Here is a 53,480-nt window from a genome sequence, read left to right on the forward strand (position 1 = left end):
GTCGCAGAGGTTGGGGGCGAGGTAGGGTCAGCGGCCGCTGTGGCCGGGCGGCTCAGCGCGCTTCAGGGTGCCATGCGGCGCGCTTGCGCGAACACATCTTCGGCGGTGAAGGTCTCCACCTAGCCACGCTCATACGCGGCCACGCGATGCTCGACCTCCTTCTCCCAGGCGGCCTCTACACCGGCAATCGGTGGCTCGTGCAGGGATTCGAGGAGACGCTCCACCAGGCGCGAACGCTCCTCGGCGGGCAGGCTCTTGGCTTGGTCTGCAAGTTCGGCAACGAGATCGGCCATCACGATCCTCCATCTGAATGCAGATCGTACTTGTCTGCGCACCGACGCCGCAAAACCACTGCAGGTCTCATGCTGCCGCTTGATGCCCCGTGCCTTCGCACGGTGCCAGTCACCGCCGCGGATCCGGCTGGGCCGGTCCGCCAGCGGTTGCCCCCTTGAGGGGGCGCGCGCAGCGCGTAGGGGGTGGGCTCACTTGGCCCCACCAATCATCGAACTGATCTGATGCGCCGCTGCCAGCAGCTTGGGCAGGAAGCGCTCCAGCATCACCACCGGCGGTGTGCGGTGCTGCTGACCGCTCACGTTGATGGCGGCCACCACGTCGCCGTTGCGGTCGCGGATGGGGGCGGCCAGTGAGACCAGGCCTTCTTCGAGTTCTTCGGCCACCAGGGCCCAGCCTTGCACACGCACTTGGTGGATGAGGGCGCGCAGGCGGGTGGGGTCGGTTTCGGTCTTGGGAGTGCGTGGCACCAGGTCGCTGGCGGCCAGTCGGGCGTCGAGCTGCTCGTCGGGCAAGCCGGCCAACAGCACGCGGCCCATCGAGGTGCAGTAGGCCGGCAGGCGGCTGCCCACGCCCAGGTTGATGGCCATGATCTTGTGCGTGGGCACGCGCAGCACATAGACGATGTCGGTGGCGTCCAGCACCGCGGCCGAGCACGATTCCTTGATGTCGGCCACCAGGTCTTCCATCACCGGCTCGGCCAGGTTCCACAGCGGCAGCGAGCTCAGGTAGGCAAAGCCCAGGTCGAGGATCTTGGGCGTGAGGCGGAACAGTCGCCCTTGCGCCTCCACATAGCCCAGGTGCTGCAGCGTCAGCAGGATGCGCCGCGCTCCGGCCCGGGTCAGGCCGGCCCGCTCGGCCACTTCGGAGATGGTCTGGGCCGGGGCCTCGCCGCTGAAGGTGCGTACCACCGCCAGGCCGCGGGCGAAAGATTGCACATAGCTGTCGCCGGGTTCGATGCGGGCCGGGGCGGCCGAGCTTGAGTTCGGGTTCATCGTGGAGTACAGTGAGTGTTCACAAAAAGAACTGTTGTTCGATAGTAGAACAATCAGGAGTTTTGTCAATCATCTGTTCGATAGGCGATTCATGATCAACAAGATCTGTGCCTCGATCGAGGCCGCCCTGGCCGACGTGCGTGACGGCTCGACCGTGATGATCGGTGGTTTTGGCACCGCCGGCATCCCCGACCACCTGATCGAGGGTCTCATCGCCCAGGGCGCCCGAGATCTGACCGTGGTCAACAACAATGCGGGCAACGGTGACACCGGACTGGCCGCCTTGCTGAAGACTGGGCGGGTGAGGAAGATCATCTGCTCCTTTCCGCGCCAGGTGGATTCCCACGTGTTCGATGGTCTGTACCGCAGCGGCCGGATCGAGCTCGAACTCGTGCCGCAGGGCAACCTGGCCGAGCGCATCCGTGCGGCCGGGGCGGGCATCGGCGCCTTCTTCACGCCCACCGGCTACGGCACCGAGCTGGCCCGGGGCAAGGAAACCCGCGAGATCGACGGCCGACACTATGTGCTGGAGTATCCCATTCACGCCGACCTGGCCCTGATCAAAGCCGAGCGGGCCGACCGCTGGGGCAATCTCGTCTACCGCAAGACGGCGCGCAACTTCGGTCCCATCATGGCCATGGCCGCCAAATGCACGGTGGTGGAAGTGCCCGAGATCGTCGAACTCGGCGTGCTCGACCCGGAGGCCGTCGTGACTCCGGGCATCTTCGTGCACCGCGTGGTGCAAGTGGAACGCAAAGCCACCCGGGCGGGCGGCTTCAAGAAGGAGGCCGCATGATGAAACGGTGGACCCGTGATGAGATGGCTCGGCGCGTGGCGGCCGACATTCCCGACGGTGCGTACGTCAACCTCGGCATCGGCTTGCCCACGTTGGTGGCCAACCACATCCCGCCCGATCGCGAGGTGGTGCTGCACAGCGAAAACGGCGTGCTCGGCATGGGCCCGGCCCCGGCTGCGGGCGAGGAGGACTATGACCTCATCAACGCAGGCAAGCAGCCCGTGACGCTGCGGCCTGGCGGCTGCTATTTCCACCATGCCGACAGCTTCGGCATGATGCGCGGCGGCCATCTCGACGTGTGCGTGCTGGGCGCTTTCCAGGTGGCCGCCAACGGCGATCTGGCCAACTGGCACACCGGCGCGCCCGATGCGATTCCCGCCGTGGGCGGTGCGATGGACCTGGCCATCGGGGCGAAGAAGACCTACGTGATGATGGAGCACCTCACCAAGAGCGGCGAAAGCAAGTTGGTGCCGCGGTGCACTTACCCTCTGACCGGCGTGGCCTGCGTGAGCCGGGTCTACACCGACCTGGCCGTCATCGACCTCACCCCCGATGGCGCCCGGGTGATTGACAGGGTCGAAGGGCTGAGCTTTGATGAACTCCAGACGCTCACGGCCATCCCGCTGCTGCGCGCGTGATCGACCCCCTCATCGAACGAGAAAGACCTTTTTCCATGACGCAAGCCTTCATCTGCGACGCGATCCGCACCCCCTTCGGCCGCTACGGCGGCTCGCTGTCGTCCGTGCGCACTGACGACCTGGCCGCCGTGCCCCTCAAGGCCCTGATGGCGCGCAATCCCCGGGTCGATTGGGCGGCCGTGACCGACGTGATTCTCGGCTGCGCCAACCAGGCCGGCGAGGACAACCGCAACGTCGCGCGCATGGCCGCGCTGCTGGCCGGCTTGCCGCTGGACGTGCCGGGTGCCACGATCAACCGCCTGTGCGGTTCGGGCCTGGATGCCGTGGGCACGGCCGCCCGGGCCATCCGTGCAGGTGAGGCCGGTCTGATGATCGCTGGCGGGGTCGAGAGCATGAGCCGCGCGCCCTTCGTGATGCCCAAGGCCGAGAGCGCGTTCTCGCGTAACAACGCGGTCTATGACACCACCATCGGTTGGCGTTTCATCAACCCGCTGATGAAGGCGCAGTATGGCGTCGATTCCATGCCCGAGACGGCCGAGAACGTGGCCACCGATTGGAAGATCAGCCGCGAAGACCAGGACAAGATGGCCCTGGCCTCGCAACTCAAGGCGGTGGCGGCGCAGAAGGCCGGCTACTTCGAGGCCGAGATCACGCCGGTGACCATTCCTCAGAAGAAGGGCGATCCCCTCGTCGTGAACCGCGACGAGCACCCGCGCGAGACCTCGCTGGAAGCGCTGGCGAAACTCAAGGGCGTGGTGCGCCCGGACGGCACCGTCACGGCGGGCAATGCCTCGGGCGTGAACGATGGGGCGTGCGCGCTGTTGCTGGCCGATGAAGCCAGTGCAGCCAAGTACGGCCTGACGCCGAAGGCCCGTGTGGTGGGCATGGCCACCGCCGGCGTGCCGCCGCGCGTGATGGGCATTGGCCCTGCGCCGGCCACGCGCAAGGTGCTGGCGCTCACCGGCCTGTCGCTCGAGCAGATGGACGTCATCGAGCTCAACGAGGCCTTTGCGGCCCAGGGCTTGGCGGTGCTGCGCGACCTCGGGCTGAAGGACGACGATCCGCGCGTGAATCCCAACGGCGGGGCGATCGCGCTGGGCCATCCGCTGGGTGCTTCGGGCGCCCGCTTGGCCACCACCGCGGTGAACCAGCTCGTCAAGACCCGGGGCCGCTACGCACTGTGCACGATGTGCATCGGGGTGGGGCAGGGGATCGCCGTCATCCTGGAGCGCGTCTGATCATCCCTGCGCGGCGCTGAACTCTGCGAGTTCCTCGGCGTACTCGTAGAGTGCGCCCAGGATGTCCTGGCCCCGCAGGTCATCGTCGGCCAGCGATGCGCCCAGCGCGTCGATGCGCTCGAAGTACTGCGCCAGGGTGGGCAGCCCGTGGGCGCCTTCGTGCAGGCGCGCATGGCAGTGCTCGCGCCAGCGGGCCTGTTCGGAGGCGCTCAGCGTGTGCGGGAAGTTGCGGGCGCGGTAGCGGAAGACGAGTTCGTCCAGGCGCTCGTCGTCGAAGCTCGGCACACGCTCGGCCAGCTCTTCGGGCTTGGCGGCGCGCACACGCTGCAGGCGGCGGCGGTCCTCGTTGCCGACGAAGCCGCCATAGAGATCCTCGTCCACATCCACTGGCCCCGGTGCTTCGGGCCGTGCGAACACCTCGGGCCACAGGCCGGCGAGTTTGGCGCCGTCGCGCGCCACGGTCTGGGCGTGGCGCAGGGCCTGGTCGATGTCGAGTTGCCAGCGTTCGATCACCGCCGGCGTGAGGGCCTTGAGGTTGCCGATCACGATGGGTGAACGGTTGAGGTGGATGGTCTTGATCGGCAGACGGCTGACACCCTCGGGCAGGTCTTCGCGTCGGGTGTACAGGCGCTCGCGCACCTGCGCGCTGCTCAGCTCGAACAGCTCGGCGGGGTCGTGGGCGAGATCCCAGACGATGATCTCGTTCTTGTGCAGGGGGTGCGGGGCGAGCGGCCAGACGATGGCCAGGCCGCCGCGTTCCACGCCGTACATGCCCGACAGATGCACGAAGGGCCGGCCCACGCCCATCTCGGCCAGCACGGCGTCCTTCTTGCGTAGCTTCAGGCAGAAGTCCCACAGACGCGGCTGACGGGAGCGGATCAGCCGGGCCAGTGCGATGGTGGCGCGCACGTCGGACAGCGCGTCGTGGGCGGATTCGTGCGCCAGCCCATTGGCGGCGGTCAGATGTTCGAGCTTGAAGCTGGGCCGGCCGTCCTCGTGCGTGGGCCATTCGATGCCTTCCGGGCGCAGCGCCCAGGTGGCGCGCACGACGTCGAGCAGATCCCAGCGGCCGCAGTCGTTCTGCCATTCGCGGGCGTAGGGGTCGATGAGGTTGCGCCAGAAAAGGAAGCGGGTGACCTCGTCGTCGAAGCGCAGGGTGTTGTAGCCCAAGCCCACGGTGCCGGGGCGGGCGAGTTCGGCTTCCACGGCGGCTGCAAACGCGTGCTCGGGCACGCCGTGTTCGCGGCAGTGCTGGGGCAGGATGCCGGTGAGCAGGCAGGACTCGGGGTCTGGCAGGTAGTCCGGCGTGGGTTGGCAGTACAGCATCACCGGCGCTCCCACTTCGTTCAGCTCGGCATCGGTGCGGATGCCGGCGAACTGGGCGGGCCGGTCTCGGCGGGGCACGCGGCCGAAGGTCTCGTAGTCGTGCCAGAAGAACGATAGATCACTCATGACCGCGACCATACCCGATCGGCCGGGCCGGCCCGCGGATCAGAGGGAGCTCAGGAACTCGCGCAGCGCCCGCTCAAAGGCCTCGGGCTCCTCGATCACGCTGATGTGCGAGGCGTTGTCCAGCACCACGAGCTGGGCACCGGGGCGCGAGTGCACGATGGCCTCCGACATCGCCACCGGGGCACCCTGGTCGCGCCGGCCTGCGATCACCAGCACCGGGCAGGCGATGGTGGGCAGGGCGTCGCGCCAGTCCACCTTTGCCACGGCGTGGCAGCAGGCCACGTAGCCCTGCGGGTCCGTGCGCAGCAGGGTGGCGCGTGCAGCGGCTTCCACCTCGGGGTGGGCGGCCCGGAAGTCGTCGTGGAAGTAGCGGCCCATCACGCCGTCGGCGATCGCAGCCAGGCCCTGTGACTCGACCGCGGCGATGCGCTGGGCCCACAGGGCCTGGGCGGCTTCGGGGTACCACGAGGTGGAGTTGGCAATCACCAGGGCCCGCACCAGGTCGGGGTGGCGCGCGGCCAGGCCCTGGCCCACCATGCCGCCCATGGACAGGCCGACCCATACCACCGGTCCGCGGCCCCATTCGCGCACGACACGCGCCCCATCGGCCACCAGATCGTCCATCGAGTACGGCCCCGGTGGCGAGGCCGACTGGCCGTGGCCGCGGTGATCGTAGCGCAGCACTTCACAGCCCTGCTCGGCCAGCGAGCGCGCCAGTGCGTCCCACAGGTGCACGTCCATGCCCAGCGCGTGGCTGAGCACGACGGGCGTGCCGCGCCCCTGTCGCAGCACGTGCAGCTCCGGGGTGCTGAAGGTGCGGTGGACGCTCACGCGGTGCTCGGGCGTGAGCGGCTGTGCCGGCAGGGCCACGCCCATCTGCCGCAGGACATCGAGGGCCAGCTTGAACGCGGTGTTGGCGGCCGGCACACCGCAGTAGATGGCCGACTGCAGCAAGGTTTCCTTGATCTCGTCCAGCGCCACCCCGCCGGCCACGGCCGCGCGCAGGTGCAACTCGTACTCTTCCCAGCGGCCCTGGGCGATGGTCATGCCCAGCACCAGCAGGCGGCGGGTGCGGTGGTCCAGGCCGGGGCGGCCCCAGATGTCGTGCCAGGCGTAGCGCGTGATCAGCGACTGGAAGTCGGCATTGAAGGCATTGGCCTGGGCCAGCGAGCGATCGACCCAGGCATCGCCTAGCACGGCGCGGCGGTTGCGCAGGCCCTGGTCGAAGGCGTCGATGTGATCGGGGCAGGGGGGCGTGTTCATCTCGGGTCGGGCCTCAATAGGGAAGGGGGGCGGACTGCAGCTGCCGGGCCTGGGCCTCGAGGGTCTCGAGCTGTTCCAGCGCAATGCGAGCGGCCGGCTCGGCGGCCTGATCGACGTCGAAGAGCGGGGCGAGGCGGTCGTGCAGACCGCTCAAGGCGGCGTCGCGGGTGATGGCCTCCAGCGTGACCTCACGCAGGTGGCGCCCAGAGGCCAGGGCCTGGTGCGTGAGGCTTTCCATCAGGGCATGCGCGCCCGCCTTGCCCATGGCCCCAGCCAGCAGCATCGACACCGCCTCGGCGCTGACGAGGCCTTGCAGCGCCTCGATGTTCGCGCGCATGCGCTTGTCGTCCACCTCCAGTCCTTCGGCGGCCTCGGCCAGGGCTTGCACGGCGCCGTGGGTGCTGATGAACAGACCCGCCCACTCGGCCAGCTCGGCCTGCCAGTTGCCCAGTCCGCGCTCGTGCTCTTGCACCATGCTGGCCAGCAGGGCGGCCACACGCTGCGGCGCGCGCGTGGCCGCCGCCAGGGCCACCATGGCCGAGACCGGGTTGCGCTTGTGGGGCATCGCTGAAGAGCCGCCACGCCCGCGGCCCGAGGGTTCGGCCAGCTCGGCGATTTCGCCCTGCGCCATGAGCGAGAGGTCGCGCGCGATCTTGCCCAGGCTGCCGCACAGCACGCCGAGTTCCGTGCCCAGCGCGACCCATTCGTCGCGCTGGGTGTGCCACGCCAGCGCAGACCAAGACAGCCCGAGCGATTGCGCCATGCGCCGGGCCACGGCGGGGCCCTGGGGCCCCATGGCCGACAGCGTGCCCACGGCCCCGCCGAGCTGCAGCCGCAGGCAGCGCGCCGCCGTCTCGCGCAGTCGCTGCTGGGCGCGCAGCAGCGGAGCCACCCAGCCCAACAGCTTGTAGCCCAGGGTCACCACCTGGGCAGGCTGCATCAGCGTGCGTGCCAGCACCGGGCTGCGCGCGTGCGCGCGGGCCAGACCCAGCAAGGCGTTCACCAGGCGCGTGAGGTCGCGGTCGATCGTGCCCAACGCCCGTCGGGTCACCAGCACCATGCCGGTGTCGATCACGTCCTGGCTGGTGCTGCCCCAGTGCACATAGCCGGCAGCCGGCTTGTCGAACAGGGCCACCGTCTCGGTGAGCTTCTTGACCAGCGGGATGGCCAGGCTGCCGCTGCGGCGGCTGTCGGCGATGAGGCCGGGCAGGTCGTACAGGTCGGCCTTGCACACGCTGGCGATGGCCTGGGCGCAGGCCGTGGGCATCAGGCCTTCCTCGGCCTGCGCGCGCGCCAGCGCGGCCTCGAAGTCCATCATGGCTTGGATCACCGAAGACTCGCCGAAGAGGTCGAGCATCTCGGGGGTGGACAGGAAGCCTTCGAAGATGAATGCGGACATGACGGTGACGGTGGCGCTGAGCCCGCAGGCATCGCGCCACGACGACAGGGCTTTTGAAATTTTCAATCAGGGCGATAAACGCACTGATGGTTGTTGGCCGAACAACGCCAGTCAATCTAGGCTATATTGCCGCGCAGAACAAGCCTTCCGTGCCGATGGATGCGGTGATCGGTCCTTCTGTGCGCGAAGCGCGCGATGCAGCAGTAGAAAGGGGCAACGATGTCGCTCACCGTCATGTCCGGGCCTGAGTTTCAAGTGCAAAAGCGCGATTTCATCGCGGGGCTGGAGAAGGGGCTGGCGGTGATCGAAGCCTTCGACCAGGACCAGTCGCGTCTGTCGATGACCGAGGTGGCCCAGCGCACCGGGCTGACACGCGCGGCCGCACGGCGCTACCTGCTCACGCTGACGCACCTGGGCTATGTGGCCTACGACGGGCGCATGTTCTCGATCACCCCCAAGGTGCTGCGCCTGGGCCAGTCCTACATCCACTCGGCCCGTCTGCCACGCATCGTGCACCCGCAGTTGCACAAGCTGGCGCACGCGCTGCAAGAGGCTTCCTCGGCCGGGGTGCTCGACCGCAACGACGTCATCTGCATCGCCGCGACCACCGCCGGCCGCGTGGTCTCGGCCACGCTGCAGCCGGGCACGCGCGTGCCGGCCTACTGCACGGCCAACGGCCGCGTGCTGCTGGCGGCGCTGCCGCAGGAGAAGGTCGACGCCTGGCTCGACGAGCAGCGGCTCGAGCCGCTCACGCCGCACACCATCACACACAAGGACCGGTTGCGCATCGAGATCGCGCGGGCCCGCGCCCAGGGCTATGCCGCGGTCGATCAGGAGCTGGAGCTGGGCCTGCGCACGCTGTCGGTGCCGCTGAGGAACCTGCGTGGCGACGCGGTGGCGGCGCTCAATGTCAGCGTGCACGCCGCGCGCATGTCGATGAGCGAGTTGCACGATCGCTGCCTGCCGGCTTTGCTGCAGGTGCAGGCCCAGGTGCGCAACCTGCTCTGAGGCCGGCGCACGCAGCACTGGGCGGGCCAGTGAGCGGGCCTGGGCCACCCGGGGCTCAGTGCTGCAGGATCTTCGAGAGAAACTCTCGAGCCCGCGGCGTGCGGCGCTCGGGCTGGCCGAAAAAGTCGTCCTTGGCGCAGTCCTCCAGGATGCGGCCCTGATCCATGAAGATCACGCGGTGGCTGACCTTGCGCGCAAAGCCCATCTCGTGCGTGACGCACATCATGGTCATGCCTTCTTGGGCGAGCTGCACCATCACGTCGAGCACCTCGCCCACCATCTCGGGGTCGAGTGCCGAGGTGGGCTCGTCGAAGAGCATCACGATCGGGTCCATGCTCAGTGCGCGGGCGATCGCCACACGCTGCTGCTGGCCGCCCGAGAGCTGGCCGGGGAACTTGTCCTTGTGCGCCATCAGGCCCACGCGGTCGAGCATCTTCAAGCCGCGATCGCGGGCTTCGTCTTTGCTGCGGCCGAGCACCTTGACCTGGGCGAGCGTCAGATTCTCCGTCACCGACAGGTGCGGGAAGAGCTCGAAATGCTGAAACACCATGCCCACGCGCGAGCGCAGCCTGGGCAGGTTGGTCTTGGGGTCGTTCACCGAGACCCCGTCGACCAGGATCTCGCCGTGCTGGAAGGGTTCGAGCCCATTGACCGTCTTGATCAGGGTGGACTTGCCCGAGCCCGAGGGGCCGCAGACCACGACCACCTCGCCCTTGTTGACGCTGGTGCTGCAGTCCGAGAGGACCTGGAAGGGGCCATACCACTTGCTGACGTGGCGGATCTCGATCATGGCCGGCATGGGCGTGCTCTGGTGTGCAGTTCCGGTGGGGAGAAGGATCCGATTGTCGCCGATCGGCGGGGCCGGGCGGGCTTCAGCCCGCGGAGCGGCCCGGAGGCTGCTGCAGGTAGGCGCGCAGCAGCAACTCGCGCAAGCCGGGTTCGGGGTGCAGCGTGGCGCCTTGAGGGTCGAGCCGCACCAGGCGCCACTGGCCCGAGGGGCGACGCGGGTCCAGCAGCAGGGGCTGGCCACCCAGGGTGCCGATTTGCCACCAGTCGAGCACCTCGTCCAGGCGGGCGTCGCAGCGGCCGTCGGTGCCTGGCGGGCAGGGCATCGGCAGCGTTTGCGACTGTCCTGGTCGCAAAGACGCCAGCTGTGCCCCAAGCTGCTGGGCCAGCCGTGGGCGCGCCTGCCGCAGCGTCTGGACCTCGCCAATCGGCCAGATCTCCAGCGATGCCGCGATGCGCAGACCATCGCGGCTGCGGTAGAACATCACGGCCTCTTCGGGCAGCACATCGCCGGTGCGACGGGCCAGCGAGGCCAGCGCCAGCTCCGAGGCGCCGGGCGCTGGCGTCGGGTCGGCCTGGCCGAGCGCCTGCGCGAGTTCGGCCACGCTCCAGTGGCGGGCCGACGCGCCCAGACGGTCCGCCGCAGCCGATGCGCGTTCTTGTTCGCTCATGAAGGCTTGACGACCGACGGCAAGCAGCTGCGGGGCGAGCACCACCGGCAAGGCCAGCACGGCCAGGTAGAGCGCACCGGCGCCGAGGGCGCCGAGGCCCCTGAGCGGCCGGTCGCGCAGGTGCGTGATCAGCTCATCGACCATGCCCATGCGCTGTCTGAGCGAGGCCCGTGCGGGCAGCACGCGCTCCAGCGCCTGGAAAGCCAGCCGCGCCAGGGCGCGGGCGTCGGCCGGCTTGTGCTTGCGCGCGGCCGTGGCGTAAAGCCGCTCGAACCGCATTTGGCGCCACAGTGCACGCCAGGTCAGGGCCCGCAGCACCAGCAGCACCAGGGCGATCTCCAGACCGAAGTACCCCCATAGCGCCAGCAGGCCCGCCACGGCGACCCCTTCGAGCGCCACACGCACCACCACCTGGCGTGCCGGCACCAGGGCTTCGAGAACCTGGCCGCCATCCAGGGGCTGGAAGGGCAGCAGGTTGAAGGCATTGACCAGCAGCAGGATCCAGCCCAGCAGCACGACCTCGGGCACTGCCGGCTGCCACCCCAGCAGCGCCGCGCCCAGCAGCAGGCCGGGCACCGGGCCGGCCAGGCTCACGAGGATGCGGTGCGTGGCGTTGGGCTTGCTATCCCCACCAAAGGTCACGCCGCCGATCAGCGGAAGCATCAGCATCTGCACGCGGCGGTAGCCCAGCGCACGCATCGCGAGATAGTGCCCCGCCTCGTGCAGCGCGATCACGACCAGCAACAGGCCCGCAAAGCGCCAGTCCAGCAGCAGGCCGCTGAGCGCGAGCAAGACGACGGCACTGAGCCCATACAAGGTCCACTGCACCACCGGGGGCGGGCTGTGCTTGGGCCGGGCGTGCGTGGCCACGAAGAGCATCAGGCTGCGTTCGAGCGGGGCCGAAGTCTTCAGGGCTGGAGACGGCGGGGGCACCTGCTTCAGCGTGTGCACCAGGCGCTTGAGCTGCTGCGCCAGGAAGCGCCCCAGAGCCGGCAGCTTGCGCGGGACAATGCGCAGGCTTTCGCCCTCGGGTTCGCACCAGCCGGCTTGCACCAGGGCCTGCAGACTGCGTTCTTCGTAGGCTCCGAGCCGCGCTTCGATGTCCTCGGGCTCGCCCCAGGGCCGGAAGTCCTGCAGGCCTTCGGCTCGCATGGCGTCGAGCTGGGCTTCGTACTGGTCCTTCACCGAGGTGAAGCTGTCGCCGCCGCTGCGCAGCACCTGGGGGTCGGGCGGGAAGATGTTCATCGGCACGTTCTGCGTGGCCACCATCGGCCCGTCCTTCAGTTCGGCCAGCAGGGTCAGCACCGGCACGTTGGGCAGCTCGGGCAGGCCGGGGCCGGCCAGTTGGGCGACGAGGGGAAAGTGGAAGTGCCGGAACACCCGCACCGGCTGCCAGGGGCTGAGGTCGCGGGGTTCGGCCACGGCCTCGGCCGCGTGCGAGAAGCGAAAGCCCAGCTCGGCCAGTTGCGCCTCGATGGGGCCGAACAGATCCTCCACGGCCGCCTGCAGCCGCGGCGGGGCCGGCCGGCGCATCAACCGCCTGGGCAGCCTCAGCGAGGCCAGCGCCCGCATCCGGGCCGCCACCGGCGCCAGCAGCCAGATCAGCGCAACGGCGATGGCCAACACTGCCCAACCCATGCAAGAAGCTCCTCGGTGTGGTCTGTTCCGCGTCCGATCGTCGCGGATTCAGGCCGGATGCGCCAGCCGCAAATACTCCCACAAAGCCTGGGCGGCCGGCCGCACGTGCTTGGCGACTTCGGGGCGCTCGCGGTAGATCCGCACGTCCATGGTCACTTCGTAGGGCGTCGGGTCGGCCGCGGCGCTCACCAATCGCCGGCTGCGCGTCTCCTTGCGCACCGAGCTGCCCGGCAGGAAGGCCAGGCCATGGCCTTCGAGGGCCATGGCTTTCAGGCCCTCGGCCATGTCGGTCTCGTAGATCGTCTCCAGGTGCAGCGGCACCGGCGAGCGCTGCTTGATCGACTCGACCAGCCGGCCCAGGTAAGCGCCGGCGGCATAGCTCAGCAGGGGCACGGGTCGCTGTGGCGTGCCCTGCGTGATCTGGAACAGCGGCTGGCCGTCCGGCCCGGCCTTGGCATAGGGCGCCAGCGTCTCCACCCCCAGGGTCAGCATCTCGTAACGGTCGGGGTTGATCTGCAGCGGCTGCGAGGCATGGTGGTAGGCGATCAGCAGGTCACAGCTGCCTTCGGTCAGGCGCATCACCGCATCGTGCACATTGAGTGCGATCAGCCGGCTCTTCACCGGCGCGAAGCGCTCGCGCAGGTTGGTGATCCAATGCGGGAAGAAGGTGAAGGCCAGGGTGTGGGGCACGGCGAACTCGATCAGGTCCTGACCGGTGGCGCGGTGCGCGCGCATCAGGTTGCGCGTGGCCTGCAGCGTGCCAAGGATCTCCAGGGCCTGGGCCAGGAAGGTCTCGCCGGCCGGGGTGAGTCGCGTGGGGTAGGACGAGCGGTCGACCAGGTCGATGCCGATCCAGGCTTCCAGCGCCTGGATGCGGCGCGAGAAGGCCGGCTGCGTCACGTGCCGCAACTGCGCCGAGCGCGAGAAACTGCGCGTCTCGGCCAGGCTCACGAAGTCTTCAAGCCATTTGGTTTCCACGGCGGCAGTGTAGCCAGGGGCCCATCAGAGGTCGGTCCTCAGCTTCCAGATCTCCGGGAAGAGCACCACATCGAGCATCTTGCGCAGATACCCCACGCCCGAGGTGCCGCCGGTGCCTCGCTTGAAGCCGATCACACGCTCCACCGTGGTCACGTGGCGGAAGCGCCACAGGCGGAAGGCGTCCTCCAGATCGGTGAGTTCCTCGCCAAGCTGGTAGAGATCCCAGTGCTGCCCGGGCTGGCGATAGACCTGCAGCCAGGCCTGCTCGACCTCGGGACTTTCCACGTAAGGCTGGGTCCAGTCGCGTTCGACGTGGCTGGCCGGCACCGGCAGTCCGCGTCGCGCGAGCAGGCGCAGCGATTCGTCGTACAGCGAGGGCGCACGCCAGGCTGCCTCCACCTCGCCCAGGCGGCGCGGGTTGTGCGCGTGCGGCTTGAGCATCGCTGCATTCTTGTTGCCCAGTGCGAACTCGATGCAGCGGTACTGCCAGCTCTGAAATCCGCTGGAGTTCGACAGATACGGCCGAATGGCCGAGTACTCCGGCGGCGTCATCGTCGCCAGCACGTCCCAGGCATGCACGAGCTGCTCCATGATGCGGCTCACGCGCGTGAGCATCTTGAAGGCCGCGGGCAGCTCGTCGCGGGCGATGCAGGCGATGGCTGCATGCAGCTCGTGCAGCATCAACTTCATCCACAGCTCGCTGGTCTGATGCTGCACGATGAACAGCATCTCGTTGTGGTCCGGCGAAAGCGGGTGCTGCGCGCTCAGGATCTCGTCCAGGTGCAGGTAGTCGCCATAGCTCATGTCCTTGGAGAAGTCGAGCCGGGCGCCTTCTTCGCGCACGATGTCTTCGGGTCGCTGCGTCATGGGTCGTCCTCAGGTCACCGCGGCACGCTGGTGGAAGCGTGCTTCGCGCCACAGGCCGCTGTCCATCACCTGCACGAGTTGCTCTACCGCATCCCACACATCCACAAAGCGCGTATAAAGCGGCGTGAAGCCAAAGCGCAGGATGTCGGGCATGCGCTCGTCGCCGGCGCGGAAGTCGCCCACCACCTGTCTGGAGATCAAGGCCTGCACGATGGCGTAGGCGCCCTCGGCGCGGGTCAGGCAGACCTGGCTGCCGCGCAGCCGCGGCTCGCGCGGCGACACCACGGCCAGACCATGGCCAGCGCAGCGGGCTTCGACGAGTTCGGCAAAGAGCGTGGTCAGTGCGATCGACTTCTCCCGCAGCGCGGCCATCCCGCCCAGCGGCTCGGCCGCCAGCACCGTGTCCACGCCGCACTCCAGCGCGCTCATCGCGATCACCGCCGGCGTGCCGCACAGGTAGCGCGAGATGCCGGGGGCGGGTTCATAGCCAGGCGAGAACCGAAAGGGCGCGGCGTGCCCCATCCAGCCGGCCAGGGGCTGCCAGAAGCGCTCGGCATGGCGCGGATGCACCCACACGAAGGCCGGCGCTCCGGGGCCGCCGTTGAGGTACTTGTAGCCGCAGCCCACCGCGAAGTCGGCGTCGGCCCCGCGCAGGTCCACCGGCACGGCGCCGGCCGAATGGGCCAGATCCCACACCACCAGGGCGCCAGCCGCGTGTGCGGCGCGGGTCACCGCCGCCATGTCGTGCATGCGCCCGGTGCGGTAGTTCACATGCGTGAGCATCAGCACGGCCACCTCGTCGGTGAGCGCGGTCTGCAACTCGTCGGCCTCGACGAGCTGGAGCGTCCAGCCCAGCTCGCGCGCCAGGCTTTCGGCGATGTAGAGGTCGGTCGGGAAGTTGCTGCGCTCCGAGACGATCACGCGCCGCGCGGGCTGGTCCTGGCGGGCGATGTGGCTCGCGGCCATCAGCACCTTGTAGAGATTCACCGAGGTCGAGTCGGCCGCCACCACCTCGCCGGCGAGCGCGCCGATCAGCCGCGCGATCTTGTCGCCCACGCGCCGGGGCAGGTCGATCCAGCCGGCGGTGTTCCAGCTGCGGATCAGGTCGCGACCCCATTCCTCGCGCACCACCTGCTGCACGCGACCGGGCGTGGCGCGCGGCAGAACGCCCAGCGAGTTGCCATCGAGGTAGATCAGGCCTTCGGGGATCTCGAACAGCTCGCGCAGGGGGGCGAGCCGGTCGTCGGCGTCGAGCGCCAGGCAGTCTTGTCGTGTGGTCATGGTCGAGGCTCCTTCAGGGCAGCTCGCGCAGCACGGCGCGCACCGGGCTGGCATCGGCCTCCATCAATTTCAGGGGCAGGGCGATCAGCTCGTAGTCGCCCTCGGGCACCTCGTCGAGCACGAGGTTTTCCAGCACGCGCAGGTCGCGCCGCAGCAGCACCTGGTGGGCGTCCAGGGTCTTGCTGGACGCCGGGTCCACCGAGGCCGTGTCGATGCCCACGAGCTTCACGCCGAGATCGGCCAGCCACTCCAGCGTCTCGGGCGCAAAGGCGCTGAAGTCGTCGACCCAGCGGTCCACCACGGCCCGCGCGCAGGTGCGCACCAGCACCCGCGGTGGCAGGTCCGTCTGCGCATGGGCCAGGTGCTCGGGCCGCACCAGCGCGCCCGCACCGAGGGCGTGGATCACCCGGCACGGGCCCAGGTAGGGAGCGAGGTCCACGGCCCCGATGGCCGGCGCGCCGTTGGCGTAGTGCAGCGGCGCATCCGCGTGTGCACCGGCGTGCGGCGAAGTGGTGATCCGGCTCACGTTCACCGGGCAGCCGGGTGCGATCGTCGCCTCCCAGGCCTGGGAGTAGGGCGTGTCGCCCGGAAAGACCGGGCTGCGCGCATGCAGGGGCGGGGAGATGTCCCACAGACGCTTCATGGGCGGCTCGTCGTCGAAGAAGGCGGAATTTCAGCACCGCCATTCGGGGCGTGGTGTCGGTTATTTCCAACGCTTCGGACAATTCTCTACCCGGCCGCTCCCGATCAGGCGCCCAGCGGTGCCAGCCCATGCCGCACACGGGCCCGCGTGCAGGCCTCGTCCGGCAGGCCCAACGGGGCCAGGGCGCCGAACTCGCGACAGGGCGAGGGCCGCCACTCGTAGATGCCGCAATGCGCCTTCACCCCCACCTGGCCCACCAGCGCGGCGCAGCGGGGGCGGGCATGGTCGGTGCCGCGCATGCGGCAGGTGGTGTCGGTCACGTCCACCGTGAGCCCCGTGGGCACATGGCCCCCGGCCTCGTCGAGCTCATCGCGGGCGAAATCGACGCGAAAGCTCGCGCAGCAGGCGCCGCAGCGGGTGCAGGGGTTGTCTGGAAGGAGGGTCACACCCGGATTGTCGCGCCCGTTGTAGTCTGGCGCCATGGCCTATCGTGTGCTCGCCGACCTGCTGGTGCTGTTGCACCTGGGCTTCGTCGTATTCGTCGTAGCCGGGGGCTTCCTGGTCTGGCGCTGGCCGCGGGTGGCCTGGGCGCACCTGCCCGCGGTGGCTTGGGGGGTGTGGATCGAGTGGAGCGCGGGCATTTGCCCGCTCACCCCACTGGAAAACCGCCTGCGTGCGGCCGGCGGCGAGGCGGGCTACGACACGTCCTTCGTCGAGCACTACGTGATGCCGCTGCTCTACCCGGTGGGGCTCACCCCGGCGGTCCAGGCCTGGCTGGGGGCCGGGGTGATTGCCGTGAACCTGCTGGCCTACGGCGTGTGGCTGTGGCGATGGCGCCTCAGCCGATCCGCCCAAGCAGAAGGTACTCCATGAGCACCTTCTGCACATGCATGCGGTTCTCGGCCTCGTCCCACACCACGGATTGCGGGCCGTCGATGACGTCGGCGGTTACTTCCTCGCCGCGGTGGGCCGGCAGGCAGTGCATGAACAGCGCGTCGGGCTTGGCCACGGCCATCATGTCGGAGTCCACGCACCAGTCGGCAAAGGCTTTGCGGCGCTGCTCGTTCTCGGCCTCGAAGCCCATGCTGGTCCAAACGTCGGTGGTCACCAAGTCGGCACCACGGCAGGCATCCATCGGGTCCTTGAAGGTCTTGTAGCAGCCCGGGTCGCGGATGCCGGCCAGGGCGGGATCCACCTCGTAGCCGGAAGGCGTGCTCACGTGGACCGTGAAGCCCAGGATCTCGGCCGCCTGCAACCAGGTGTTGGCCATGTTGTTGCCGTCTCCCACCCAGGCCACCACCTTGCCGGCGATCGAGCCGCGGTGCTCGATGTAGGTGAAGATGTCGGCCAGGATCTGACAGGGATGGAACTCGTTGGTCAAGCCGTTGATGACCGGCACGCGCGAGTGCGCCGCGAAGGCTTCGAGCTTGGCCTGCTCGTAGGTGCGGATCATCACCAGGTCGACCATGCGGCTGATCACGCGGGCGCTGTCTTCAATCGGTTCAGCGCGGCCGAGTTGGCTGTCGCCGGTGGTCAGGTGCACTACCGAGCCGCCCATCTGGTACATGCCGGCCTCGAAGCTCACACGCGTGCGCGTGCTGGCCTTCTCGAAGATCATCGCCAGCGTGCGGTCCACCAGCGGCTGGTATTTCTCGTAGTTCTTGAAGCGTTTCTTGATCAGCGCGGCGCGCTCGAAGAGATAGGCGTATTCCTCGGCGCGGAAGTCCTTGAACTGCAAGTAGTGCTTCATCAGCGAGTCTCCCGGTTTCATCGCTGGCCTCACGAGGCGGGGGTGGCCAGGAAGGTCTTCACCAGCGGCACGAGTTTGGCCACGATCTCGTCGGCTTCGGCTTCGGTGAGAATGAGCGGGGGAACGATGCGGATCACCTTGTCGGCCGTCACGCTCATCAGCAGGCCCGCTTCCATCGCCTGGGCGAGCAAGGCGCCGCAGGGGCGGTCGAGCTCGATGCCCAGCATCAGGCCCTGCCCGCGGATCTCGACGACCCCGGGCAGGCTGCCCAGCTCGCGCGTGAGGCCGGCCTTGAGCGCCGCCCCCACACGTGCGGCGTTCTCCAGCAGTCCCTCTTCTTCCATGATGCGCAGCGTCTCGACACCGGCACGCATGGCCAGCGGGTTGCCACCGAAGGTGGTGCCGTGGTTGCCCGGCTGCAGCACGTTCGCCGCCTTTGGGCCGGCCACCACCGCGCCGATGGGCACGCCCGAGCCCAAGCCCTTGGCCAGGGGCATCACATCGGGCACGATCCCGGCCCACTGATGGGCGAACCATTTGCCGGTGCGGCCGATGCCGCACTGCACCTCGTCGATCATCAGCAGCCAGCCCCGCTCGTCGCACACGCGGCGGATCTGTCGCAGATATTCGGCGCGCGCCGGGTTGACGCCACCTTCGCCCTGGATGGTCTCCAGAAACACCGCCACCACGTTGGGGCGGCTCTTTGCCACGTCCTCGAGGGCGGCCACGTCATTGAGCGGGATGCGCACGAAGCCCGGCACCAGCGGGCCGAAGCCGGCCTGCACCTTGGGGTTGCCGGTGGCCGACAGCGTGGCGATCGAGCGGCCGTGGAAGGCCTTTTCGTAGACCACGATCTCGGGCAGTTCGATCCCCTTGTCGTGCCCGAACTTGCGCGCGATCTTGATCGCAGCCTCGTTGGCCTCGAGCCCCGAGTTGCAGAAGAAGACGTTGGTCATGCCCGACAGCGCCACCAGCCGGGCCGCAAGCTGCTCCTGCAGCGGCACTTGGTAGTAATTCGAGCAATGGATCAGCTTGGCGATCTGGTCCTGCAGAGCCGGCACGAGCTTGGGGTGGGCGTGCCCCAGGGTGTTGACCGCGATGCCGCCCAGGGCGTCGAGATACTCGCGCCCCTCGGTGTCCCAGACCCGGCAGCCTCGTCCATGCGACAACGCGATCGGCAGTCGGCCGTAGGTGTTCATCACATGAGGCATCGACGAGTTCGGGGTCTGGGGGGCGTTCATGGCATCTTCCGCAAAAGAAAATCGCGGCGGCAGGCCCTGCATTGGCAGGGCCCCCAACCGCGTCGGCGCTTCATTCTAGGGCAGGCGAAGCCGAGGTGGGATGAAAGCCGTGCGACAGCTTGGGCGCGCCATCATCGGCGAACCGGGCGCCGATGCACCGACAGGAAAGGAATCCGACTGAAACCCTGATGGGTCTTATATAAGATATCATTCCTAAGACCTGTCGCTGCAGGAACCCCGCCTACACTTGGCAGCGCGGCCGCCACAAGCGGCGCATCGAGAGTCTGTACCGCATGACCAGCCCCAAACCCCGCGAGATCTTCATTCAGGGGATCACCCGCGACGGCCGCACCTTCCGTCCCAGCGACTGGGCCGAACGCCTGGCCGGCGTGATGTCGTGTTTCCGTCCGGGCGGCGGGCAGCCGGGCCGCTCGGGGCCTTTGGGCTACTCCCCTTATTGCGTGCCCACCGTGGTGGGGGGGGTCAAATGCGTGGTGGTCAACGAGGCCATCCGGCAGATCGAGCCGATGGCCTGGGACTTCGTGATGAACTTTGCCCGCGACAACGACTTGCAGATGGTCGAGGCCTGTCTGATTCCGGACCCTCCCGCCCCCAGCCGCGATTGACGCGCCCATGAAAAAGGGCTCGCATTGCGCGAGCCCCTGCAGTCTCAACCCGGCAGGCGCTTCAGGCGGCCAGGGCCTTGATCGATGCCGACAGACGGCTCTTGTGACGAGCCGCCTTGTTCTTGTGGAAGATGCCCTTGTCGGCGATGGAGTCGATCACCTTCTGGGCGTGTTGGAACAGCTCGGCAGCGCGGGCCTTGTCGCCGGCCGCCACGGCCTTTTGCACGTTCTTGATGGCCGTGCGGAACTTGGAGCGCAGCGCAGTGTTCGCGGCGTTGAGCTTGACGTCCTGGCGGGCGCGCTTGCGGCCCGACGCGATGCGGACGGTCTTCTTGGCTTTGGACGAAGTGGCCATGGACGGATGGATTCGATTCGGGTTGAGCGAAACTCGAAGTATAGCATGGGCCGGTCGCCCCGCCCAGGTAGGCCCGGGGTCCGCAGCCTCCCGCGGGCGGCGGGGCGGGGCCGGCGTCGCGCCTGCTGCCTATAATCGCGCCCGACACCGAAGGCGCGCGTCCAGCGCTGCGCTGCTCTCATGAACCTGCTGCGCGCCGCTTCCACCGTCTCCCTGCTGACCCTGGCCTCACGCATCACCGGCTTGGTGCGCGAACTGCTGATGGCGGCCACCTTCGGCGCCTCGGCCTGGACTGACGCCTTCAACGTCGCCTTCCGCATCCCCAACCTGCTGCGCCGGCTCTTCGCCGAAGGGGCGTTCTCCCAGGCATTCGTGCCCATCCTGGCTGAAAGCCGTGCCCGCCAGGGCGACGAGGCCACCCGTGCCTTGGTGGACGCGGTGGCCACCGTGCTGGTCGGGGTGCTGCTGTTGACCTGCGCGCTGGGCGTGGTGGCCGCCCCGGTGCTGGTCTATGCCATCGCCGCCGGGCTGGCGCAGTCGCCGCAGGGGTTCGAGGCGGCGGTCGTGATGACCCGCTGGATGTTCCCCTATATCGGCTTCATGTCGCTGGTGGCGCTGTCGGCGGCCATCCTGAACACTTGGAAGCGTTTCGCGGTGCCAGCGGCCACGCCGGTCTTGCTCAACCTGGCGATGATCGGTGCGGCTTGGATTCTGGCCCCGCGCTTCGAGGCCTGGGGGTTGCCCGGCATCTACGCGATGGCCGCTGGCGTGATGCTGGGCGGTGCGATGCAGCTGGCCGTGCAGATGCCTGCGCTGGCGCGCATCGGCATGCTTCCGCGCCTGCGTCGGCCGGGCGCGGCCTGGCGGCACGACGGCGTGCAGCGCGTCGTGCTGTTGATGGCGCCGGCCGTGCTGGGCGTGGCTGTGGCCCAGGTGTCGCTGCTCATCAATACGCAGATCGCTTCTTTCCTCGGCGAAGGCCGCGTCTCCTGGCTCACCTACGCCGACCGTTTGATGGAGTTTCCCACCGCGTTGCTGGGTGTGGCCTTGGGGGTGGTGCTGCTGCCGCAGCTCTCGGCGGCTCAGGCTGTGGGCGACACTCGCCGCTACAGCGAGCTGCTCGATTGGGGGCTGCGGCTGGTGCTGCTGCTGGCCCTGCCCAGCGCCGTGGCCCTGCTGGTCTTTGGCCAGCCGCTGGTGTCGGTCCTCTATCACTACGGGGCATTCCATGATGGGGATCTGCGCCAGACCAGCTTGGCCCTCATGGGCTACGGCGTTGGCCTGGTCGGTCTGATCGCCATCAAGGTGCTGGCGCCAGGCTTTTACGCGCGTCAGGACATCCGCACGCCGGTGCGCATCGCGATCGTGGTGCTCGTGCTCACGCAGGGCATGAACCTCGTGTTCGTGCCCTGGCTGGGCCATGCCGGCCTGGCCCTGTCCATCGGGGTGGCGGCCCTCGTCAATGCCGGCTGGTTGCTGGCGGGTCTGCTGCGTCGGGGGGCCTATACGCCCCTGGCGGGTTGGGGGCGCTTTGCTGTGCAGGTGGCGGCCGCGTGTACGGTGCTGGGCCTGGCGCTGGCGGCAGCCGCCCAAGCCCTGGACTGGGCGGCCCTGCGGTCCACCCCCTGGGTGCGCATCGGCTGGATGGGTCTGAGTCTGACCACGGCGGCGCTGCTCTACTTCGGTGTGCTGGCGGTGCTGGGCCTGAAGCTGCGCCAGTTTGCCCGGCGCGCCTGACGACGCGCGCCGCCCCAGCGCACCCCGTTCACCTCGCCGAGCCGCCGTTGTCGGCCTACACTCAGTCCATGCAATACGGCTGTCCGACCGCGCTCGACTACTTCGCGACCCTGGTGGCCGACGATGCGGCCTTTCCCTTGACCGAGGCGGCGCTGTCGCTGGCCCAGGACGAGTTTCCCGACTTGGACATCCAGGGCGTCCTGGCCGAGATCGACGCCTTGGCCGAGCGGCTCAAACGCCGGCTGCCCGCCGACAGTGCACCCCTGCACCGCCTGCGCATGCTCAACCGCTATTTTTTCGGGGAACTGGGCTTTGCAGGGAATGTGAACGATTACTACGACCCCTACAACAGTTGTCTGAACATCGTGCTGCAGTCGCGGCGCGGCATTCCCATTTCGCTGGCAGTTCTCTACATCGAACTGGCGCATCAGGTGGGGCTGCCAGCTCAGGGGGTGTCCTTCCCGGGGCATTTCCTGGTGAAGCTGCGCATGCCGGGCGGCGAGGTCGTGATCGACCCGTTCAGCGGTCTTTCGCTGTCGCGGGAGGAACTGGAGGAGCGTTTGCTGCCCTACAAGCGCCAGCAGGGCTTGACTGGCGAGTACGACGTGCCGTTGGGGTTGTTCCTGCAGTCGGCCAGTGCTCGCGAGGTGATCGCGCGCATGCTGCGCAACCTCAAGGAGATTCACCGCACCCATGAGGACTGGCCGCGTCTGGTGGCGGTGATGCAGCGGCTGGTCATCTTGCTGCCCGAGGCCCTGGACGAGTTGCGCGACCGCGGGCTGGCGTATGCCGAGCTGGGCCGCCGCGAGGAGGCCATCGCCGACCTGGCCGACTATGTGCACAAGGCCCGGCAGGCGAGCGACCGCCTGGCGATCGCCGAGCGGCTGGAGTCGTTGCGAGGCGGCACGCCGCGCTGGCATTGACGCCGACGCCCGAGGGCGTCCAGTGTTCAGATCACCTGGGTGGGGGCTTCGTCGCCTTGACGCGCCTCGATGCGGCCGATGGCGTGGACCGTCTGGCCCTGCGCACGCAGCAATTCGGCCGCACGGGCCGCATCGGCCTCGGCCACGATCACCACGAAGCCGATGCCGCAGTTGAAGGTGCGGTGCATCTCCGACTCGGCCACACCACCTTCGCGCTGCAGCCAGTCGAAGATCTCGGGGCGGGGCCAGGCCTTGCCCTGCAGCACGGCCTTGGTGTGCGCGGGCAGGCAGCGCGGGATGTTCTCGACCAGACCGCCGCCGGTGATGTGGGCCATGCCTTTGATGCGCACGGCCTTCATCGTCTCGAGCACGGGCTTCACATACAGCCGCGTGGGCGCCATCACGCGTTCGCGGAAAGGCTGGCCGTCCAGCGTGGCCGGCAGCCCGGCGGGGCTGGCGCGCTCGACGATCTTGCGCACCAGGGAATAGCCGTTCGAATGCACGCCGCTGGACGTCAGGCCCAGCACCACGTCGCCCGGTGCGATGTCGCGGCCATCGACGATGCCGCCTTTTTCGACCACCCCGACGCAGAAACCGGCGAGATCGTACTCGCCGGGGGGGTACATGCCGGGCATCTCGGCCGTCTCGCCGCCGATCAGCGCACAGCCTGACTCCTCGCAGCCGCGGGCGATGCCGCCCACCACGCGGGCGGCGGTGTCCACGTCGAGCTTGCCGCAGGCGAAGTAGTCAAGGAAGAACAGCGGCTCGGCGCCTTGCACCAGCACGTCGTTGACACTCATGGCCACCAGGTCGATGCCGACGGTGTCGTGCAGGCCCCATTCGAAGGCCAGCTTGAGCTTGGTGCCCACGCCATCGGTGCCCGAGACGAGCACCGGCTCCTTGTAGCGCTTGGGGATCTCGAACAAGGCGCCGAAGCCGCCGATGCCGCCCAGCACGCCTTCGCGCAGCGTGCGCCGGGCCAGAGGCTTGATGCGTTCGACGAGGGCATCGCCGGCGTCGATGTCGACACCGGCATCACGGTAGGACAGGGAGGTCTGGGACATGGTGTGCGCAGGCGGCGTCGTGCCGGCCCGATAGAATTTGGCTGGATTTTACCGGCCGGCCCGAACGTCTCCGACGTGAAGCGGGCTGCCGGCGTAGTCTTGTCCCATCCGAGCCCGTGATGACGTCCCGTTCTTGCCTGCCGCCGTGCGCGCGCCCATGAGGCAGTTGCCCCTGGGCCTGGGGCCCGCCGAACCCTGCAGCTTCGACAACTTCCAAGCGCCTGGCAACGAGGCGGTGGTGGCGCACTTGCGCGCGCTGGCGATCGCGCCGACCGCCGGGGCGCCGGTCTACCTTTGGGGAGGACGCGGCACGGGCAAGACCCACTTGCTGCGCGCCTGGACCGAGGCGGTGAGCGCCCCGGGCGGCCGTGTGGGCTGGTTCGATGCGGCCACCCCTTTGCCCTGGGAGCACGACGAGGGCTGGCGCGGCGTGGTCTTCGACGGCGTGCAGACCTTCGATGCCGGCCGTCAGCACGCCGCCTTCGCGCTGTTCGTGCAGGCCTCGGGGGCGGGGCAGCAGGTGCTGGCCGCCGGCACCGTGCCGCCGGTGGATCTGGCCGTGCGCGAGGACTTGCGCACCCGTCTGGGCTGGGGCCCGGTCTTTCACCTGCAGCCCCTGCCCGAGGAGCACTGCCGCGCGGCCTTGCGACGCGAGGCCGATCGCCGCGGCATCTTCCTGTCCGACGAGGTGATGGGCTACCTGATGACCCGATTCGAGCGCGACTTGGGCAGCCTGATGGGCCTGCTCGACCGCCTGGACCGCTTCGCGCTGGCGCAGCAGCGTGGCGTGACCATTCCCCTGCTCAAACGCATGCTGGCCGAGGAGGCCTTGTGACGATGCCCCGCAATCTGTGCCTGTTCGACCTGGACCACACCCTGCTGCCGATCGATTCCGACCATGCTTTCGGCGAGTTCATGGTGCGCATCGGCTGGGCCGACGGCGAGACCTTCCGGCGCGGCAACGATGCCTACTACGCCCAGTACCTGGCCGGCCGTCTGGACCTGGGGGAGTACATCGACTTCAGTACCGCGCCGTGGCGCCACCGTCCGGCACATGAGCAGCGCGCGGTCCAGCAGCGCTTCCTGGACGAGGTGGTGCGGCCGGTGCTGCATCCCCAGGCCCTGGCCCTCGTGCGCGAACACCAGGCGCGTGGCGACCTGGTGGCCATCGTCACGGCCACCAACGAGTTCGTCACCGCCCCGATCGCCGCGGCCTTCGGTGTGGACCACTTGCTGGCCGTCCAGCTGGAACGTGACGCAAGCGGTACCATCACGGGCCGTATCCACGGTGTGCCGTCGTACCGTGAAGGCAAGGTGACCCGCGTCGACCAATGGCTGGCCGGTCTGGGCACCGGGTGGTCGCAGTTCGAGCGCACGAGCTTCTACAGCGATTCGCCCAACGATCTTCCCCTGCTGGAGCGTGCCAGCGACCCCGTGGCGACCAATCCGTCGCCCGTGCTGGAATCCCTGGCCCGGGAGCGGGGCTGGCGCATACTGAAACTCTTCGAATGATCAAGAAGCTGATCGACAAGCTGCTGGGCAAGTCCGGCGACAAGCAGGCCGGCCCCCGGCGCGGCGCCCCGGCGCTGGGCCGCCGCGTGGAGGTGCCCAAGTCCGAGCACGGCATCGACCCGTCCTTGGTGGACGAGCGTGCGGTGAAGGTGGTGCGCACACTCACCGAGGCGGGCTACGAGGCCTACATCGTTGGCGGGGCCGTGCGCGACTTGTTGCTGGGCCTGCGCCCCAAGGACTTCGACGTGGCCACCAACGCCACGCCCGAGCAGGTCAAGGCGCTGTTTCGGCGCGCGTTCATCATCGGTCGGCGTTTTCGCATCGTGCACGTGGTGTTCGGCCGAGGGCGTGACCACGAAGTGATCGAGGTCTCCACCTTCCGTGCCTACCTCGACGCAGCCGCTGCCGAGCAGGTGCAGGGCAACGAGAAGACGTCGAAGTCCCAGCTTGCCGACAAGAGCCACGTGGTGGATGCCAGCGGTCGGGTGCTGCGCGACAACGTCTGGGGCCCCCAGATCGAGGACGCCGCGCGCCGCGACTTCACCATCAACGCGATGTACTACGACCCTCAGCGCGAGATCGTGGTCGACTACCACGGCGGCATCGCCGACGCGAGAAAGCGCGTGCTGCGCATGATCGGCGATCCGCAGACCCGTTACCGCGAGGATCCAGTGCGCATCATTCGCGTGGTGCGCTTTGCGGCCAAGCTGGGCTTCGAGATCGAGCCCAAGACGCGCGAGCCCATCCAGCGCATGGCCCACCTGCTCGATAACGTTCCGGCCTCGCGCCTGTTCGACGAGATGATCAAGCTGCTGCAGACCGGCCACGCGCTGGCCAGCATGCAGGAGCTGCGCAAGCAGGGGCTGCACCGAGGCGTCTTCCCCATCCTCGACGTGGTGCTCGACGAGCAGCAAAAGCACGACGGGCGCGAGAAGTTCGTGCAGCTCGCGCTGGCCGACACCGATCGCCGCGTGGCCGAGGACAAGCCGGTGGCCCCCAGCTTCATGTTGGCGTGCATGCTCTGGCACGACGTGCTCGACCGCTGGCAGCGCCACCAAGCGCAGGGCGAACCGGCCTTCCAGGCTTTGAGCCTGGCCATCGATGAGGTCTTCAACGCGCGCATCGGAGACATCTCCGGCCGCGGCAAGCTGGCGGCCGACATGCGCGAGATCTGGATGATGCAGCCGCGCTTCGAGCGGCGCAGCGGCAACGGCCCCTTCACGCTGGTGGAGCAGCCGCGCTTCCGAGCCGGTTTCGACTTCCTCAGGTTGCGCGCCGACGCGGGCGAGATCGACCCGGCCATCGCCCGCTGGTGGGAGGAGTTTTCCCAGGCCGACGAGGCCGGCCGGCGTGAACTGCTGGAGGCCGTGCGCGATCAGCAGGCGCCCGCGCGGCGCAGCCCGGGCCGCCGCAAGCGCGTACGTCCCGAGGCTCCCGGCGAGACCTTGTCCCAGGGCGGCGACGCCGGCACGCAGACGGTGCTTTCGGGCGAGGAGGCAGCGCCTGCGCGCAAGCGCCGCCGTCGCCGCCGCAAGAGCGCCATGGCGGCAGCCCCGGCCGTCGGCAGCGCCGACTGAGGCCGACATGCCATGCGACGTGCCTACGTCGGACTGGGCGCCAACCTGGGCGATCCGTTGGACGGCCTGCGACGGGCCGCCGCTGCGCTGCGCACGCGCCCCGGGGTGTCGGGCTGGTCGGCCTCGCCGGTCTACCGTACCCGGCCGCTCGATGCCGGCGGCCCCGACTACCTGAACGCGGTCGTCGCTTTCGACACCGCCGAAGCCCCATTGCCGCTGCTGCACGCCCTGCAGGCCCTGGAGCAGGCGCACGGGCGCGAGCGCCCCTACCGCAACGCCCCGCGCACACTGGACCTCGATCTGCTGCTGATGGACGCGCTGCAGCTCAACGGGCCCGAGCTCGTGCTGCCCCATCCGCGCATGCACGAACGCGCTTTCGTGCTGGCCCCGCTGGCCGACCTGGCGCCCGGGTTGGTCATCCCGGGGCGGGGGTCGGTGCGTTCTTTGCTGGAGACCTTGCCCGACCAGGGCATCGAACGCCTGACCCACGTCCTGTGAGGGATCGACATGAGTGCCCATGCCCTGCCGGTGTCGCTGCAAACCATCGCTTTGCTGACGGTGGCCAACGTTTTCATGACCTTTGCCTGGTACGCCCACCTGAAGGATCTGGCGGCCAAGCCCTGGTACATCGCGGCCTTGGCAAGCTGGGGCATCGCGCTGTTCGAGTACCTGCTGCAGGTGCCGGCCAACCGGATCGGCTACAGCAGCGGCGTGTTCACGCTGCCTCAGCTCAAGATCTTGCAGGAAGTCATCACGCTCACGGTCTTCGTGCCGTTTGCAATGCTCTACATGAAGGTGCCCTTCAAGTGGGACTTCGTCTGGGCGGGTCTGTGTTTGGTGGCGGCCGTGTACTTCATCTTCCGGTCGTGAGGCCGGTCTTCATTGGCTGATCTGGCGGGCCGCCTCGACCTGCATTTCGAAGTAGTGCTGGAAGCCGAAGGCCAATGTGGCCATCAGCACGGCCGCGCCGATCATGAGCGCGGCGACCACGCCGATCACCACGGCCCAGCCCGAGTGGTGCTCCGGGCCTTGCGGATTGAAGCGCGCATTCCATTTCTCGTCCGGCGTGAGCCCGTACAGGATGGCCATCAGCATCGCCTGCGAGACCATCAACCCCAGCAGCGGGATCAGTAGCCACGACAAGCGGTCGTCCTGGCCGAACTCCAACATGCGCTGCACGCCGATCCCCCCCAGCACCGTGGGCAGGGGGTGCAGCCAGCCTAGCCAGTCTCGCCATCCGTGCAGGTACAAACGGTGCAGGCCCAGGGAGCCCGCGATCAGCGCGATCCAGGTGGCCAGGGTCTTGGACTTGTAGGGCCCTGCCGGGGCAGGGGCTGGAGCCTCGGGGGTCGTCCTCATGGGGCGCGACTGTACCGCGCGAGCGCCAGCGGCGCCCTCGGCGGGGCGGGTGCCCGATGCCGAGGGCAACGCGGTCTCGACCACCAACCCCCGAACCCGCTATAATTTTAGGTTCTCGACGCTGGCTTGGCCGGGTGGCAGGCGTATCTACGGCGTCGGGGCGGAACATTCGATACGCTTGGCCTTGCGCCCTTCCCGACAGCCCTGAGTGTCTCCAGTGGCCAGGGATCCGCGCAGGCTGGGCACAAGGACACAGCATGGTCGTGATTCGTCTTTCCCGTGGCGGCTCCAAGAAGCGCCCCTTCTACAACATCGTGGCGGCCGACGCCCGCAACCGCCGTGATGGCCGTTTCCTGGAGCGCGTGGGCTTTTACAACCCCGTGGCCTCCGGCGCCGCCGAGACCCTGCGCGTGGCGCATGACCGCGTGGACTACTGGGTCAGCCACGGCGCCCAGGTCTCGCCCACGGTCGCTCGCCTGATCAAGCAGGCCAAGGCTGCTGCCTGAGTGCCCTGCGGCCGCACGGTCTGCCGCCGCCTGCCCGATGAGCGCCCTGGCCGACGACGATCTTGCCTGGCCCTCGGATGCAGTGGAGGTGGGTCGCGTGCTCGATGCCTGGGGCATCAAGGGTTGGATCAAGGTCCTGCCGTATTCCGCCGATCCCCAGGCTTTGTTCACTTCCCGGCGCTGGTTTTTGCAACCGCCCGATGTGCTCAGGCCCGGGGCGCCCCCGGTGCCGCGGCTGCTGCGCATCACGGCAGCGCGCGAGCACGGCGATGCCATCGTGGCCCAGGCCCGCGAGCTGCCCGACCGCCGCGCGGCCGAAGCTCTCAAGGGCGCACGCATCTTCGTGTCGCGCGCCAGTTTCCCCACGGCCGACGAGGGCGAGTACTACTGGGTCGATCTCATCGGCCTGGCCGTCGTGAACCGTCAGGGCGAAACCCTGGGCCGCGTGGCCGACTTGATGGACACCGGGGCCCATAGCATCTTGAGGGTGGTGGACGACACCACCGATCCGCCCACCGAGCGGCTCATCCCCTTCGTGGCCGCCTATATCGATCAGGTCGAGATGGCGGCCGGCCGCATTCTCGTCGACTGGGGTCTGGACTACTGAGCGCGAGGCGGTCTCTCCATGCGCTTCGATGTCATCACGCTCTTCCCGGACCTTTTTGCGCCGTTCCTGAGGCAGGGCGTGACCCGTCGCGCTTATGAGTCCGGTCAGGTGGACGTACACCTGTGGCCGCTGCGCGATTTCGCCGAGGACGCCTACCGCCGCGTGGACGACCGTGCCTATGGCGGCGGGCCGGGCATGGTGATGCTGGTCGAGCCCCTGGAGCGGGCCCTGGCGGCCGTGCGGACCCGCCGCGCCGTGGGCGGAGGCGCGTCGGCACCGGTGGTGTGGTTTTCGCCGGCCGGCCGGCGCATCGACCAGGCGCTGCTGCGCGAGTGGGCTGGCGGGCCCGGGGCCATTCTGGTGTGCGGCCGCTACGAAGGCGTGGACCAGCGCTTCATCGACCGCCACGTGGACGTGGAACTCAGTCTGGGCGACTTCGTGCTCTCCGGCGGCGAGATCGCGGCGCTGGCCCTGCTCGACGGCGTGGCCCGGCTCCAGCCCGGGGTGTTGAACGACCCGGCCTCGCATGAGCAAGACAGCTTCAGCGACGGGCTGCTCGACTGCCCCCATTACAGCCGTCCGGAGGTGCTCGACACGCCCAAGGGGCCGCTGGCCGTGCCAGCGGTGCTGCTGTCGGGTCACCATGCCCGTATCGCCCGCTGGCGGCGCGAGCAATCGCTGAGGCTGACGGCGCAGCGCCGCCCTGACCTGATTGCCGCCGCGCGATCCTGCGGTCGCCTGAGCCCCGAGGACGAGCAGTATTTGGCCGCACTTGGGCTATAATGCGAAGCTTTTCCGATCCTCTGCCGGGATTGCCTCGACTGCCAAGCCGGGGCACCAAGACCGACCACCCACCTCCCCGCGCACGATCCTTGGAGTGACCATGAACCTCATCCAGACGCTCGAGCAAGAAGAGATTGCTCGCCTGAACAAGAACATCCCGGACTTCGCTCCTGGCGACACCGTGATCGTCAACGTCAACGTCGTCGAAGGCAACCGCAAGCGCGTGCAGGCCTACGAAGGCGTGGTGATTGCCAAGCGTAACCGCGGCCTGAATTCCAGCTTCATCGTGCGCAAGATCTCCAGCGGCGAAGGCGTGGAGCGCACGTTCCAGCTCTACAGCCCGCTGATCGCCTCCATCGAGGTCAAGCGCCGCGGCGACGTGCGTCGTGCCAAGCTGTACTACCTGCGTCAGCGCAGCGGCAAGTCGGCCCGCATCAAGGAAAAGCTGTCCTGATCCTGGGCGTTGCTGCAACGCCCTGAAGCCGCCTGCGCGCAGGTTTGCCCAGGCGGCTTTTTCGTTTTTCACCTCGTTCCATGGCCCTCATCCGAGACCCCCAGGCCTTTCCGGTGGTGGGGGTCGATGTCCACCTGCCGCCGGTGGCCGACGAGCGCCTGACTCCGCAGGCCCTGCGCGAGCGCTTTGCCCGTCCACCGGCCTGGGAGCCCGAGGTGGTGGCCGAGCGTCGCCTGTTCGCCCGACCCCCGGCCGAGGCCTCGGTGCTGGTGCCGCTGGTGCAGCGCCCGCAAGGCCTCACGGTGTTGCTGACGCGACGCACCGAGCACTTGAGCGATCACCCCGGCCAGATCAGCTTCCCCGGCGGGCGGGCCGAGCCCGGCGACCGGGATCCGGCCGACACCGCTTTGCGCGAGGCCGAAGAGGAGGTGGGTCTGGCGCGACGGCATGTGGAGGTCATCGGCCAGCTCCCCCTGTACAAGACCGTGACCGCCTTCCTGGTGACGCCGGTGGTGGCCCTGGTGCAGCCCCCCTTCGAGCTGAGGGTCGATCCGAGCGAAGTGGCCGAGGCCTTCGAGGTGCCGCTGGCTTTCCTGATGCGCCCGGCCCACCACCAGCGCCATGCGGTGGAGTTCGACGGCGAGCGGCGGGAGTTCTTTTCGATGCCCTGGCAGCCGCCGGGCCGCGACAGACCCTATTTCATCTGGGGCGCCACGGCGGCGATGCTGCGCAATTTCTATCGCTTCCTCGCAGCGTAGAGCGGGTGGGCGGCCGCTATGATGCCGGCCATGAGTTTCTTCTCCGTCCTGCTGGCGCTGCTGCTGGAGCAACTGAAACCCTTGCGCGGCGGCAACCTCATCCATGACACGCTGGTCGGCTGGGTCCATTGGGCGGGCCGCAACTTCGACGCGGGCCGACCGGTGCATGCCTGGGTGGTGTGGTCCATCACGGTGCTCGTGCCCGCGCTGCTGGCCTTCGGCATCTATTTCTCGATCGCCCGGCACAGCCTGCTGGTGGCGCTGGCCTGGAACGTGGCGGTGCTCTACCTGACGCTGGGCTTCCGGCAGTTCAGTCACTACTTCACCGACATCCGCGATGCCCTGGAACGCGGCGACGAGCTGCGTGCCCGCGAGCTGTTCGCCCAGTGGCGGCACATGGACACGAGCGAGCTGCCGCGCACCGAGCTGTTGCGCCATGTGATCGAGCATTCCCTGCTGGCCGCCCACCGCCATGTGTTCGGCGTGTTTTTCTGGTTCATCGTGCTGGCCGCAGTGGGCCTGGGGCCGGCCGGGGCGGTGCTGTACCGCATGGCGGAGTTCTCGAGCCGCTACTGGACGTATCGCAGCCACACCGTGGGCGTGCCCACCAACCCCAGCCTGATGGACCTGGCCCAGCGCCTGTTCGATGCGCTGGATCATCTGCCCGCGCGCCTGACTGCCTTCGGCTTTGCCGTGGTGGGCAATTTCGAGGACGCCATCGACAGCTGGCGACGCCATGCCGTGCTGTGGCAGCACACGAGCGACGGCATCATCCTGGCCGCCGCCGCCGGTGCGGTGGGGGTGCGCCTGGGCGGCAGCAGCGCGCCCGGCCTGAGCGTGGACCGCACCAAGACCTTCGAGGCGGGTGCCCCCGTCGGGGCCACCGACGCCGAAGGCCACACCGGCGGCCTGCCGCCCACCCTGGGCCATCTGCGCAGCATCGTCGGCCTGGTGTGGCGCTCGGTGGTGCTGTGGATGCTGCTGCTGGCCTTGTTGACCTTGGCGAACCTGACGGGGTGAGGGCGTCGGTGGGGCGTCAGTGGCCTCCCGACGGGGGCGATCACCAGCGCGGTCGGCTCAGCTCCTCGTGGATCTCGGTGTAGATCCGGTACCGGCTTTCGGTGATGTGCCCGGCCTGCACGGCCGCGCGCACGGCACAGCCGGGTTCGTGCAGGTGGGTGCAGTTGTAGAAGCGGCAGCCGGCCACGTGCTCGCGCAAGTCGGGCATGTAGGCGGGCAGCTGGGCGGCTTCGATGTGACGCAAGCCGAATTCCTGGAAGCCGGGGGAGTCGATGAGGGCGCTCTCGCGGCGGTCGTCGAGCCAGTACCACTGGGTGGTGGTGGTGGTATGGCGGCCCGAGTTGAGCGCCCGCGAGATCTCGCCCACCTGGGCCTGCGCCTGCGGCACCATCAGGTTGACGAGGGTGCTCTTGCCCGTGCCGGAGGGCCCCATCACGAAGCTCGTGCGGCCTTGAAGGCGCGGCCCGAGCAGGGCACGCGCCTCGTCGGGGCGGGCCTGGAGCGACAGCTCCAGCACCTCATAGCCCATCGCGCGGTACGGGGCCAGGCGTTCACGGGCGGCCTGGGCCTGGGGCAGGTCGGTCTTGTTGAGCACGATGTGTGCCGGAATGCCGGCGTGCTCGGCGGCAATGAGCGAGCGGCTGAGCTGGGATTCGCTGAAGACGGGCTCACTGGCCACGAGCAGCAGCACCTGATCGAGGTTGGCCGCGAAGGATTTGGTTTTCCATTCGTCCTGGCGGTACAGCAGGTTGCGGCGCGGCTCCAGCGCCTCGATCACGCCTTCGTCGCCGGTGTTCGACAGCGTGGCCTGCCAGCGCACGCGGTCGCCGACCACGCAGTCGCTTTTCTTGCCACGGGGGTGGCAGGTCAGGCGCCGGCCCTCGGGGGTTTCGATGACATAGTGGCGACCGTGGCTGGCGATCACGAGCCCCAGGTCGAGTTCGACGCGCTGGACCAAGGCAGTTCAGCCGAGCAAGGCGTCGGCCTTGGCCGCGCAGATGAAGTCGTTGATCGAGATGCCGCCCACGGAATGCGTGTTGAAGCGCACTTGGCAGCTGTTGTACTTGACCAGCAGGTCGGGATGATGGTCCTCGGCGTGAGCGATCCAGGCCAGTGCGTTCACGAAGGCCAGGGTCTCATGGTAGTTCCTGAAGCCGTAGGTCTTCTCGATCGCCCCATCCTTGAGCGCCCAGCCTTCGGCCTGACGCAGGTAGGCCTGGATCTCGTTGTCACTCATGGCTTGGCCGCCATCGAGCGGCTTGCATTTCTGGGTCAGCAAAGGGTTCATGGCGTGGAGGCAGTGAGGTCTCGGGTCAGGGCCCGCATGGCCGCCAGGCGTTGCACGGCCGGCGGGTGGGAATAGTAGAAGCGCACGTACCAGGGGTCGGGCGTCAGCGTGGCGGCATTGTCCTCGTACAGCTTGAGCAGTGCATTGGACAGATCGCGCCCGCTGGCCTGGGCGCAGGCATAGGCATCGGCCTCGTATTCGTGGCGGCGCGAGACGGCGGCCATCCACGGCGAGAGGAAGTAGCCGAACACCGGGCCGGCCATCATGAACAGCAGCAGGGCCAGGGCATCGTTGGGAGCGGCCAGGTTGGGCTGCACGCCCAGGCCGGTGTAGAACCAGGCCTGGTTTGACAGCCACCCCAGCAGCGCAAAGCCCAGCAGGCTCAGGCCGAACAGGCCCACCATGCGCTTGAGGACGTGGCGGCGCTTGAAGTGGCCGAGTTCGTGCGCGAGCACGGCCTCCACCTCGCCGGGCGAGAGCTTGTTCAGCAGGGTGTCGAAGAACACCACGCGCTTGGCGGCGCCGAAGCCGGTGAAATAGGCATTGGCGTGGGCGCTGCGTTTGGAGCCGTCCATCACGAACAGGCCTTTGGCGGCGAAGCCGCAGCGCGCCATCAGGCTTTCCACACGCTGGCGCAGGCCCTCGTCGGCCAGCGGTTCGAAGGTGTTGAACAACGGGGCGATGAGCGTGGGATAGAGCACGAGCATCAGCAGGTTGAAGCCCACCCACACGGCCCAGGCCCACAGCCACCAGCTGGCGCCGGCGGCGCCCATCAGCCACAGCACCAGGGCGGCCAGCGGCAGGCCGATCAGGGCGCCGACCAGGGCGCTCTTGGCCAGGTCAACGAGAAAGAGGCGCCAGCTCATGCGGTTGAAGCCGAAGCGCTGCTCGATGCGGAAGGTGGCCCAGGCGTCGAAGGGCAGGTCGAGCACGGCGCCGATGACGGCCACCGCGGCCAGCAAGGCCAGTTGGTAGGCGAGGTCGCCGAAGGCCGGCTGCACGGCCTCGCGCACGGTGACGTTGAGCGCATCCAGGCCGCCCAGCAGCGTCCAGCCCAGCAGCACTGCCGCACCGAAGGCCGACGTCAGCAGGCCAAAGCGGGTCTTGGCGATGGTGTAGTCGGCGGCGCGGCGGTGGGCTTCCTGGGTGATGGTGGTCTCGAAGCCGGCCGGCACGGCGTCGCGGTGGCGGGCCACGTGCCGGATTTGCCGGGACGCGAGCCAGAACTTCACCGCCAAGGTGGAGACGAGGAAGGCGGCGAAAAGGAGAGCCAGCGTGTCGGATTGCATGGGGCGACAGTGTAGGCTCGTGGCAAGACCTTGGGCGGATCACCGAAAATCGCGCCCCAGCAAGAGGAGCCCTCATGAACGACATTGCAGCCGCCGCCGACACCGCACCGCTGGCTTACAGCGACACCAACCTGGTCTGGATCGACCTGGAGATGACCGGCCTGTCCCCGGAACGCGACCGCATCATCGAGGTGGCGCTGGTCGTCACCGACGCCCAGCTCCAGCAACGGGTGGAAGGACCCGTCTACGCGATCCACCAGAGTGACGCGGTGCTCGATGCGATGGATGCCTGGAACAAGGGCACGCACGGCAAATCGGGCCTGATCGATCGCGTCAAGGCCTCGTCGGTGGACGAGCAACAGGCCCAGCACGACGTGATTGAGTTCCTGAAGCACTATGTGCCGAAGAACACCTCGCCGATGTGCGGCAACTCGATCTGCCAGGATCGCCGCTTCCTGGCCAAGCACATGCCGGAGTTGGAAGCCTTCTTCCACTACCGCAACCTGGACGTGAGCACGCTCAAGGAGCTGGCGCGCCGCTGGAAGCCCGAGGTGCTGGGCGGCTTCAAAAAGGCCCAGAAGCACACCGCTCTGGCTGACATCCACGAGTCCATCGATGAGCTGCGCTACTACCGGGAGCACCTGCTCAAGGTCTGAGTCCGCAGCGGCCGGTGCGGCCGCGGACCGCCCCTCGCCTTGCCTGGAATGCGGGGCCTGCTGCGCGAGCTTTCGCGTGTCGTTCTACTGGGGCGAGGCAGACGACCATCCCGACGGTACGGTGCCCGCGGCACTGACCACGCCGGTGGCGCCGATGCGCCTGGCGATGCGCGGCACCGACCGCGCCGTGCCGCGCTGCACGGCCCTGGACGGCACGATCGGCCGCGCGGTGTCGTGCCGCATCTATGCGCTGCGACCCTCGCCGTGCCGGGACTTCAACTGGCACGGCGAGCAGGGCGAGCCCAACGAGCGCTGCAACCGCGCGCGTCAGCGGCACGGCCTGCCGCCGTTGCCTCAGCCTTAGGACGACTGGATGTCGCGCATCAGCCGCCGGGCCAGCAGCGCCAGCGCGGCCACGGCCAGGACCAACACGGCCCACAGGGCCCAGCGCCGCCAGTCGGCCGCGCTGGCTTGGGCGAGGCGTTCGCGCCAGCTCTGGGGCGTCTGCGTGAGGCTCACCGGGCCCGCCACGGCCTGGGGCAGACGGTACTCTTGGCCAGACTCATAGCCCGGCAGGAGCTGCGGCAGCGTCAGCGACGGGGCGACGGGCCCGCCGGCCACCAAGCGGAAGGGCGGCTCGCCGCGTGCAGCAAACACCAACTGGGGCGGGATCCAGACGGCGGTGGCCTCCAGGGCGCCGGAGCCCAGTGCCGGACTGCGCTCTTCCAGGCGCAATCGCCAGTGGCGCGCGGGCGGGGCGGTCCAGCGCACCGGGGGCGATCGCCACTCCTGGCCGTCGCGGTCCAGCCGGTAGGCCGTGAAGCGCGCCACCGCCCGCCATGGCGTCTTGTCGTCGGCGCGCTGTTCGAGCACCAGGCTGGCGACGCTGTTGCGCTGCGGCAGCTCCAGCCGCAGCTCCCGCAGAGGGACGGCACCGCCGAGGTCGAGCGACCAGGCGCGGGGCGGGCTCGTGCCGGCCTCGGGCTCGAAGCGCAGCGGGGTGGTCGCGCTGGCCGCGCTGGCCTCGCGGGTGCGCCACAGGGCCTGCACACCGGTCAGCCGGGCAGGGGGCTGCAGGCTCAGCCGCAGATAGCGCAGGGCCGGGGCGGCCGCCGGCCACTCGATGCGGCGCTGGACCAGGCGCTCGCCTGACGCGGCGCCTACGCCGGGAACGTCGAGCAGCGCGGCGTCGGTGACAGGCTGCCATTGCTTCAGGTCGGCGCTGGCGTCCACACGGGCGCGCAGGTGGCTGCCTTCGCTGGGAACCTCCCAGGCCAGTTCGAGCGCGGCGAGCCACTCCGCGCTTCGATGGGCGTCGGGGCCGAGGTCGAGCAGCCAGCGGCCGGACGCGGCGCCTTCGGGGGCGGTCGTCGCGGGGCCCTGGATGCGCACGATGGCACCCTGGGCATCGACCTGCACCTGCACGGCGGCGTCGCCCCGGTCGCCGGGGCCCGGATCCGGCCACGCGAAGCGAGGCAGCGGGGCGCTGCGCTCACGTTCCTGTGAAGGGGGCGGCAAGGCCCAGGCCTGGGGCACGGCCTCGCCCTGCGCGTTGAGCACCTGAAGATCGGACCAGCCCTCGCGCGAGGAGGCGCGCAGCAGATCGAGCGGGATTTCCACCCGCTGCAAGCCCTCGCCGGCGGTCAGCGTCAGGGGGGCCTGGGCCGTGGGGGCGGCGGATGCCGCCAGGGCCCAGATCCAGGCGGCGGCCCCCGGGGCCAAGCGTTGCAGCAGCGTCATGAGCGGGCCTCCCGGGCCGGTGCTGCCGGCGGCAGCGGTGAGACGTAGCCGATCACCAGCATCAGCACGCCCACGCCGAGGAAGGTGACGGTGCGGCGCAGGGTGTCGAGGCTGGCGAGGTCGACGAAGAAGAGCTTGAGCACGACCACGGCCAGCAGGCCGGCCCCGGCCAGCCACACGGCGCGCGCCACCGCGGGACCGGCCTTGCGCGTGGCCCAGAGCATGGTGGCCAGCGCCAGCAGCGTCCACAGGATGGTGAGCGCCATCTGCACGGTGTCGCTGCGCAGCGCGCCCTCCAGCCACATCGGTGTGCCGCTCCAATGATGCAGGCTGCGCACCAGCACGGCGTTGACCCAGGCAAAGACGACGGCGGCGGCCAGGCCGGCCACGGGGCGCCGCCAGAACGGGGGCAGCGGGCCGGCCGTGCGCCACAGCCGCAGGGCATAGAGCAGCGCCAGCGCGTGACCGAGATCCACCGGGTTGAGCAGGGGCAGGTAGGGCAGGGGCGTCATGGCGGCCGAGTGGCCCAGGTTGACGATCCCGCTCCACAGCACCAGCAGCGTCAGCCAGGGGAGGTGGAGGCCGCGCAGCCACAGTGGGGCGAGGCCAATGCGGTTCATCAGCACCCAGGCCAGGGCCGTGGGCACCACGATGGGGGCCAGTGCCGTCCAGGCCAAGTGCGATCCGATCTGCGTGTGGGCCAGGGCATGCAGCAGCACCGCCCCTTGCAGCATCGCAAACCAGGCCAGCAGCAGGCGTTCGGCGCCCGTGGCGCGGTTCAGCCAATGGCTGTCGCCGGGGGCTGCGCTCAGGCGGCGCAGCAGCCACAGGCCCGTCGCCAGCACGGCCACCACGGCCAGCCAGCCGCCCAAGTACATGAACTGCTCCCACTGGTGCGCGGGGCTGAGCAGGTGGTCGAGCAGGCCACCCATAGCTACCAGCGTAGCGCCCACCCAGAGCCCTCTTGCCGGCAGGCGCAGCGCCGGCCAGGCCAGACGGCGGTGCGCCAGCTCCAGCGTCGCCGCGAAGGCGAGCCACAGCAGCACGAGCTGGGTGGCCTGCCTCGGCCAGGCCCACCGCGCCTGCCACACCTCGGCCCTCAGGCCCGCGAGCAACTGCAGCAGCCCCAGGCCCAGCATGCCCCAATGCACACCCTGCCACAGCGCGGAGGGTGGGGGGCGGTTCCACACGGGTGTCGAGGCGTCGCCCGAAGGGGTAGTGGGCGCCGGGCGGTGCAGCAGCCAGGCAGACACCAGGGCCGCGCCGCCCAGCATCAGCGTGGACAGCCACGCCGCGTTGGCGAAGAGCCGTGCCTCGGCGGGGCGCACGGGGTGGTCCCAGAACAGGGCCGCGGCCACGAGCTGCAGCAACAGGCCCAGGCCGGCGGCCCACCAGCGCCGCTGGCGCAGGCCGATCCAGACGATGCCGGCGCCCTGCACGGCCCAGGCCGCGCCGGTCCAGCGCCCGTCCAGTGCCAGCGGTGTGACCAGCAGCAGGAAGACCACGCCCAGTGCGAGCAGGCCTTCGATGAGCAGCAGGAGCTGCCCCCCGCTGCGCTTCCACAGCCAGCGACCCAGCACGAGATAGACAGCCGAGAGCACCGCGGCGGACACGGCCAGGCCATAGGGCAGGTGCTTCACCAGACCGGCCTGCAGGCCAAAGGTGACGATGGGCAGGCCGAAGAGCAGGCCGCCATCGACCACCGGCAGCCCGCGCGAAGCGTCATGGCGCAGCAGCTGGCGGCTGTACTGCACGCCGATGTAGAGGTAGAGCGCGAAATGCGCGATCAGGAAGGGCTCGGTGGTGGCGAAGTGCTCGGGCTGCCACGAGCGCCAGCCCCACAGGCTGGCGATACCGAAGGTGAGCACGAAACCCACCAGGTTGAGCAGCTTCCAGGCCTGGCGCGAGGCGATCCAGGCGATGGCGAGGTTGAGCACCAGGTAGTAGCTGAACAGCGCCACGTGGCTACCCTGGCCGGTGGAGGCGAAGATGGGCGCGAGGAAGCCGCCGGCAAAGCCCAGTACCGCCAGGGGCAGTGCCTGCTGCACCACGGCCATCACCGCACCCGCGGCCGACAGGGCCGCCAGCAACGCAAACGCGAGCCCTGCAGGCACCAGGCCGTAGAGCCGGAAGGCGGCGAAGATGGTGAGGTAGAGCACGCCGATGCCCGCTCCCTGCAGGCTCAGGCCGTAGCCGCGGCGGCGTTCGCGCAGCCGCCAGCCGATGACGGTGAGGACCACGCCACCGAAGGCCACCCCGGCCAGGCGCAGCTCGATGGGCAGCAGGGCGTGCTCGGCCGCGTAGCGCAGCAGGAAGGCTACGCCGAGGAAGAGGATCAGCACGCCCACGCGCACGATGGTGTTGCCGCCGCGCAGCCACGCCAGGGCGGTCTGGGCGAGCGAGGTGGTGACGGCCACGCTGCGTTCGTCGGGGTCGAGGGGCGGGGTCGGTGTGGGCGGGGCGTCGGCGACCCGCGGGGGAGACGAGGTGGGCGGCAGCGTGGGAGGCGGCGTTGCGGCCCAGTCCTCGAAACCGTCTTCGATCGTGGCTGCCTTGGGTGGCGGCGCGGGAGGCCGCACCGGGGCAGGCGTTGCCGTCGGTGGGGCCATGCGAGGCGCTTTTTTGGGGGCTGGAGCGGGCTGCAAGCGCTTGAGCTGCTGTTCGAGGGTGTCGACACGGCGGTACAGCCGCGCGAGCAGGCCCCCCATCAAGGCCCCCAGGGCCACCAGGCCGGCTTCGCCACCCAGGGTGTCGGCCAGGAACCAGGCGGCCACCAGGCCAGTGATCAATCCGATCCAGGACATCCATCCCTCCCCGTGCTTTGCGTTGTGTGCGGGTGCGCGGGCATTGTAGGGAGGGTTTGGGCGCGAGCAGGCGAAGCCTCGACCCCGGCATCTTGGAGGGCGGCCGGATGCTTCCGGCGGCCCCCTGTGGCCAGGTCAGGTGTGCTGCAGCCGCAGCGCGCGGCGCTTGCGCAGCACAGGCGGCACCACCAGCACGGCGGCGGCCAGGATCCACAGCGACACCGTCACCGGGCTGGACCACAGGATGTGCAACTCGCCGTTGGTGATGGACAGCGCGCGGCGCAGGTTCTGCTCCATCAGGCAGCCCAGCACCACGCCCAGCACCATGGGCGCCATGGGCATGCCCATCTTGCGCAGGAAGTAGCCGATCACGCCGATGCCCACCATGAGCAGCAGGTCGAAGGTGCTGGAACTGAGCGCGTACACGCCGATGAAGCTGATCGCCAGGATGCCCGGCACCAGCAACCAGCCGGGAATCGCCAACATCGACGCGAAGACCCTCACCATGGGTACGTTCATCACGAAGAGCATCACGTTGGCGATGAAGAGCGAGGCGATGAGGCCCCACACGAGGGCGGGCTGGGCGTCGAAGAGCACCGGGCCGGGCGTGATGTTGTAGAGCGTGAGCGCGCCCATCATCACGGCGGTGGTGCCCGAACCGGGTACGCCCAGCGTGAGCATGGGGATGAAGGAGCCGGTGGCCGCGCTGTTGTTGGCCGCCTCGGGTGCGGCCAGGCCGCGCAGGTCGCCCTGGCCGAACTTGGCCTGCGGATCTTTACCTTCGTGCAGGCGCTTCTCGTTGGCATAGGCCACGGCCGAGGCCACGCTGGCACCGGCTCCGGGCAGCACGCCGATGCCAAAGCCCATCAGGGAGGAACGGATCGTCGTCCACCAGGTGAAGCGCAGCTCTTTCAGGTTGAAGAGCTTGCGCTCACCAGGAGGCACCTCGACCTTCTGGCCGGTGAGCAGGTTCTCGAGCATCTGCAGCATCTCGGCGATGGCGAACAGGCCGATCACCACCACGACAAAGTCGATGCCGTCGGCGAGTTCGGGCAGGTCGAAGGTGTAGCGGTAGACGCCCGAGTTGGCATCCACGCCCACGCTGGCAATCGCCAGTCCGATGGCCGCTGCCAGCGCCCCCTTGACGGGCTTGTCGCCCAGCAGGCTGCTCAGGGCACAGAAGGCGAAGATCATCAGCACGAAGTACTCGGCCGGCCCGAAGGCCAGGGCCCATTTCGCCACCAGCGGCGCGAAGGCCGCGATGCCCAGGATGGCCACGGTCGAGCCGATGAAGGAGGCCCAGGCCGACAACGACAGGGCCACGCTGGCCAGGCCCTGGCGGGCGAGCGGGTAGCCGTCCAGCGTGGTCATCACCGAGGCAGCCTCGCCGGGCACGTTGATCAGGATGGAGGTGATGCGCCCGCCGTATTCGGCGCCCACGTAGACGGCCGCCAGCAGGATGAGGGCGGTTTCGGGCGGCAGGTTCATCGCAAAGGCGATGGGCACGAGCATGGCCACGCCGTTGATGGGCCCGAGGCCCGGCAGCACACCGACGATGGTGCCCAGGAAGGCGCCGATGGCCGCCACCAGCAGGTTGACCGGCGAAAAGGCCACGCCAAAGCCGAGGCCGAGGTGTTGAAGGACATCCATGTCAGCCCCCGAAGCTGAGAAGGCCCGTGGGCAGGACCACGTCGAAGATCTTGTCGAACAGCAGGTACAGGCCCACGCCCAGGCCCACGCCCCCGATCGCGCACTGGTACCAGCGACCCCCGAAGAGACGGCCGACGAAGGCGGCCATCAGGGCGGTGGCCACGATGAAGCCCAGACTCACGAAGACCAGCGCATAGCCGGCGACCAGGGCCACCATCGCGGCGATGCGCGCATTGGCCCCCGGCGGGTTGGGCTCGGCCCGCTCGCGTCCGCGCACCAGCAGCCACAGACCGCACAGCGCGATGACACCGGCCAGCAGCAGCGGGAAGGCGCGCGGGCCAACAGGTTCGTAGGAGAACGGGGCCTCGAGGCCCCAGCCCTGCCAGACGAGCAGGGCGGCAAGCAGCAGGGCAAAGACGCCCAGCACACGGTCGTTGAGGGTCATGGCAGGCTCCCGGGACGACTAGGGATGCTCGCCGACCCCGCGCGAGCGGGGTCGGCGTCAGGGGCATCGACGATTACTTGGCCAGACCGAAGTCCTTGACCAGTTCGGCGTAGGCTTTGGTGCGCTCCTTCACGAAGCGATCGAGCTCGGCGCCCACCATGTCGAAGGGAAACAGGCCGCGCTGCTGCTGCAAGGCGGCGTATCCCGGCGCCGACATGGCCTTGGCGAAGGCGCTGACCCACCATTGGTAGTCGGCGTCGGACACCTTCGGGCCGACATAGAAGCCGCGGATGATGGGCCAGTCGATCTCGAAGCCTTGCTCGATGGCGGTGGGCGCTGCCGAGAGGCGGCCGGGCAAGCGCTTCTTGCTGTACACCGCCAGCACGCGCACGGGGGCGCCGCTCTCCAGGGCCTGTGCGGCTTCGGAGGCATCGCCCATCTGCACTTGGATGTGGCCGCCGCGCAGCGCAGTGAGCACCTCGCCGCCGCCTTCGAAGGCCACGTAGCGCATGCGCTTGTAGTCCACGCCGGCGGCCTTGGCCGTGAGGGCGGCCTTCATCCAGTCCTGGCTGCCCACCGAGCCACCGCCGCCTAGCACGATCTTGCTGGGGTCTTCTTTGAGGGCGGCCATCAGGCCCTTGAGGTCTTTGTAGGGCGAGTCCTCGCGCACCATGGCCACGCCGTAGTCGGCGCCCACGGCGGCCAGCCAGCGCACGTCATCGACGGAGTATTTGCCAAACTTGCCCTGGGCCAGGTTGAGCAGCGAGCCGCCCGAGAAGGCGACGATGGTGCCGGCCTCACCGGGGCGCTGGGTGATGATGTTGTTGTAGGCCACCGCCCCCACGCCGCCGGGCATGTAGGAGATGCGCAGCGGCGTCTTGAGCGCGCCGCTGTCGGCCAGCGCAGTCTGGGCCAGGCGGCAGGTCAGGTCGAAGCCGCCGCCGGGCTGGGCGGGGGCCACGCATTCGGGGCGGGCCGGTTCGGCCTGCGCGACAGGTCCGAAGCTCAGGGCGGTGGTGGCCAGCACGGCGGCGGCGGCCAATCGAAGGCGAGAGGTCATGGTCTGTCTCCTGGGGGTGTGAAGGTGCGGCCGGGGGGGGCTGCACGGACAGACCAAGGCTAAGAAGCCGCGGCTTTCGGGCGGCTTTCAGCCTGGGGGGGCAGGCCTAGGGGAAACACCAGGGTCGCGCACAGGCCGGGAGGCGGGTCGCGCGTTTCCAACCGCAGCACCGCACCGTGCATCTGGGCGATGGTGTGCACGATGGCCAGGCCCAGACCGGCCCCGGCCTGCTGCTTGCCGGCCTCGCCGCGCCGGAAGCGCACGCCGGCCCGTTCGATGTCGTGGGCGCTCATGCCGGGCCCCTGGTCTTCCACCTGCAACAGGGCATGGCGCTCGTCGCTGAGCACGCGCACCGTGACGGCGCTGCCGGCAGGTGCGTAGCGGATCGCGTTGTCCACCAGATTGAGCAGGGCCTCGCGCAGCAGCCACTCGGTGCCTGGCAGTGGCAGAGGCGACGAAGGCGTCTCCACCCCGAAGTCCAGCCGCTTGAGTCGGGCCTGGGGCAGCAGTTGGCGGGCCACGCCCCGGGCCAGTTCGACCAGGTCCACCGGCTCCAGGGCCAGCCCGCCCTCGGCCAGCGAGGCTTCGCGGGCGCGGGCCAGCGCGAGCATCTGGTTGGCCATGCGCACTGCACGGTCCAGCCCTTCGTGCATGGCCTGCAGGGCACGACGCACCTCGGCCGGTTCGCTCTCGCGCAATGCGAAGTCCACCTGGGTGCGCAGCACGCTCAGCGGCGTGCGCAACTGGTGCGAGGCGTCGTCGAGGAACTGGCGCTGCGTGCGCGCCATCTCAGCGTAGCGCGCCATGTGCCGGTTCACCGCGGCCACCAGGGGGCGCACCTCCGAGGGCAGGTCGGTGTCGTCGATGGGCCGCAGATCGTCGGCCGGCCGGGCTTCGAGCTCCTGGCGCAGCCGGGTGAGCGGCCGCAGCGTCATCACGATGCCACAGACCAACAGCACCACGCTCATGGCCACACCCAGCAAGTCGCGCTCGATCGAGCGGCGCAAGACGTGGCTGAGGAAGACCTCTCGGGTGCCCAGGCTTTCGGCCACCTGCACGACGATGCGGTTGTCCGGATTGCTGGGCAGCGGCGGCTGGGCGGGGCGGACCAAGGCGGCCACTCGCACCGGCGTGTCTTCGTGCATTGCATAGTAAAACCGCGGCTGGCCGGACACCAAAGGCCCGTCGGGCAGGGGCAGGAAGGGGCTGCCGATCTCGGCCAGGCCGTCCTCGGTGGAGACGCGGAAGTACACGCGCGCATTGGTGGTGAGCTCGAAGAACTCCAGCAGCAAGAAGGGCTGCTCCACGGCCAAGCCGCCACTGGCGGTGGACACGTTGAGATCGATGGCGCGCAGGGCGCCGGCCAGGGCTCGGTCGTAGGCGGCGTCCACCTGGTCGCGCAGCCATTGGTTGGAGAACCACAGCGTGCCGCCCATGATGAGCACGAGACCGGGCACCAGCCACCACAGCAGGGCCGACTTGAGGCTGCGCGGTCGCTTCACGGTGTGTGCGGGCCGGCCGGGTCGGCCGGCTCCAGGCAGTAGCCCAAGCCGCGCAGCGTGACGATCTGCACCCCCTTGCCCGCCAGCTTCTTGCGCAGGCGGTGCACATGAACCTCGACGGCTTCGAGATTGACCTCGGCATCGCCTGGAAACACGCGGTCGAGGATCTGCTGCTTGTTCATGGGCTCGCCGCTCCTTTGGATCAGTGCGCGCAGCACGGCATGTTCGCGTGGCGACAGGGACAGCGGCTCGCCGCTGACCGTGAAGCGCTGGCTGGACGTGTCGAACTGCAGCGGCCCGCAGGCCAGGCGCGGGTGCTCTTTGCCGCGCGCGCGGCGCACCAGGGCCAACAGGCGGGCCTCGAGTTCCTCGACCATGAAGGGCTTGGGCAGGAAGTCGTCGGCGCCTTCGTGCAGAGTGCCCACGCGTTCGGTGAGCGAGTCGCGGGCGGTGAGCACCAGCACGGGGGTGCGGTCATCTCGTTCGCGCATGCGGGCGATCACGCCGTGGCCGTCCAGGCCGGGCAGGCCCAGGTCCAGCACCACGGCATCGAAGTCTTCGGTGGCCAGGCGACGATCGGCCAGCACACCGTCATCGGCCCAGTCCACCACGATGCCGGCATGCCGGGCCAGGGTCTTGGCCAGCCAGCGGGCCAGCTCGGGTTCGTCCTCCACCAGCAGGATGCGCATCTCTCGTCTCCTGCTTGGGAGTGTGTCACAGCCAGCGCGCACGCCAAGCGGCCACCAGGGCGGCCAGTAGGCTGCCCAGGTCCACACCTTGGGCCTCCAGGCCCAGCACCGAGGCGGCCGCACGCACGGCGGTCAGCGGGTCGCGCGTGTCCAGTGCCTGCGCGCCGGTTTGCTTCGAAAGCTTCTCGCCCTGGGCGTCGAGCACCAGTGGCGTGTGCAGGTAGCGCGGCGTGGGCAGACCCAGCAAGCACTGCAGGTGGATCTGGCGGGCCGTGTTGTCGGCCAGATCCTCCCCGCGCACGATGTGGGTGATGCCCTGCGCGCCATCGTCCACCACGACGGCCAGTTGGTAGGCCCACAGGCCGTCGGCGCGCTTGAGCACGAAGTCCCCCACGGCGGCGCTCAGATCCTGGCGCTGCGGACCCAGCCGGCGGTCGGTCCAGTCGATCACCACCGCAAGGCCGTCGGCATGCACCGTACGCAATCGCCATGCGCGCGCCGGCTTGCCGGACAGGCCCTTGCGGCAGGTGCCCGGGTAGACGCGTTCGCCATGGCGTTGATGCGCCACGCCCTGCGCCGCCAGCGCCAGCTCGATGTCCTTGCGGCTACAGCCGCAGGGGTAGGCCCAGCCTGCCGCCTTCAGGCGATCGAGTGCGTGCTCGTAGAGGGCACCGCGCTGCGATTGCCACACGGGCGGCGCGTCGGGCATGAGGCCGCAGCGGGCGAGCTGTTCGAGGATGAATCGGTCGGCCCCGGGCACGCAGCGAGGCGTGTCCACGTCCTCGATGCGCACGAGCCAGCGGCCGCCGTGCGCTCGGGCGTCGAGCCAGCTCGCCAGCGCGGCCACCAGCGAGCCGGCATGCAGAGGTCCCGTGGGCGAGGGCGCAAAGCGCCCCACATAATGGGCGCTCATGCAAGCGTCGGCCCGCCGCTGTGGCGCTCCAGCAGCGCGGTGCGCGTGGCCGGCCGGTCGAGCTGCTGCAGCCACCACTGCAGCGCCTGGCCTAGGCCCTGGCGGTTGGCGGGGTCGGTGCCGTTGCCGGGAGGGCAGCGCCAGGCGTAATGCATGCGCCCGGCCGAACGGGGGCGCGCCACGGCCTTCACCACCAGGCGGCCCACCTCGGCATGGGGGCGCACCAGGCCGCGTGGCAGGAAGCCGCAGCCCAGCCCCCGCAGGATGGCTTCCAGCTTGGCGGGTACGCTGGGCACGGTGAGCACGTCCTGGCCGGGCAGCAGGTTCATCGTGATGGGGGCGAGCCGCTGGGCCGTGTCGGCCACGGCCACGGCGCGGTGGCGCTCCAGCACCGTGTCGCTCAGCGGTTCGGCCTCGCTGGCCAGGGGGTGGTGCGGCGCCACGACGAAGTCCATCACCAAGTCGCCCAGGGGCTGGATGGCGATGCCGGCCACCGGCGAGGGGTTGCCTGCCACACCCAGCGCCAGGTCGGCCTGGCCGTGGACGAGGGCTTCCCAGGTGCCCGCCAGCACCTCGCTGCGCAGACGCAGGCGCGTGCCGGGGCCGCCGGGCGGATTCAGCGCATAGAAAGCCTCACACAACTCGAAGACCGTGAGGCTGGACAGGATGCTGTCCACTGCGATGCTCAGTTGCGTCTCCCACCCCGAGGCGACGCGGCGCACGCGGTTGGCCACGGCGTCCATCTCCTGCAGCAAGCGCCGGCCTTCGGTGAGCAGTTCCTGGCCCGCGGCAGTAAGCTGGGCCTGGCGCGAGCGGCGGTCGAAGAGCAGTACATCCAGTGCCTCTTCCAGCTGGCGCACGCTGTAGGTCAGCGCCGAGGGCACCTTACCCAGCTCGCGAGCGGCCGCGGCAAAGCTGCCGGTGCGCGCGATCACATCGACCATGGCCAGCGCTTCGGGAGTGAGGACGTTGCGGCGTTCGCTCATGGGCGGCAAGGGGTTCAAATGCTTCGAATGATGCCATCAAGACCGGGCGCTCGATGGGGTGGCGACCGTCCCCACAATCCAGGAACATCGGCAGTGAAGAAAGGAGCGCCCTATGATGACCCTGCGCAAGTCGGCCGAGCGCGGCCACGCCGACCACGGCTGGCTCAACAGCTACCACAGCTTCTCGTTTGCCGACTACCACGACCCGGCCCACATGGGTTTTGGCAAGCTGCGCGTGATCAACGAGGACCGCATCGCCCCGGGCACGGGCTTTGGCATGCACGGGCACCGCGACATGGAGATCATCTCCTACGTGCTCGAAGGTGAGCTTGCGCACCGCGACAGCATCGGCAACGGCGCGTCCATCCGTCCCGGCGAGGTGCAGCGCATGAGCGCTGGCCGCGGCATTTTGCACAGCGAGTACAACCATGCGCCAGCGGCCACCACGCACTTCCTGCAGATTTGGATCCTGCCCGACGAGCTCGGCCTGCAGCCAAGCTACGAGCAGAAGATGTTCTCACCCGAGGACAAACGCGGACGACTGTGCTTGGTCGCCTCGCCCGATGCGCGAGACGGAGCCGTCAAGCTTCACGCCGATGCGACGATGTACGTGGGCCTCTTTGACGGTGAGGAACGTGCTGCGCTGAGCCTCGACCGCCAGCGCCTGGCCTATGTGCATGTGGCGCGCGGGCAGGTCAGCGTCAACGGTCAACGCCTCCAGGCCGGCGATGCCGCCAAGCTCAGGGCCGAAGAGCGGCTGGTGCTCGAGCACGGATGCGGCGCCGAGGTCATCGTCTTCGATCTGGCGCCCTGAAGCGGCAGGTGGCGCCCTGGGCTACAGTCCCGCCCATGGACGCCGCCCTCGAGATCATTGCGCTGCTGCCCTGGACCGACTGGCTGGCCCTGGGCTGGTTCTTCGTGGCCTGGGTGGCCTACGCCTGGTTCGCCCGCCACCGTGGCCAGACCGAGATGACCGTGCTGGGCGTGACCAACCGGCTGCGCCGGCAGTGGATGCTGCAGACCACGCACCGCGACGTGCGCGTGATCGATGGCATCGTGATCCAGAGCCTGTCCAGCAGCCCCTCATTCTTCGCTTCCACCACCATCCTGATCATCGGCGGCCTGCTGGCCGTGCTGGGCACCAGCGAGAAGGCCACCGAGCTCGTGGCCGAGATTCCTTTCGCGGCGCGCACCTCGGTGCTGGTCTTCGACCTCAAGGTGCTGGTGCTCACGGGCGTGTTCGTGTTCGCCTTCTTCCGCTTTACCTGGTCGCTGCGGCAGTACACCTTCGGGGCGCTGATGATCGCCTCGGCACCAGATTACCGCGTGTTCGACAAGGGAGAAGCCTCGCGCGAAGAGTTCGCTGCGCGCGCCGGTCGTGTCGTGGGCCTGGCGGCCGAGACCTTCAACGACGGCCTGCGCGCCTACTATATGGCCTTTGCGCTGATCGGCTGGTTTTTCTCGCCCTGGGTGTTCGCGGTGCTCACCGCCGGCGTGATCTGGGTGTTGTACCAGCGCGAGTTCCGCTCGGACGTGCTGGCCGTGCTCAAGTCCTGAGGGGCTGCAGGTCCGGGGCCAGCACCTCGCGCTCGTCGAAGACGAAGCAGCCGCCGCGGTAGTGGCGTTCGCCCACGAGCTCGAAGTACTTCAAGATGCCGCCATCGAGCTGGTAGACATGATCGAGCCCCGCCTCGCGCAGGTACAGGGCCGCCTTCTCGCAGCGGATGCCGCCCGTGCAAAAGCTCACCACCGTCTTGCCGGCGAGGGCGTCCCGATGGGTCTGGAGCGCGGCGCAGAAGTCGCTGAACTTCGCCAGCCGCCAGTCGATCGCCCCGTCGAATGTGCCATGGTCCACCTCGAAGGCATTGCGGGTGTCCAGCGTCACCACCGGGCGCCCCTCGTCGTCGTGTCCCGCATCCAGCCAGCGGGCCAATGTGGGGGCATCCACCGCCGGCGCGCGACCGAGCTGCGGGCGGATGGTCGGGTGGTTCATGCGGATGATCTCGCGCTTGATCTTCACCTTCAGCCGCCGGAAAGGCACGGTGGCCGAAAAGCTCTCCTTGGGCATCAAGTCCGCAAAGCGTTCGTCCGCGCGCAGCCATTGCATGAAGTCGCGCACGGCCTGCGTGCCGCCGGCGAGGAAGAGGTTGATCCCCTCCTCGGCCAGCAGCACGGTGCCGCGCAGACCCAGGCTGCTCGCACGTGTGTGGATGCTCTCGCGCAGGCGACCACAGTCGCTGAGCGCAACGAAGCGATAGGCCGAGATGTTCAGGACGGAGCTCACGGCGACGGATTGTAGGCAGGCGGCTGCCTAAAATGCCTTGCATGCCCTTCATCCATCTGCGCACCCACACCGAATACTCCGTCGTCGACGGCACCTTGCGTGTCGACGACATGGTCCAGGCCGCCGTGGCCGACGGTCAGGCCGCCCTGGCAATCACCGATCTGTCCAATCTCTTCGGCGCGATCAAGTTCTACAAGGCCGCGCGTGATGCGGGGGTCAAACCTCTGATCGGGGCCGACGTCTGGATGGAGCCGCCACCGGGCGCCGGCAGCGATCGTCAACCCAGCCGCCTATTGCTGCTGATCCAGAATCGCCAGGGCTATCTGAATCTGTGCGAGCTGCTCGCACGCGGCTGGACGCGCAACGTGCAGCGCGCCCAGGCTTGGCTGCGGTGGGAGTGGCTCGAGTCCCATGGCGAAGGCCTGATCGTGCTGTCGGGCGCCGACCAGGGCCTGGTCGGCCAAGCCCTGCTGGCCGGCGACCTGCCGCGGGCGAAGGCGAGTGCGCAGCGCCTGGCGGCGCTGTTCCCCCAGCGCTTCTATATCGAGCTACAGCGAGCCGGCCTGTCCAGCCACGAGGCCCACGTGCGCGCGGCGGTGCCCCTGGCGGCCGAGCTGGGCCTGCCGGTGGTGGCCACGCATCCGGTGCAGTTCCAGACGGCGGAGGATTTCGAGGCCCATGAAGCCCGCGTGTGCATCGCCGAGGGCGAGACCCTGACCAACCCGCGGCGCATCAAGCGCTTCACGCGCGAGCAATACTTCAAGACCCAGGCCGAGATGGAGGCCTTGTTCGCTGACATCCCCTCGGCCCTGGCCAACTCGGTCGAGATCGCGAAACGCTGCAACCTCAGCCTGGTGCTGGGCAAGCCGCAACTGCCCAACTTCCCCATTCCCGAGGGGCTGACGATGGCGCAGTACTTCCGCCAGGTCTCGCTCCAGGGGCTGGAGGAGCGGCTGGCCCAGCTCTACCCCGATGCGGCCGAACGCGAGCGGCAACGCCCCGCCTATGTGCAACGGCTCGACTTCGAGATCGACACGATCCTGAAGATGGGCTTTCCGGGCTACTTCCTCATCGTGGCCGACTTCATCAACTGGGCCAAGAACAACGGCTGCCCCGTCGGCCCGGGCCGCGGGTCGGGGGCGGGCTCGCTCGTGGCGTATGCCTTGAGAATCACCGACCTCGACCCGCTGCGCTACAACCTGCTGTTCGAGCGCTTCCTGAACCCCGAGCGGGTGTCGATGCCCGACTTCGACATCGACTTCTGCCAGGCCAACCGTGACCGCGTCATCGACTATGTGAAGGAGCGCTACGGCCGCGAGGCGGTGTCGCAGATCGCCACCTTCGGTACCATGGCCGCCAAGGCCGCGCTGCGTGACGTGGGCCGCGTGCTGGGCATGGGCTACGGCCACGTCGATGGCATCGCCAAGCTCGTGCCCGCGCCGCCGGGCAAGACGGTCACCCTCAAACGCCCCGGCGACAAACCCGACCCGGGCCTGATCTATGCCCGCAAAGAGGCGCCCGAGATCGAGGAGCGCGAGAAGAACGAAGAAGAAGTGGCCGAGTTGCTCGCCCTGGCCGAGCGGGTCGAAGGCCTGGTGCGCAACATCGGCATGCATGCCGGCGGCGTGCTGATCGCCCCGGGCAAGATCACCGACTTTTGCCCGCTGTACATGCAGCCCGGCAGCGATGCGGCCGTCTCGCAGTACGACAAGGACGATGTCGAGGCCATCGGCCTGGTGAAGTTCGACTTCCTGGGCCTGGCGACGCTGACCATCCTGGAGATGGCCAAGGAATTCATCGTCGCGCGTCATCCCGAGCAGAAGGACTTCGACTTCGCCCGCATCCCGCTGGACGACAAGGCCTCCTACGAGCTGCTCTCCGAAGGCAAGACAGTGGCGGTGTTCCAGCTGGAATCGCGCGGCATGCAAGGGATGCTGCGCGACGCCAAGCCCAGTGTGTTCGAGGACATCATTGCGTTGGTGGCGCTGTACCGCCCCGGGCCGATGGATCTGATCCCCTCCTTCTGCGCCCGCAAGCACGGGCGCGAGCCGGTGGAGTATCCCCACCCGCTGATGGAGGGCGTGCTCAAGGAGACCTACGGCATCATGGTCTACCAGGAGCAAGTGATGCAGGTGGCGCAGATCGTCGGCGGCTACTCGCTTGGCGGCGCCGACTTGCTGCGCCGCGCCATGGGCAAGAAAAAACCCGAGGAGATGGCCAAGCACCGCGTCATCTTTGCCGAGGGTGCGGCGAAAAACGGCATCGATGCGGCCAAGGCCAACGAGATCTTCGACCTAATGGAGAAGTTCGCGGGCTATGGCTTCAACAAGTCCCATGCCGCGGCCTATGCCCTGCTGGCCTACCACACCGCCTGGCTCAAGGTGCACTACCCGGCCGAGTTCTTCGCGGCCAACATGAGCGTGTCCATCGACGACACCGACAAGCTCAAGATCTTCTTCGACGATGCGGTGCAGAACTTCGGCATCCGCTTCGAAATGCCCGACGTGAACACCGGCACCTATCGTTTCGAGCCCACCGGCGAGCGCGCGGTGCGCTACGGCCTGGGCGCCATCAAGGGCACGGGCCAGGGCGCGATCGAGGCCATCGTGCAGGCGCGCCAGGCCGGCGGGCGCTTCAAGAGCTTCTTCGACTTCTGCGCCCGGGTGGATCGCTCGCGCATCAACAAGCGAGTGGTCGAGGCGCTCATCAAGGCCGGCGCCTTCGACACGCTGGAGCCCAACCGCGCCGCCCTGCTGGCCAGCGTCTCGCTGGGCTTCGAGTACGCCGACACCCAGGCCGCACATGCCGACCAGGGCGGCCTGTTCGATTTCGGCGACGCCCATGGTTCCTCCACCCACGAGCCCGAGCTGGTCGCCGCCGAGCCCTGGAGCATCAAGGCCCGCCTGATGCACGAGAAGCCGGCCATTGGCTTTTACCTCTCGGGCCATCTCTTCGACGAATACGCCCCCGAAGTGCGCCGCTTCGCGCGGCTGCGCATTGCCGACTTGGTCGACAGCCGCGAGCCGCAACTGCTCGCCGGCATCGTCAGCGACCTGCGCGTGGTCAACGGCCAGCGTGGCCGCGTGGCGATCTTCAAGCTCGACGACAAGACCGAAGTCATCGAGGCCGTGGCCAACGAAGAGCTGCTCGAGGCGCACCGCGAGTGGCTCAAGGACGACGAACTGCTCATCGTGCAGGGCAAGGTCCAGCCCGACCGCTTTTCAGGCGGCCTGCGCCTGAACGTGCAGCAGATGTGGGATCTGGCCGCCGCGCGCTGCCGCTTCGGCCGCTACCTGCGCGTGGCCGTCAACGGCCAGGCCCTGCCAGTGCGTGAGCTGCTGCAGGCCCATCCACCGCGGCGTGTGGCCACCGAGCACGGCGAACTCGTACAGGGCCTGAGCGTGCGACTGGCCGTGCACCGGCCCCAGGCCTACGGCGAGGTCGATCTCGGGGACGCCGCGCGCTTTTATCCCAGCGACGAGGCCCTGGACCACTGGCGTCGCGGCGCCCATGACGGACAGGCCAGCATCGTCTACGAATGAGTGTTCACATTTGTAGCAAATCCTTGCGATTCGAGGGTCAAACGCCACAGGTTCAGCCTCACCCTGTCAGAAAATGACGGACATCTGGCAATTTCTCCCATTTTCTAGGCGGCTTTCTCGCTAGCATGAGGGCCCATGAACCACGGAGGAGCCGTCCGGTCGGTCCGGCCCCAGGCTCCAAGGAGTCGTTCCTGATGAAAGCACGTCTTGGCCTTGTGGCCGCCGTTGTCGCTGCTGCGCCGGTCCTTGCGGCGGCCAGTCCCAGCGTGGGGGTGTCGGTCAGCATCCACGAGCCGGGCTTCTATGGCCGTATCGACATCGGTCATGGCCCGCCGCCGGCGGTGATCTATCCGCAGCCGATCCTCATCGCCCCGCCGACGGTGGTCGTGCATCAGCGGCCCGTCTACATGCGAGTG

At 68.8% G+C, this 53,480-nt stretch carries 55 protein-coding genes (1 of these 55 running past the window's edge); 25 read left to right on the top strand and 30 right to left on the bottom strand.

Annotated elements, in window-relative coordinates; all coding sequences use genetic code 11:
* Positions 1–119: 119 nt before the first annotated feature.
* Positions 120–293 (bottom strand): addiction module protein, encoded by a 174-nt coding sequence (locus tag ACK4ZD_RS08265; protein WP_409660412.1) that lies wholly within the window; start codon positions 291–293, stop codon positions 120–122.
* Between the two features lie 189 nt (positions 294–482).
* Positions 483–1,286 carry an IclR family transcriptional regulator gene (locus tag ACK4ZD_RS08270; RefSeq protein WP_409660414.1) on the bottom strand — a complete coding sequence of 268 codons (804 nt, stop codon included), beginning with the start codon at positions 1,284–1,286 and terminating at the stop codon, positions 483–485.
* A gap of 91 nt (positions 1,287–1,377) precedes the next feature.
* Between ACK4ZD_RS08270 and ACK4ZD_RS08275 the strand changes: the two genes are divergently transcribed.
* Genes ACK4ZD_RS08275 through pcaF form a run of 3 tightly spaced genes read left to right on the top strand, consistent with a single transcriptional unit; the run spans position 1,378 to position 3,958 of the window.
* Entirely contained in the window at positions 1,378–2,082 is a 705-nt protein-coding gene (locus ACK4ZD_RS08275) for a 3-oxoacid CoA-transferase subunit A (RefSeq protein WP_409660416.1), read from the top strand.
* Positions 2,082–2,720 carry a 3-oxoacid CoA-transferase subunit B gene (locus ACK4ZD_RS08280; RefSeq protein ID WP_409660537.1) on the top strand — a complete coding sequence of 213 codons (639 nt, stop codon included), beginning with the start codon at positions 2,082–2,084 and terminating at the stop codon, positions 2,718–2,720. The genes ACK4ZD_RS08275 and ACK4ZD_RS08280 overlap by 1 nt, the downstream gene beginning before the upstream one ends.
* Positions 2,721–2,755: 35 nt before the next feature.
* Positions 2,756–3,958, top strand: a complete 1,203-nt coding sequence (gene pcaF / locus ACK4ZD_RS08285; protein ID WP_409660418.1) for a 3-oxoadipyl-CoA thiolase — start codon at positions 2,756–2,758, stop codon at positions 3,956–3,958.
* Here the strand turns inward: pcaF and sbcB are convergent, their stop codons facing one another.
* Genes sbcB through pcaB form a run of 3 tightly spaced genes read right to left on the bottom strand, consistent with a single transcriptional unit; the run spans position 3,959 to position 8,072 of the window.
* The gene (sbcB, locus tag ACK4ZD_RS08290; RefSeq protein ID WP_409660420.1) at positions 3,959–5,410 is read right to left on the bottom strand and encodes an exodeoxyribonuclease I; all 1,452 of its coding nucleotides are present in this window, start codon (positions 5,408–5,410) and stop codon (positions 3,959–3,961) included.
* A 39-nt stretch (positions 5,411–5,449) separates the two neighbouring features.
* Positions 5,450–6,673 (bottom strand): 4-carboxymuconolactone decarboxylase, encoded by a 1,224-nt coding sequence (gene pcaC, locus ACK4ZD_RS08295; protein WP_409660422.1) that lies wholly within the window; start codon positions 6,671–6,673, stop codon positions 5,450–5,452.
* A gap of 13 nt (positions 6,674–6,686) precedes the next feature.
* Complete coding sequence (gene pcaB / locus ACK4ZD_RS08300; RefSeq protein WP_409660424.1) at positions 6,687–8,072, bottom strand: 3-carboxy-cis,cis-muconate cycloisomerase; 1,386 nt, start codon at positions 8,070–8,072, stop codon at positions 6,687–6,689.
* 219 nt (positions 8,073–8,291) lie between these two features.
* On the opposite strand from pcaB, the gene ACK4ZD_RS08305 reads away from it, so the two are divergent.
* A complete protein-coding gene (locus tag ACK4ZD_RS08305; RefSeq protein WP_409660426.1) occupies positions 8,292–9,080 on the top strand; it encodes an IclR family transcriptional regulator C-terminal domain-containing protein in 789 nt (262 codons plus the stop codon).
* 55 nt (positions 9,081–9,135) lie between these two features.
* On the opposite strand, the gene ACK4ZD_RS08310 is transcribed toward ACK4ZD_RS08305, so the two are convergent.
* The 7 genes from ACK4ZD_RS08310 to ACK4ZD_RS08340 form a co-directional block, all read right to left on the bottom strand.
* Entirely contained in the window at positions 9,136–9,870 is a 735-nt protein-coding gene (locus ACK4ZD_RS08310; RefSeq protein WP_409660539.1) for an amino acid ABC transporter ATP-binding protein, read from the bottom strand.
* A gap of 82 nt (positions 9,871–9,952) precedes the next feature.
* Complete coding sequence (locus ACK4ZD_RS08315) at positions 9,953–12,175, bottom strand: site-2 protease family protein (RefSeq protein WP_409660428.1); 2,223 nt, start codon at positions 12,173–12,175, stop codon at positions 9,953–9,955.
* Positions 12,176–12,223: 48 nt separating this feature from the next.
* A complete protein-coding gene (locus tag ACK4ZD_RS08320; RefSeq protein WP_409660430.1) occupies positions 12,224–13,153 on the bottom strand; it encodes a LysR family transcriptional regulator in 930 nt (309 codons plus the stop codon).
* Between the two features lie 24 nt (positions 13,154–13,177).
* Positions 13,178–14,020 (bottom strand): tryptophan 2,3-dioxygenase, encoded by an 843-nt coding sequence (kynA, locus tag ACK4ZD_RS08325; RefSeq protein ID WP_409660431.1) that lies wholly within the window; start codon positions 14,018–14,020, stop codon positions 13,178–13,180.
* A 9-nt stretch (positions 14,021–14,029) separates the two neighbouring features.
* Entirely contained in the window at positions 14,030–15,301 is a 1,272-nt protein-coding gene (gene kynU, locus ACK4ZD_RS08330) for a kynureninase (RefSeq protein WP_409660433.1), read from the bottom strand.
* A gap of 13 nt (positions 15,302–15,314) precedes the next feature.
* Positions 15,315–15,944, bottom strand: a complete 630-nt coding sequence (kynB, locus tag ACK4ZD_RS08335; protein WP_409660435.1) for an arylformamidase — start codon at positions 15,942–15,944, stop codon at positions 15,315–15,317.
* Positions 15,945–16,048: 104 nt separating this feature from the next.
* Positions 16,049–16,426, bottom strand: coding sequence for a YkgJ family cysteine cluster protein (locus tag ACK4ZD_RS08340; RefSeq protein ID WP_409660437.1), 378 nt, complete (start codon positions 16,424–16,426; stop codon positions 16,049–16,051).
* Here ACK4ZD_RS08340 and ACK4ZD_RS08345 point away from each other — a divergent pair.
* The gene (locus tag ACK4ZD_RS08345) at positions 16,425–16,817 is read left to right on the top strand and encodes a DUF2784 domain-containing protein (protein ID WP_409660438.1); all 393 of its coding nucleotides are present in this window, start codon (positions 16,425–16,427) and stop codon (positions 16,815–16,817) included. The genes ACK4ZD_RS08340 and ACK4ZD_RS08345 overlap by 2 nt on opposite strands.
* Here the strand turns inward: ACK4ZD_RS08345 and argF are convergent.
* Positions 16,783–17,715, bottom strand: a complete 933-nt coding sequence (gene argF / locus ACK4ZD_RS08350) for an ornithine carbamoyltransferase (protein ID WP_409660439.1) — start codon at positions 17,713–17,715, stop codon at positions 16,783–16,785. The two genes, ACK4ZD_RS08345 and argF, sit on opposite strands and share 35 nt — an antisense overlap.
* An 8-nt stretch (positions 17,716–17,723) precedes the next feature.
* Positions 17,724–18,935, bottom strand: coding sequence for an acetylornithine transaminase (locus ACK4ZD_RS08355; protein ID WP_409660440.1), 1,212 nt, complete (start codon positions 18,933–18,935; stop codon positions 17,724–17,726).
* Between the two features lie 293 nt (positions 18,936–19,228).
* On the opposite strand from ACK4ZD_RS08355, the gene ACK4ZD_RS08360 reads away from it, so the two are divergent.
* On the top strand, positions 19,229–19,561 hold the full coding sequence (locus ACK4ZD_RS08360) for a DUF3579 domain-containing protein (RefSeq protein ID WP_409660442.1): 333 nt from the start codon (positions 19,229–19,231) through the stop codon (positions 19,559–19,561).
* 61 nt (positions 19,562–19,622) lie between these two features.
* Here ACK4ZD_RS08360 and rpsT read toward each other — a convergent pair whose 3' ends face one another.
* Positions 19,623–19,916 (bottom strand): 30S ribosomal protein S20, encoded by a 294-nt coding sequence (gene rpsT / locus ACK4ZD_RS08365; RefSeq protein ID WP_409660443.1) that lies wholly within the window; start codon positions 19,914–19,916, stop codon positions 19,623–19,625.
* A gap of 180 nt (positions 19,917–20,096) precedes the next feature.
* Here rpsT and murJ point away from each other — a divergent pair, with 180 nt between their 5' ends.
* Together murJ and ACK4ZD_RS08375 are read left to right on the top strand one after the other, a co-directional pair.
* Complete coding sequence (murJ, locus tag ACK4ZD_RS08370) at positions 20,097–21,653, top strand: murein biosynthesis integral membrane protein MurJ (RefSeq protein WP_409660444.1); 1,557 nt, start codon at positions 20,097–20,099, stop codon at positions 21,651–21,653.
* Between the two features lie 68 nt (positions 21,654–21,721).
* Positions 21,722–22,576, top strand: coding sequence for a SirB1 family protein (locus ACK4ZD_RS08375; protein ID WP_409660446.1), 855 nt, complete (start codon positions 21,722–21,724; stop codon positions 22,574–22,576).
* A gap of 26 nt (positions 22,577–22,602) precedes the next feature.
* On the opposite strand, the gene purM is transcribed toward ACK4ZD_RS08375, so the two are convergent.
* Positions 22,603–23,640 carry a phosphoribosylformylglycinamidine cyclo-ligase gene (purM, locus tag ACK4ZD_RS08380; RefSeq protein ID WP_409660448.1) on the bottom strand — a complete coding sequence of 346 codons (1,038 nt, stop codon included), beginning with the start codon at positions 23,638–23,640 and terminating at the stop codon, positions 22,603–22,605.
* Between the two features lie 157 nt (positions 23,641–23,797).
* Between purM and hda the strand changes: the two genes are divergently transcribed.
* From hda to ACK4ZD_RS08405, 5 genes are read left to right on the top strand one after another with little or no spacing between them, the layout of a single operon-like run.
* Entirely contained in the window at positions 23,798–24,475 is a 678-nt protein-coding gene (gene hda / locus ACK4ZD_RS08385) for a DnaA regulatory inactivator Hda (protein WP_409660449.1), read from the top strand.
* A gap of 2 nt (positions 24,476–24,477) precedes the next feature.
* Positions 24,478–25,152, top strand: coding sequence for an HAD family hydrolase (locus ACK4ZD_RS08390; RefSeq protein ID WP_409660451.1), 675 nt, complete (start codon positions 24,478–24,480; stop codon positions 25,150–25,152).
* Positions 25,149–26,729, top strand: coding sequence for a polynucleotide adenylyltransferase PcnB (pcnB, locus tag ACK4ZD_RS08395; protein WP_409660452.1), 1,581 nt, complete (start codon positions 25,149–25,151; stop codon positions 26,727–26,729). The genes ACK4ZD_RS08390 and pcnB overlap by 4 nt, the downstream gene beginning before the upstream one ends.
* A 12-nt stretch (positions 26,730–26,741) precedes the next feature.
* Positions 26,742–27,227, top strand: coding sequence for a 2-amino-4-hydroxy-6-hydroxymethyldihydropteridine diphosphokinase (gene folK / locus ACK4ZD_RS08400; protein ID WP_409660454.1), 486 nt, complete (start codon positions 26,742–26,744; stop codon positions 27,225–27,227).
* A gap of 9 nt (positions 27,228–27,236) precedes the next feature.
* A complete protein-coding gene (locus tag ACK4ZD_RS08405; protein ID WP_409660456.1) occupies positions 27,237–27,599 on the top strand; it encodes a DMT family protein in 363 nt (120 codons plus the stop codon).
* Positions 27,600–27,608: 9 nt separating this feature from the next.
* Here the strand turns inward: ACK4ZD_RS08405 and ACK4ZD_RS08410 are convergent, their stop codons facing one another.
* On the bottom strand, positions 27,609–28,088 hold the full coding sequence (locus tag ACK4ZD_RS08410) for a hypothetical protein (protein ID WP_409660458.1): 480 nt from the start codon (positions 28,086–28,088) through the stop codon (positions 27,609–27,611).
* Positions 28,089–28,345: 257 nt separating this feature from the next.
* On the opposite strand from ACK4ZD_RS08410, the gene rpsP reads away from it, so the two are divergent.
* The 6 genes from rpsP (at position 28,346) to ACK4ZD_RS08440 (ending at position 32,216) form a co-directional block, all read left to right on the top strand.
* Positions 28,346–28,594 carry a 30S ribosomal protein S16 gene (rpsP, locus tag ACK4ZD_RS08415; RefSeq protein ID WP_409660460.1) on the top strand — a complete coding sequence of 83 codons (249 nt, stop codon included), beginning with the start codon at positions 28,346–28,348 and terminating at the stop codon, positions 28,592–28,594.
* 37 nt (positions 28,595–28,631) lie between these two features.
* Entirely contained in the window at positions 28,632–29,201 is a 570-nt protein-coding gene (gene rimM / locus ACK4ZD_RS08420; protein ID WP_409660462.1) for a ribosome maturation factor RimM, read from the top strand.
* An 18-nt stretch (positions 29,202–29,219) separates the two neighbouring features.
* A complete protein-coding gene (gene trmD / locus ACK4ZD_RS08425; RefSeq protein ID WP_409660464.1) occupies positions 29,220–29,984 on the top strand; it encodes a tRNA (guanosine(37)-N1)-methyltransferase TrmD in 765 nt (254 codons plus the stop codon).
* A gap of 100 nt (positions 29,985–30,084) precedes the next feature.
* Complete coding sequence (gene rplS / locus ACK4ZD_RS08430) at positions 30,085–30,438, top strand: 50S ribosomal protein L19 (RefSeq protein ID WP_409660466.1); 354 nt, start codon at positions 30,085–30,087, stop codon at positions 30,436–30,438.
* Between the two features lie 80 nt (positions 30,439–30,518).
* Positions 30,519–31,196 (top strand): CoA pyrophosphatase, encoded by a 678-nt coding sequence (locus tag ACK4ZD_RS08435; RefSeq protein ID WP_409660468.1) that lies wholly within the window; start codon positions 30,519–30,521, stop codon positions 31,194–31,196.
* Positions 31,197–31,226: 30 nt separating this feature from the next.
* Entirely contained in the window at positions 31,227–32,216 is a 990-nt protein-coding gene (locus ACK4ZD_RS08440; RefSeq protein WP_409660470.1) for a CobD/CbiB family protein, read from the top strand.
* A gap of 40 nt (positions 32,217–32,256) precedes the next feature.
* Here ACK4ZD_RS08440 and rsgA read toward each other — a convergent pair whose 3' ends face one another.
* The 3 genes from rsgA to ACK4ZD_RS08455 are packed head-to-tail and all read right to left on the bottom strand — an operon-like array spanning position 32,257 to position 34,793.
* A complete protein-coding gene (gene rsgA / locus ACK4ZD_RS08445) occupies positions 32,257–33,174 on the bottom strand; it encodes a ribosome small subunit-dependent GTPase A (protein WP_409660472.1) in 918 nt (305 codons plus the stop codon).
* A gap of 6 nt (positions 33,175–33,180) precedes the next feature.
* Positions 33,181–33,504, bottom strand: a complete 324-nt coding sequence (locus tag ACK4ZD_RS08450) for a 4a-hydroxytetrahydrobiopterin dehydratase (RefSeq protein ID WP_409660474.1) — start codon at positions 33,502–33,504, stop codon at positions 33,181–33,183.
* Complete coding sequence (locus tag ACK4ZD_RS08455) at positions 33,501–34,793, bottom strand: M48 family metallopeptidase (RefSeq protein ID WP_409660476.1); 1,293 nt, start codon at positions 34,791–34,793, stop codon at positions 33,501–33,503. The genes ACK4ZD_RS08450 and ACK4ZD_RS08455 overlap by 4 nt, the downstream gene beginning before the upstream one ends.
* A 74-nt stretch (positions 34,794–34,867) precedes the next feature.
* On the opposite strand from ACK4ZD_RS08455, the gene orn reads away from it, so the two are divergent.
* Complete coding sequence (gene orn / locus ACK4ZD_RS08460; RefSeq protein ID WP_409660478.1) at positions 34,868–35,449, top strand: oligoribonuclease; 582 nt, start codon at positions 34,868–34,870, stop codon at positions 35,447–35,449.
* Positions 35,450–35,492: 43 nt separating this feature from the next.
* Positions 35,493–35,813, top strand: a complete 321-nt coding sequence (locus ACK4ZD_RS08465; RefSeq protein ID WP_409660541.1) for a YkgJ family cysteine cluster protein — start codon at positions 35,493–35,495, stop codon at positions 35,811–35,813.
* On the opposite strand, the gene ACK4ZD_RS08470 is transcribed toward ACK4ZD_RS08465, so the two are convergent.
* From ACK4ZD_RS08470 to ACK4ZD_RS08510, 9 genes are all read right to left on the bottom strand, one after another.
* On the bottom strand, positions 35,810–37,189 hold the full coding sequence (locus ACK4ZD_RS08470; protein ID WP_409660480.1) for a DUF3999 family protein: 1,380 nt from the start codon (positions 37,187–37,189) through the stop codon (positions 35,810–35,812). The genes ACK4ZD_RS08465 and ACK4ZD_RS08470 overlap by 4 nt on opposite strands.
* Positions 37,186–39,993: a DUF2339 domain-containing protein gene (locus tag ACK4ZD_RS08475; RefSeq protein WP_409660482.1), complete on the bottom strand. Its 2,808-nt coding sequence runs from the start codon at positions 39,991–39,993 to the stop codon at positions 37,186–37,188. Before ACK4ZD_RS08475 ends, ACK4ZD_RS08470 begins: the two co-directional genes overlap by 4 nt.
* A gap of 135 nt (positions 39,994–40,128) precedes the next feature.
* Positions 40,129–41,643, bottom strand: coding sequence for a tripartite tricarboxylate transporter permease (locus tag ACK4ZD_RS08480; RefSeq protein ID WP_409660484.1), 1,515 nt, complete (start codon positions 41,641–41,643; stop codon positions 40,129–40,131).
* A gap of 1 nt (position 41,644) precedes the next feature.
* Positions 41,645–42,088, bottom strand: a complete 444-nt coding sequence (locus tag ACK4ZD_RS08485; protein WP_409660486.1) for a tripartite tricarboxylate transporter TctB family protein — start codon at positions 42,086–42,088, stop codon at positions 41,645–41,647.
* 73 nt (positions 42,089–42,161) lie between these two features.
* Positions 42,162–43,148: a Bug family tripartite tricarboxylate transporter substrate binding protein gene (locus tag ACK4ZD_RS08490; RefSeq protein WP_409660488.1), complete on the bottom strand. Its 987-nt coding sequence runs from the start codon at positions 43,146–43,148 to the stop codon at positions 42,162–42,164.
* A 59-nt stretch (positions 43,149–43,207) separates the two neighbouring features.
* Positions 43,208–44,584, bottom strand: coding sequence for a sensor histidine kinase (locus ACK4ZD_RS08495; RefSeq protein WP_409660543.1), 1,377 nt, complete (start codon positions 44,582–44,584; stop codon positions 43,208–43,210).
* A 62-nt stretch (positions 44,585–44,646) separates the two neighbouring features.
* The gene (locus tag ACK4ZD_RS08500) at positions 44,647–45,339 is read right to left on the bottom strand and encodes a response regulator (RefSeq protein ID WP_409660490.1); all 693 of its coding nucleotides are present in this window, start codon (positions 45,337–45,339) and stop codon (positions 44,647–44,649) included.
* A gap of 25 nt (positions 45,340–45,364) precedes the next feature.
* A complete protein-coding gene (gene gluQRS, locus ACK4ZD_RS08505; RefSeq protein WP_409660492.1) occupies positions 45,365–46,252 on the bottom strand; it encodes a tRNA glutamyl-Q(34) synthetase GluQRS in 888 nt (295 codons plus the stop codon).
* Positions 46,249–47,238, bottom strand: coding sequence for a LysR substrate-binding domain-containing protein (locus ACK4ZD_RS08510; protein WP_409660493.1), 990 nt, complete (start codon positions 47,236–47,238; stop codon positions 46,249–46,251). Before ACK4ZD_RS08510 ends, gluQRS begins: the two co-directional genes overlap by 4 nt.
* Positions 47,239–47,350: 112 nt before the next feature.
* Between ACK4ZD_RS08510 and ACK4ZD_RS08515 the strand changes: the two genes are divergently transcribed.
* A complete protein-coding gene (locus ACK4ZD_RS08515; protein WP_409660495.1) occupies positions 47,351–48,052 on the top strand; it encodes a pirin family protein in 702 nt (233 codons plus the stop codon).
* A gap of 35 nt (positions 48,053–48,087) precedes the next feature.
* A complete protein-coding gene (locus ACK4ZD_RS08520) occupies positions 48,088–48,795 on the top strand; it encodes a DUF599 domain-containing protein (protein WP_409660497.1) in 708 nt (235 codons plus the stop codon).
* Here the strand turns inward: ACK4ZD_RS08520 and ACK4ZD_RS08525 are convergent.
* Entirely contained in the window at positions 48,785–49,522 is a 738-nt protein-coding gene (locus ACK4ZD_RS08525; RefSeq protein WP_409660499.1) for a sulfurtransferase, read from the bottom strand. The genes ACK4ZD_RS08520 and ACK4ZD_RS08525 overlap by 11 nt on opposite strands.
* A gap of 41 nt (positions 49,523–49,563) precedes the next feature.
* On the opposite strand from ACK4ZD_RS08525, the gene dnaE reads away from it, so the two are divergent.
* Positions 49,564–53,064, top strand: a complete 3,501-nt coding sequence (gene dnaE, locus ACK4ZD_RS08530; RefSeq protein ID WP_409660500.1) for a DNA polymerase III subunit alpha — start codon at positions 49,564–49,566, stop codon at positions 53,062–53,064.
* Between the two features lie 194 nt (positions 53,065–53,258).
* Positions 53,259–53,480 carry the 5' portion of a hypothetical protein gene (locus ACK4ZD_RS08535; RefSeq protein ID WP_409660502.1) on the top strand. It continues 174 nt past the right edge of the window, so only the first 222 of its 396 coding nucleotides appear in the window; the start codon lies at positions 53,259–53,261; its stop codon lies off the right edge, out of view.

This window comes from Caldimonas sp. (genome assembly GCF_046291045.1).
Classification (GTDB): Bacteria; Pseudomonadota; Gammaproteobacteria; order Burkholderiales; family Burkholderiaceae_C; genus Caldimonas.

What these genes read in the sequence shown, in the direction of transcription:
- rpsP (WP_409660460.1), top strand. Translation starts at nt 28,346, where the DNA reads ATGGTCGTGATTCGTCTTTCCCGTGGCGGCTCCAAGAAGCGCCCCTTC.
- rplS (WP_409660466.1), top strand. Translation starts at nt 30,085, where the DNA reads ATGAACCTCATCCAGACGCTCGAGCAAGAAGAGATTGCTCGCCTGAAC.
- folK (WP_409660454.1), top strand. Translation starts at nt 26,742, where the DNA reads ATGCGACGTGCCTACGTCGGACTGGGCGCCAACCTGGGCGATCCGTTG.
- orn (WP_409660478.1), top strand. Translation starts at nt 34,868, where the DNA reads ATGAACGACATTGCAGCCGCCGCCGACACCGCACCGCTGGCTTACAGC.
- ACK4ZD_RS08390 (WP_409660451.1), top strand. Translation starts at nt 24,478, where the DNA reads ATGCCCCGCAATCTGTGCCTGTTCGACCTGGACCACACCCTGCTGCCG.
- ACK4ZD_RS08310 (WP_409660539.1), bottom strand. Translation starts at nt 9,870, where the DNA reads ATGATCGAGATCCGCCACGTCAGCAAGTGGTATGGCCCCTTCCAGGTC.
- kynA (WP_409660431.1), bottom strand. Translation starts at nt 14,020, where the DNA reads ATGACGCAGCGACCCGAAGACATCGTGCGCGAAGAAGGCGCCCGGCTC.
- kynB (WP_409660435.1), bottom strand. Translation starts at nt 15,944, where the DNA reads ATGAAGCGTCTGTGGGACATCTCCCCGCCCCTGCATGCGCGCAGCCCG.
- pcnB (WP_409660452.1), top strand. Translation starts at nt 25,149, where the DNA reads ATGATCAAGAAGCTGATCGACAAGCTGCTGGGCAAGTCCGGCGACAAG.
- gluQRS (WP_409660492.1), bottom strand. Translation starts at nt 46,252, where the DNA reads ATGAGCGCCCATTATGTGGGGCGCTTTGCGCCCTCGCCCACGGGACCT.
- ACK4ZD_RS08490 (WP_409660488.1), bottom strand. Translation starts at nt 43,148, where the DNA reads ATGACCTCTCGCCTTCGATTGGCCGCCGCCGCCGTGCTGGCCACCACC.
- kynU (WP_409660433.1), bottom strand. Translation starts at nt 15,301, where the DNA reads ATGACCACACGACAAGACTGCCTGGCGCTCGACGCCGACGACCGGCTC.
- ACK4ZD_RS08470 (WP_409660480.1), bottom strand. Translation starts at nt 37,189, where the DNA reads ATGACGCTGCTGCAACGCTTGGCCCCGGGGGCCGCCGCCTGGATCTGG.
- pcaF (WP_409660418.1), top strand. Translation starts at nt 2,756, where the DNA reads ATGACGCAAGCCTTCATCTGCGACGCGATCCGCACCCCCTTCGGCCGC.
- ACK4ZD_RS08315 (WP_409660428.1), bottom strand. Translation starts at nt 12,175, where the DNA reads ATGGGTTGGGCAGTGTTGGCCATCGCCGTTGCGCTGATCTGGCTGCTG.
- ACK4ZD_RS08405 (WP_409660456.1), top strand. Translation starts at nt 27,237, where the DNA reads ATGAGTGCCCATGCCCTGCCGGTGTCGCTGCAAACCATCGCTTTGCTG.
- ACK4ZD_RS08440 (WP_409660470.1), top strand. Translation starts at nt 31,227, where the DNA reads ATGAGTTTCTTCTCCGTCCTGCTGGCGCTGCTGCTGGAGCAACTGAAA.
- ACK4ZD_RS08355 (WP_409660440.1), bottom strand. Translation starts at nt 18,935, where the DNA reads ATGAACGCCCCCCAGACCCCGAACTCGTCGATGCCTCATGTGATGAAC.
- dnaE (WP_409660500.1), top strand. Translation starts at nt 49,564, where the DNA reads ATGCCCTTCATCCATCTGCGCACCCACACCGAATACTCCGTCGTCGAC.
- ACK4ZD_RS08265 (WP_409660412.1), bottom strand. Translation starts at nt 293, where the DNA reads ATGGCCGATCTCGTTGCCGAACTTGCAGACCAAGCCAAGAGCCTGCCC.
- ACK4ZD_RS08275 (WP_409660416.1), top strand. Translation starts at nt 1,378, where the DNA reads ATGATCAACAAGATCTGTGCCTCGATCGAGGCCGCCCTGGCCGACGTG.
- ACK4ZD_RS08520 (WP_409660497.1), top strand. Translation starts at nt 48,088, where the DNA reads ATGGACGCCGCCCTCGAGATCATTGCGCTGCTGCCCTGGACCGACTGG.
- ACK4ZD_RS08475 (WP_409660482.1), bottom strand. Translation starts at nt 39,993, where the DNA reads ATGTCCTGGATCGGATTGATCACTGGCCTGGTGGCCGCCTGGTTCCTG.
- ACK4ZD_RS08455 (WP_409660476.1), bottom strand. Translation starts at nt 34,793, where the DNA reads ATGCAATCCGACACGCTGGCTCTCCTTTTCGCCGCCTTCCTCGTCTCC.
- ACK4ZD_RS08515 (WP_409660495.1), top strand. Translation starts at nt 47,351, where the DNA reads ATGATGACCCTGCGCAAGTCGGCCGAGCGCGGCCACGCCGACCACGGC.
- ACK4ZD_RS08500 (WP_409660490.1), bottom strand. Translation starts at nt 45,339, where the DNA reads ATGCGCATCCTGCTGGTGGAGGACGAACCCGAGCTGGCCCGCTGGCTG.
- ACK4ZD_RS08510 (WP_409660493.1), bottom strand. Translation starts at nt 47,238, where the DNA reads ATGAGCGAACGCCGCAACGTCCTCACTCCCGAAGCGCTGGCCATGGTC.
- argF (WP_409660439.1), bottom strand. Translation starts at nt 17,715, where the DNA reads ATGAAACCGGGAGACTCGCTGATGAAGCACTACTTGCAGTTCAAGGAC.
- rimM (WP_409660462.1), top strand. Translation starts at nt 28,632, where the DNA reads ATGAGCGCCCTGGCCGACGACGATCTTGCCTGGCCCTCGGATGCAGTG.
- ACK4ZD_RS08495 (WP_409660543.1), bottom strand. Translation starts at nt 44,584, where the DNA reads ATGGGCGGCACGCTGTGGTTCTCCAACCAATGGCTGCGCGACCAGGTG.
- purM (WP_409660448.1), bottom strand. Translation starts at nt 23,640, where the DNA reads ATGTCCCAGACCTCCCTGTCCTACCGTGATGCCGGTGTCGACATCGAC.
- ACK4ZD_RS08270 (WP_409660414.1), bottom strand. Translation starts at nt 1,286, where the DNA reads ATGAACCCGAACTCAAGCTCGGCCGCCCCGGCCCGCATCGAACCCGGC.
- ACK4ZD_RS08375 (WP_409660446.1), top strand. Translation starts at nt 21,722, where the DNA reads ATGCAATACGGCTGTCCGACCGCGCTCGACTACTTCGCGACCCTGGTG.
- murJ (WP_409660444.1), top strand. Translation starts at nt 20,097, where the DNA reads ATGAACCTGCTGCGCGCCGCTTCCACCGTCTCCCTGCTGACCCTGGCC.
- ACK4ZD_RS08305 (WP_409660426.1), top strand. Translation starts at nt 8,292, where the DNA reads ATGTCGCTCACCGTCATGTCCGGGCCTGAGTTTCAAGTGCAAAAGCGC.
- hda (WP_409660449.1), top strand. Translation starts at nt 23,798, where the DNA reads ATGAGGCAGTTGCCCCTGGGCCTGGGGCCCGCCGAACCCTGCAGCTTC.
- pcaC (WP_409660422.1), bottom strand. Translation starts at nt 6,673, where the DNA reads ATGAACACGCCCCCCTGCCCCGATCACATCGACGCCTTCGACCAGGGC.
- ACK4ZD_RS08485 (WP_409660486.1), bottom strand. Translation starts at nt 42,088, where the DNA reads ATGACCCTCAACGACCGTGTGCTGGGCGTCTTTGCCCTGCTGCTTGCC.
- trmD (WP_409660464.1), top strand. Translation starts at nt 29,220, where the DNA reads ATGCGCTTCGATGTCATCACGCTCTTCCCGGACCTTTTTGCGCCGTTC.
- ACK4ZD_RS08410 (WP_409660458.1), bottom strand. Translation starts at nt 28,088, where the DNA reads ATGAGGACGACCCCCGAGGCTCCAGCCCCTGCCCCGGCAGGGCCCTAC.
- ACK4ZD_RS08480 (WP_409660484.1), bottom strand. Translation starts at nt 41,643, where the DNA reads ATGGATGTCCTTCAACACCTCGGCCTCGGCTTTGGCGTGGCCTTTTCG.
- ACK4ZD_RS08435 (WP_409660468.1), top strand. Translation starts at nt 30,519, where the DNA reads ATGGCCCTCATCCGAGACCCCCAGGCCTTTCCGGTGGTGGGGGTCGAT.
- ACK4ZD_RS08340 (WP_409660437.1), bottom strand. Translation starts at nt 16,426, where the DNA reads ATGGCGCCAGACTACAACGGGCGCGACAATCCGGGTGTGACCCTCCTT.
- sbcB (WP_409660420.1), bottom strand. Translation starts at nt 5,410, where the DNA reads ATGAGTGATCTATCGTTCTTCTGGCACGACTACGAGACCTTCGGCCGC.
- rpsT (WP_409660443.1), bottom strand. Translation starts at nt 19,916, where the DNA reads ATGGCCACTTCGTCCAAAGCCAAGAAGACCGTCCGCATCGCGTCGGGC.
- pcaB (WP_409660424.1), bottom strand. Translation starts at nt 8,072, where the DNA reads ATGTCCGCATTCATCTTCGAAGGCTTCCTGTCCACCCCCGAGATGCTC.
- ACK4ZD_RS08345 (WP_409660438.1), top strand. Translation starts at nt 16,425, where the DNA reads ATGGCCTATCGTGTGCTCGCCGACCTGCTGGTGCTGTTGCACCTGGGC.
- ACK4ZD_RS08280 (WP_409660537.1), top strand. Translation starts at nt 2,082, where the DNA reads ATGAAACGGTGGACCCGTGATGAGATGGCTCGGCGCGTGGCGGCCGAC.
- ACK4ZD_RS08360 (WP_409660442.1), top strand. Translation starts at nt 19,229, where the DNA reads ATGACCAGCCCCAAACCCCGCGAGATCTTCATTCAGGGGATCACCCGC.
- ACK4ZD_RS08450 (WP_409660474.1), bottom strand. Translation starts at nt 33,504, where the DNA reads ATGAACCCTTTGCTGACCCAGAAATGCAAGCCGCTCGATGGCGGCCAA.